Origin of the sequence: Actinoplanes sp. NPDC049668, assembly GCF_044465445.1 — a bacterium.
Classification (GTDB): domain Bacteria; phylum Actinomycetota; class Actinomycetes; order Mycobacteriales; family Micromonosporaceae; genus Actinoplanes.
Genome location: NZ_JBITLR010000010.1, coordinates 217,747 through 274,254, shown reverse-complemented (window position 1 = coordinate 274,254; position 56,508 = coordinate 217,747). Strand labels below are relative to the sequence as shown.

Below are 56,508 nucleotides of genomic sequence, written 5' to 3'. Positions count from 1 at the left end.
GATCGCGCTGCCCGGCCAGATCCGCTCCGGGCTCGCCCTGATCCCCCGCGGCGAGTTCTCGATCGTCATCGCCGGGCTGGCCGTGGCCTCCGGGGTCGAGCCCGAGCTGGCACCCCTCGCGACGGCCTATGTCCTGATCACCGTCGTGACCGGCCCGATGCTCGCGCGTTTGACCGACTACACCTGGTTCAAGGCCATGGTCCGCAAACGTATGGCCGTGCGCCGTCCGGTGGAGCCCGTCACCGCTGCCGAATGACCGCTGAGCTGCCGGGCAGCCGAGCGCTACTGATTAGTATCCGAAAGTGATCTCCTATGACTTCCGTTACCCGCATGCCGCGCGCTAACGTGTCGCCGCGACAACAACGTGTTATCGGGTGACCAGCGACTCGCCGGATGCAGGAATGCCTTCCCGGTGAGGCAGCACGGCCCTCTGCCGGGGAGGACGGCGGCATGAGTGAGCTAAACGAGGCGGCGTCGTGACCGTGAGTGAATCGACGTTTTTCGGGTTCGCGAACCCGGTCGATCCGCGGCCAGAGGAGCTGCAGGCCTGGGCATACCACCCCGAGGCCGTCCCACTGGACGCGATGCCGTCCGACTGGGACCTGCTCATCGCCGGTGACGTGCTCGCACCGACGCTCTACGAGCTGGCGATGGACCGGCAGTGCCCGGCCCGCCGGTTCGCGCTGCACTGCATGTACATCTATGCCGCGGACGGCGTCCGGCCGAACGCGACGGCGCAGCGCAAGCGCCGCATGAAGAAGTACGTGGAGCGCGCGGAAGAGGTCGGCGACGAGCAGATGGCGACGTGGGCGCACAACTGCCGGGTGCTGATGAACCGCCCCGAGCTGTTCGACTACGAGGACTGGATCGAGGGCGGCCTGGTACGCCACCCGCGCCGCCTCGCCGCCTTCGGCCGCCGCTGAGCCCTCGCGGTCCTATTTGTCGGTCGCGCGACGGGGCCGCCACACCACCAGGGCCGTCGACGGACGCTCCTGGCGGACCAGGTCGCGGCCCGGGTAGGCCTGCATCGCCTCCAGCTGGGCGATCTGCTGATACGCGTTGCCGAGCTGCTGTTCCAGCTCGGCAACGCGTTCCTGCAATTCGCCGACGAGCTGCTCGAGCCCGATGATCCGCTTGATGCCGGCCAGGTTGACGCCGTCCTCCTGGCTCAGCTTCTGCACCTCGCGGAGCAGGGCGACGTCGCGCTCGCTGTAGCGCCGGCCGCCGCCGCCCGCTCGGCCCGGCTGCACCAGGCCGAGCCGGTCGTACTGGCGCAGGGTCTGCGGATGCATCCCGGCCAGCCGCGCGGCGACGGAGATGATCAGGACCTTCGCGTCGGAGGCCTGCTCCACCGAGATGCTGATCTCTTCATACATGTGCCACCTCCTGACAGGTTCCTTCGATCAGCCCCGGCGCAGCCGGGCCTCGATGCGCTCGCGCTCGGCGTTGGGCGTGAGCTTGGCGAACTGTTCCAGCGCGTCGCGGGCCTCGGTGCTCACCGCGGTCGCGGCGGGTACCTGGACCTCGACGGTGACCAGCAGGTCGCCGACCTGGCCGTCGCGACGCTGCACACCCTTGCCGCGCGCCCGCAGCGTGCGGCCGCTCGGGGTGCCCGGCGGCACCCGCAGCGTGACCGGACCGTCCAGCGTGGGCACCCGCAGGTCGGTGCCGAGCACCGCCTCCGCGAACGTGATCGGCACGGTGAGCGTTATGTCGTCGCCGTTGCGCCCGAACAGCTCGTCCGGCCGGACCTTGACCTGCACGTACAGGTCGCCGGCCGGGCCGCCCTTGTCGCCCGGCTCGCCCCGGCCGCTGAGCCGGATCCGCTGACCGTCGGCGACGCCCGCGGGGAAGCGGACGTTTATCGTGCGGTTCTTGGTGACCCCGCCGGTGCCGCGGCACTCGGGACACTTGTGCTCGACGATGCTGCCCGCGCCCTGGCACTCGCGGCACGGCTCGGAGAAGCTGAACGAGCCCTGGTTGCGGGAGATCAGCCCCGAGCCGTGGCACTGCGGACAGGTCCGCGGCACCGTGCCGGGCTTCGCGCCGTTGCCGTGGCAGGTGTCGCACACGCCCGGCGATCGCAGCGTGAGCGGCAGGGTCGTGCCCTTGACCGCGTGCCCGAAGTCGAGCGTGACCTCGGCCTCGACGTCTCGCCCGCGCTGCGGTCCCCGGCGCCCGCCCGCTCCCGGCCCGCCGGCGCCACCGCCGCCGGAGAAGATGGAGCTGAAGATGTCGGAGAAGCCGGCGCCGCCGAACCGGCGGTCGCCGGCACCGCCGCCCTGGCCGGCACCGCTGAATCCGCCGCCGAACAGGTCGGACGGGTCGAACGTGGTGCCGCCCGCGCGGGCGCCGCGGCGGAACGCGCCCGAGCCGAACAGGGAGCGCATCTCGTCGTACTCTTTGCGCTTCTTGTCGTCGGAGAGCACGTCGTACGCCTCGGACGCGGCCTTGAACCGGTCCTCGGCGTCCTTGTTGCCGGGGTTGTGGTCCGGGTGGTTCGCCCGGGCCAGCTTCCGGTAGGCCTTCTTGATCTCGTCGGCGGAGGCGGACTTGCCCACCCCGAGAACGGCGTAGAAGTCCTTCTCCAGCCAGTCCTTCGAACTCATCTAGTCCACCTCCTCCAACCGGATGTGACGGATCCCGCCCGCCTCACGGCGGGCGGGACTGGTGATCGTCACGCGGGGTCGGCGACCGCGACCAAGGCGGGCCGCAACAGCCGCTCGCCCAGGTTGTAACCGCGGCGCATCACCTCGACGCAGGTCGGCTCCGTGACGTCCGCGGACGTCAGGTGCGCGACCGCCTCGTGGCGGGTCGGGTCGAACGGGTCGCCCTTCTCGCCGAACGCCACGAGCCCGAGCTTGCCGACCGAGGCGGCGAGCGCCTCGGCGACGGTGGCGAACGGACCGACCAGGTCGCCGTGCTCGCGGGCCCGGTCGATGTCGTCGAGCACCGGCAGCAGCGCGGTGAGCACCGCGCCGGTGGTCTGCTCGGCCGCCGCACTCCGGTCGCGGTCGACCCGCTTGCGGTAGTTGGCGTACTCGGCCGACACCCGCTGCAGGTCCCGGGTCCGCTCGTCCAGGTCGGTGCGCAACGCCGCCAGCTCGGCGCCGAGTGCGGCGGTGGCTACCGCCACCACCTCCTCGTCCGGCTCCTCGACCGCGCGGTGCGCGCCACCCGTGGACCCCTCCTCGGCCTGGTTGGCCACCGCGGTGCCCTTACCCTTCACATCGATCTTGCGCCGGTCCCGGATGACGACGCGCTCGGTGCCCTGACCGTCGTTCTCGTCGTCCGAGCGGCTCACTTCTTGTCGTCCTCGACGATCTCGGCGTCCACGACATCGTCGGCACCGGCGGACGGGCCCGCGCTCGCGCCGGCGCCGCCGGGCGCGCCCTGCGTGCCGTCGGGACCCGGCGCGTCCTGGGTGCCGTCCTGGTTCTGCTGCGCGTACAGCAGGGAACCGGCCTGCTGCGAGACCGTGGCCAGCTTCTCGTGCGCGGCCTTGATCTTCTCGATGTCGCTGCCGCCCAGCGCGCCGCGCAGGTCGCCCAGCGCCTCGCTGATCTGGCCCTTGCTCTCGTCCGGCAGCTTGTCGCCGCTCTCGGCGAGGAACTTCTCGGTCTGCCACTGCAGCTGCTCGGCCAGGTTGCGCGTCTCTGCGTCGTCCTTGCGCTGCTTGTCCTCGTCGGCGTGGTCCTGCGCGTCGCGCATCATGCGCTCGATGTCGTCCTTCGGCAGCGCGGAGCCGCCGGTGATCGTCATCTTCTGCTCCTTGCCGGTGCCCATGTCCTTCGCCGCGACGTGCACGATGCCGTTCGCGTCGATGTCGAAGGTGACCTCGATCTGGGGCACGTTGCGCGGCGCCGGCGGCAGGCCGGTCAGCTCGAAGGTGCCGAGCTTCTTGTTGTAGGCCGCGATCTCGCGCTCGCCCTGGAAGACCTGGATCAGCACGGACGGCTGGTTGTCGTCGGCCGTGGTGAAGACCTCGGAGCGCTTGGTCGGGATCGTGGTGTTGCGCTCGATGAGCTTGGTGAAGATGCCGCCCTTGGTCTCGATGCCCAGCGACAGCGGGGTCACGTCGAGCAGCAGGACGTCCTTGACCTCGCCCTTGAGCACGCCGGCCTGCAGGGCGGCGCCGACGGCGACGACCTCGTCCGGGTTGACGCCCTTGTTCGGGTCGCGGCCGGTCATCTGCTTGACCAGGTCCGAGACGGCGGGCATGCGGGTCGAGCCGCCGACCAGGATGACGTGGTCGACGTCGGCGACCTTGATGTTGGCGTCCTTGATGGCCTGCTCGAACGGGCCCTTGCAGCGGTCCAGCAGGTCCTGCGTCATGCGCTGGAACTCGGAGCGGCTCAGGTTCACGTCGAGGTGCAGCGGGCCGGCCGGGCCGGCCGTGATGTAGGGCAGGTTGATGCTGGTGGTCGACGCGGCCGACAGCTCGATCTTGGCCTTCTCGGCGGCCTCGCGCAGTCGCTGCAGCGCCATCTTGTCGGCGCCCAGGTCGATGCCGTGCTCGCCGCGGAACGTCTTGACCAGGTGGTCGATGACCCGCTGGTCCCAGTCGTCGCCGCCGAGGTGGTTGTCGCCGGAGGTCGCCTTGACCTCGATGACGCCCTCGCCGAGCTCGAGCAGGGAGACGTCGAAGGTGCCGCCGCCGAGGTCGAAGACCAGAACGGTCTGCTCCTTGGAGCCCTTGTCCAGGCCGTACGCGAGGGCGGCGGCGGTGGGCTCGTTGACGATGCGCAGGACGTTGAAGCCCGCGATCTCGCCGGCCTCCTTGGTGGCCTGGCGCTGCGCGTCGTTGAAGTAGGCCGGGACGGTGATGACCGCGTCCGTGACCGACTCGCCGAGGTACGCCTCGGAGTCGCGCTTGAGCTTCATGAGCACCCGCGCCGAGATCTCCTGCGGGGTGTACTTCTTGCTGTCGATGTCGACGGACCAGTTCGTGCCGACCTCGCGCTTGACCGAACGGATCGTCCGGTCGGGGTTGGTCACCGCCTGACGCTTGGCGACCTCGCCGACGAGCACCTCGCCGTTGCGGGCGAAGGCGACGATGGACGGCGTCGTCCGGGAACCCTCCGCGTTCGCGACGACGGTAGGCTCACCGCCCTCCAGAACGCTGACGCAGGAGTTCGTGGTGCCGAGGTCGATGCCGACCGCTCGTGCCATGTTCGCTTCCTCGCTTCTTGCCAAGTTCTTCGAGTGGTTGGTTCTCAAGTTGAGTGGACCGGGCTCAATGATGCCACGGAGTCGCACGCGTGCAAGTCAAAGTTGAGTCCAGGCGGCGCAAGTCACGTTCGGGAGGTACCTGTCCGGTCACGGCCGTGGGGTACCTGTTGTCTGCGATGCATAGATCGGGCACGCTTTACCCGTGACGACGCACGGTGACGCGGTCGGTCCGTCGGCCACTCCCGCCGTAGCCGACCCGCCCCCCACAAAAGCCCAGGCGAACGGCGCTTCGACGGCCCCGGCCCGCAAAGAATCCGACAAACCATCCCATACTGTCCCAATCTCCGAAGCCGCAACCCCGCCCAGCGGGGCCGAGCAGCCGGAGGCGGACGCGGTGCGGGAGCCTGACGCCGTCGAGCCGCCGAAGCCGGAGTGGCCCCCGGCCACGGCCTCCACCACGGGAAACGTCGTGACGACGAAGTCGAAACGGCCCGCCGAGGTCGATGCCCCGGACGAGTCGACCGCCGAAGCCGGCACCGCCGCCGAGGAGGGGCCGGAGAGCGCTCCCGCCGTCGACCCGGAGACCACGCCGGATGACGACCCCGAGGCCGGTGAAACGAAGCCGGTCGATGGGCCGATGCCCGCAGACGCGATTGACGCTGATTCCGACCCGGCCGCCGCGCTGCCCACGGCCGGGAAGCGGCCGCCCGCGGCGCCGGCGCCGCTGCCGGCCCCAGCGCCGGCGCCGGCGCCGGTGAGCTCGACCGTGGCCAGGACCGGGTTCCGGCCGGCCGCGACGGTGCCGGACCTGCCGGTCGAGCCGCCCGCCGCGGTCGGCGAGCTCGCCACCGCGCTCTCCCGGCTGCGCGCGACGATCGGCGGCGCCACGTACCCACTGGTCATGCCGTCGGCGGACGAGGCCCGGCGGATCGGCACCGCCCTGGTGTCGCAGTTGGACGACTACCTGCTGCCGCGCCTCGCCCGGCTCGACGCGCCACTGCTGGTCGTCGTCGGCGGCTCCACCGGCGCGGGCAAGTCCACCCTGGTCAACAGCCTGGTCCGGGCGCCCGTCAGCACCGCGGGCGTGCTGCGCCCCACGACCCGTTCGCCGGTCCTGGTCAGCAACGCGTCCGACTCGTCCTGGTTCCGCACGGGCCAGCTCCTGCCGGGCCTCACCCGCACGGCCGAGGGCTCCTCGGACCCGCGGGCGCTGCAGCTGGTCTCCGCGCCCGCGCTCGGCGCCGGCCTGGCCTTCCTCGACGCACCGGACATCGACTCGGTCGTCGAGGGGAACCGGCAGCTGGCCGCCCAGCTGCTCGCCGCCGCCGACCTGTGGCTGTTCGTCACGACCGCCGCGCGCTACGCGGACGCCGTGCCGTGGGAACTGCTGACCACCGCCCGGCTGCGCGGCACCGTGATCGCGCTGGTGCTGGACCGGGTGCCGCCCGAGGCCGCCGGCGAGGTCACCACGCACCTCGGCGAGATGCTGGCCGCCCGTGACATGGGCGCCGCGCCGCTGTTCGTGCTGCCGGAGTCCACGCTGGACGGGCAGGGCCTGCTGCCGGAGAGCGCGATGCGGCCGCTGCGCGACTGGTTCGCACAGCTCGCGGCCGACTCCGACGCGCGCGCGGCCGTCGTCCGGCAGACGCTCAACGGCGCGCTGGCCGCGCTGGGTCCGGCCGTGGCCGGGCTCGCCGACGCCGCGGACGAGCAGGCGGTCGCGGCGCAGGCCCTGGACGAACGGGTGACGGCGGCCTACCGCACCGGCCGCCGGACGATCGAGAACGGCCTGCAGGACGGGCGCCTGCTCCGCGGCGAGGTGCTGGCCCGCTGGCAGGAGTTCATCGGCACCGGCGAGTTCCTCCGCAGCCTCGAGTCGCGGGTGGGCCAGCTGCGCGACAAGGTGGTCTCGGCGGTCACCGGCCGCCCGGCGCCCGGTCGCAACCTGCAGGCGGCCCTGGAGACCCAGCTGGTCACGCTGCTGCGCGGGGTCGCGGCGGACGCCGCGGAGCAGGCGTACTCGGCGTGGCAGGCGCACCCGGCCGGGGCGGCGCTGCTGGAGCCGGGCCTGCAGAAGGCCGCCGCCGACCTGCCGCAACGCGCCGAGCGGGTGGTCCGCGACTGGCAGCAGTTCGTGCTCGACCTGGTGCGCAGCGAGGCCGCCGACAAGCGGACCGTGGCGCGCGGTGCCGCGTACGCGGTGAACGGCATCGGCCTGACCGTGATGGTCGCCGTCTTCACCGCGACCGCCTTCATACCGACCGGCGCCGAGGTGGCCGTCGGCGCGGGCACCACGGTCGCCGCGCAGAAGGTGCTCGAGGCGCTCTTCGGCGACCAGGCGATCCGCACCCTGGCCGCCCGGGCGCGCGAGGAACTTCTCCAGCGGATCGACGTGCTGCTCGAGAAGGAGGCGGCCCGTTACACGGACCGCACCGCGGCCGCGCGGCTGGAACTGGAACCGGGCGCCGCCCTGCGGCGGGCCGCGGCCGATGTGGAGCGTGCCAGGGAGGAAGTCGCGTTGACCGGGACGGCGTCATGAGCCTCGTCGAGCGGGTCAAGCAGGCCCTGTCGCGCGACGACCGGGTGGATCCCGAGCAGCTCGTCGCGCGGCTCGAAGCCCTGCGGCGCTTCCTGCGCGTGACCGACCCGTACCTGCCGGACAACGACCTGGTCGCCGCGCACACGCTGGTCGAGCGGGCCGGCAGCCGGCTCGCGCTCTCCCAGGATCACACGGTCGTCGCCCTCGCCGGCAGCACCGGCAGCGGCAAGTCCAGCCTGTTCAACGCGCTCGCCCGGCTGAAGCTCTCGCCGGTCGGCGTGCGCCGGCCGACCACCGGCGTCGCGCACGCGTGCGTCTGGGGCCCGCTCGGACCGGCGAACAAGCTGCTCGACTGGGTCGGCGTGCTGCCGCGGCAGCGCTACATCCGGGAGAGCGCGCTGGACGGCGAGGACGAGGCCGCGCTGCGCGGGCTCGTGCTGCTCGACCTGCCGGACTTCGACTCCGTCGAGCGCGGGCACCGGCTCGAGGTCGACCGCCTGCTCGGCCTCGTCGACCAGGTGGTCTGGGTGGTCGACCCGCAGAAGTACGGCGACCGGATCCTGCACAACGCCTACCTGCGGCAGTTCAAGCAGCACAGCGACATCACGATCGTGGTGCTCAACCAGGCGGACCGGCTCTCGCCCGGCGACACCGAGATCGTCCTCACCGACCTGCGGCGGCTGCTCGTCGAGGACGGCCTGACCGAGGTTCCGGCGATGGCCACCTCCGCGAAGCAGCCGGGCATGCTGACCGAGCTGCGCGCGGCCCTGGAGAAGACGGTCGCCGAGCGGCAGTCGGCGCTGCGCCGCCTCGCCGGCGACCTCGACCAGGTCGCCGAGCAGCTCGGCGTGACGATCGGCCCGCCGGCCGCGGAGGACGAGGTGGACCGCGCGACGGTACGGCAGCTCAGCGAGGCGCTCGCCGCCTCGGCGGGCGTGCCGGCGGTGGCGTCGGCGACCGCGGGCTCGTACCGGCACCGGGCGGTCGCCAGCACCGGCTGGCCGCTGGTCCGTGGCGTACGCAAGCTGCGGCCGGACCCGCTCAAGCGGCTGCACCTCTCGACCGAGAAGCCCGCGCCGTCGACCGACCTGGTACCCGTCTCGCGCACCTCGATCCCGGAGGCCGACGCGGCGCAGAAGTCCGCGGTCGGCCTGTCCGTGCGCGCCGTCGCCGCGCGGGCGGCCGCGCCGATCCCCGAGGTGTGGGCACCGGCGCTGAACACCGCGGCCCGGTCCCGGCTGGGCGACCTGCCCGACGCGCTCGACCGGGCGGTCGCCCGCACCGACCTGGGCATGAGCCGCAAGCCGCTCTGGTGGACCGCGGTCGGCCTGCTGCAGTGGCTGTTCACCGTCGCCGCGGTCGTCGGCCTGGGCTGGCTCCTCGCCGGCTACGCGGTCCGCCTCCTCGGCCTGCCGGAGTTCGACAACCCCAAGGTCGGCGCGGTGCCGCTGCCGACGTTGCTGCTGCTCGGCGGCCTGCTGCTCGGCGCGTTGCTGGCGTTGCTGATTCACCCGATCGTCGACCTGGGCGCCAAGCGGGCCGGCCGGCGGGCCGAGCAGCGGCTGCGCGTCTCGATCACCGAGGTGGCCCGCGAGTACGTGGTCGCGCCGGTCCGCGAGGTGCTCAACGCCTACGCACAGGCCCGCGAGGCGCTGACCGTCGTCCGTTCGGAATAGGGCCCCCGGCCTGCGTTACCGGTAGGCTCGGCCGCATGGCGGTACCCCAGAATCCGTACGACGCAGTCCTGCACGCTGCCCGCGACGTGGCGAAGGTCGACTGCGCGCTGGACGCCGAGATGCTGGGCACCGCACTCCTCGGCAGCGTCTACGCCGTGGCCACCACCGACCGCGCCGCGGCGGTCCGGGAGTTCGTCGGACAGTTCCTGAGCGCGACCAACCGGCGCCGCACCGCCTCGGCGACGACGATCCGCGAGGTCTTCGCGACGCTCGTGCCGGACGCACCGGGCGCGGCCGAGGTGCGCCGGGGCCCGCAGGCGCCGACCTGGACGGAGCAGCTCGGCCGGGTGCGCCCGACCGGCTGCTACGCATACGGCGACGTGTACGGCGACCAGACGTCCTACCTGGTCACCTTCGCCTACGACGACGAGCAGGACGGCGGGCCCGCGCACGCCGTGGTGGCGCTCGTCGACCACAACATCGGCATCACCAAGGACATCTTCGTCGGCGGTCCCGCCGAGCGCGTGCTGGGACAGGTCCGCGAGATGTGCGCCAGCGACGAGCTGACCTGGTTCCGCGAGGAGGACCCCGGCCGCCTGCGCGGCGAGGTCAGCAAGTACCTGGAGATCACGGACGGCCTCAGCGACCTGCCGTCGGACGGCAACCTGGCGACGGACCGGGCCCTGGCCACGGCCCGGCTCGCCCTGCTGCCGGCCTCGACGGTGCCGGCGCTGGCGGAGCCGCCGGAGCTCAGCGGCCCGGATCGCGAGCGGCTGCTGCGCGACTTCCTGTCCTCTCCGGAGGCGGCCCGCTTCGCCCTCAACGACGTGTCCGCCGACGACGAGCTGGCGTCACTGCACTTCTGCCTGAGCCTGATCCTCGACCACGCGGCGAGCCTGCCGGAGCCGGACCCGCTGCGCTGGAGCCCGGCGGTCGCGGGGCTGTTCCTGCAGGACTGGGTGCACCGCCGCGCGGTGCTCGACATGGACGACGCGGCGATGCTGCCGCGGGTGACCCGCGCCTGGTCGGCCTACGCGACCCGCAAGCGCGGCCTGCCGGCCGCGGCCTGGGAGCAGACCGACACCGTGGTCGAGGAGATGATCCCGGAGTTCGCCCGCCTGTACGCCACCGGCGAGCGGCGCAGCCCGGCGACGGCGGCGGTGGCCCAGCTGATCTCGGAGGGCGTCGACCCGAACGACTCGGATGCCATCGACGCCTGGATCGAGAACAACCGGCACCGCCTCACCGACGACTCCTGAGCAAGGGGTACCTCACCCGGCGAGCCTCCACGTCGCCGGGTGAGGGGCCTCTTCACCAGCGGTTCCGGTGCTCCTGCGGCTGCGGGTCGGCGTGGTGCCGCCCCATCCGGGAACTGCGATGGAACGCGCCGGTGTGGTCGGCCGCGCGGTGCATGCGCTCCGCGCGGTGGCTGCCGCGGTACACGCGGACCGCGGTCGCGGCCTGGCCGCCCTCGGGGCCGGCCGGCTGATGGCGATGGCTGTTGTGTGTGCGCTCCGCGCTGCGGGCGGGTCGGACGTTCTGCGGGCGTTCGGTCACTGCTGACCTCCGGCGGGAGTCGGACCGGGCGCGGCCTTCGCGACCCGGATGGTGACGGTTCTGTCGGCCGGTGCCGGCCTGTCGAAGAGGCGTTCGGGTACGGCCGCGATCGTCACGCGGCGGCCTTCCCCGTCGGACGGTTCGATGTGGACCTTGATCGACCGATCGCGGTCCGCGCGGTGCTGCGACCGGCGCGCGCGGCGGGCCGAGTCGTCGCACTTCCCGCGCCGGAGCCGGGCCGACCGGTGATGGTGCGCCGGGCGGGCCGAGCAGTTGGTGCGGTCCACACACCACGGTGAACGGATCGGCTTCGCCGGCGGCTCGCCGTCGCCCGGCGAATCGGCCGGGCCGTCGGAACCGCCGTCCCCGGACGCGCGGTCCGAGTCTCTCTCCCCGGACACGCGGTCAGAGTCTCCGTCCCCGGACGCGCGATCCGAGTCGCCGTGCGAAGAGTCCGGCACGACCGGCAGATCCGGGATGACCGGCAGATCCACCACGCCCGGCTGATCCGGAACGGCGGGGCGGTCCGGCATGGCCGGGAGATCAGGCTCGGCCGGGAGATCAGGCTCGGCCGGGAGATCAGGCTCGGCCGGGAGATCAGGCACGGCCGGGAGATCAGGCACCACGGGGAAGCCGGGGAGCTGCCGGGACTCGTCCGGCACGGCCGGCCGCACCGGAAGCCGCGGAAGGCCCGGCGCCGACGGCTTGCGCGGTTCCGACGGCTTGTGCGGCTCGGCGGGCCTGCCGGCCGGCCATCCGCCCCGGCCGGAACCGTCTGGCCTCCAGATCGAGTGCACCGAAACGGGCGGCTTCGCCGCCGTCCGGTGTACGCCCTGGCCGTACCCCTTGGGCCTGGTTTTCTGTTTCTGGGCGTGGCCACGCACGACCCCGGGTCCGCCCGGTGAGGACGACCCGGCGGATGACGTGGCGTCGGGCGTCGGCGAGGCGGGTGGCGAGACCCGCACCGGCCCGGACGACGCCGGCGGAATGAAGGGCCCGCCCATCGCCCCGCCGCGGTTCTCTTCGAGCTCGTTGGATCCCGCGGTGATCGCCGCGAGCGTCGGTAATGACGCCAGACCCACCAACATGGCAACAATCAGTACATATCGGCGCGTGGTTCCGGCGAATCCGTGCTCGGCACTGTAGACACCGTTCAAGCGCCTGCGCATCACCTTGACCGGCGGGACGAGCCCGTCGTCGTCCGGTTGCTCCGGCACGGCCAGCACCTCCTGCACATAAAGATCGACTTGGATCGGACTCGGCTATCGAGGTGAACGACGGATGGCTGTCCGGGCAGCGGCGAAAAGTGCCCGTTCAGACGGAAGTGACCGTACGAAAACCGCTTAATAGGACAAATGTGGGCACCAATGGCCGAGCCGAGATTTCGGATCTGTGATCGACCTGACCTGTGGCGCCACTCACGTTCTCTGCGAGGATGGTGACGACGGCACCGCCGTCGCCCGGCTGTACATCAGCGGAAGGCGGTGGTCGTCGTTACTCCCCAGGCGGGGTCCTCAACCACGCCTGCCAGCCGCGCGGCAACCCCACCCGGGCCAGGCGCGGCGCACCCCAGCGGTCAGCCGCGCGGACGGGCAACACCCGCCGTGGGCAACAGAGATGAAACAGGGAGACACGGATGGCGAACGGCGAAAGCGAAGTCGGGGCGGACGCCCCGGCGGGCGGTTTCGTTCAGCTGCTCACGCCCGACGGTGAGCGCGTAGACAGCGCCACCACGGCGGACGGCGTGACCTACACGGTCGACTTCACCGACGACGAGTACCGGGAGCTCTACCGGGACCTCGTGACGGTGCGCCGGCTCGACGCCGAGGCGACCGCGCTGCAGCGGCAGGGCGAGCTGGGCATCTGGGCCAGCCTGCTGGGCCAGGAGGCCGCACAGGTCGGCTCGGGCCGCGCGCTGCGACCGCAGGACATGGCGTTCCCCACGTACCGCGAGCACGGTGTCCTGTACACCCGCGGTATCGACCCGATCATGCCGTTCGGCCTGTTCCGCGGCGTCGACCAGGGCGGCTGGGACGCTAACAAATACAAGTTCAACGGCTACACGATCGTCATCGGGTCGCAGACGCTGCACGCCACCGGCTACGCCATGGGCATCACCATGGACGGCAAGACCGGCAGCCCGGACGGCGAGGCGGTCATCGCCTACTTCGGCGACGGCGCCACCAGCCAGGGCGAGGTCAACGAGTCGTTCGTCTGGGCCGGGGTGTTCCACGCCCCGATGGTCTTCTTCTGCCAGAACAACCAGTACGCGATCTCCGAGCCGCTCGAGCGGCAGACCCGCATCCCGCTCTACCGGCGCGCGGCGGGCTTCGGCTTCCCCGGCGTTCGGATCGACGGCAACGACGTGCTCGCCACCTACGCGGTGACCCGCGCGGCGCTGGACCAGGCGCGCAACGGACAGGGCCCGACCCTGATCGAGGCGTACACCTACCGGATGGGCGCGCACACCAGCTCCGACGACCCGACCCGCTACCGCATCGCCAGCGAGGTCGAGTCCTGGAAGGCCAAGGACCCGATCAGCCGGCTGAAGGCGTTCCTGACCAAGCAGCAGCTCGCCGACGACACGTTCTTCGGCGAGGTCGACGACTCGGCTCGCACCCTCGCGCTCGACCTGCGCGAACGGGTCCTGGCCATGCCGGACCCGCAGCCGGTCTCGATGTTCGACCACGTCTACCCGAACGGCTCGCCCGAGATCGACGCTCAGCGCGCACAGTTCGCCGCTTACGAGGCTTCGTTCGAAGGGAGCGCACACTGATGTCCGAGACCATCACCCTTGGCAAGGCACTCAACCACGGCCTGCGGCGCGCGCTCGAGAACGACCCCAAGGTCGTCATCATGGGCGAGGACGTCGGCAAGCTCGGCGGCGTCTTCCGGATCACCGACGGCCTGCAGAAGGACTTCGGCGACGACCGCGTCATCGACACCCCGCTGGCCGAGGCCGGCATCATCGGCACCGCGGTCGGCCTGGCCATCCGCGGCTACCGGCCGGTCTGCGAGATCCAGTTCGACGGGTTCGTCTTCCCGGCGTACAACCAGATCGTCGCCCAGGTCGCGAAGATGTTCTACCGCTCGCGCGGCAATGTGCGGCTGCCGATCGTCATCCGGATCCCGTACGGCGGCGGCATCGGCGCGGTGGAGCACCACTCCGAGTCGCCCGAGGCGTACTTCGCGCACACCCCCGGCCTCAAGGTCGTGACCTGCTCGAACCCGGCCGACGCGTACTCGATGATCCAGCAGTCCATCGACTCCGACGACCCGATCGTGTTCTTCGAGCCGAAGCGCCGCTACTGGGACAAGGGCGAGGTCGACCTCGACGCCCCGGCCTCGTTCCCGCTGCACGCGTCGCGGGTCGCCCGCGAGGGCTCGGACGCCACCGTCATCGCGTACGGGCCGATGGTCAAGACGGCCCTCGAGGCGGCGCAGGCCGCGGCCGAGGACGGGCGCAACCTCGAGGTCATCGACCTGCGCACCCTCTCGCCGCTCGACCTCGGCCCGGTCTTCGAGTCCGTCCGCAAGACCGGCCGGGCCATCGTCGTGCACGAGGCGCCCGGCACCCTCGGCCTCGGCTCCGAGATCGCCACCCGGATCACCGAGGAGTGCTTCTACTCCCTCGAGGCGCCGGTCCTGCGGGTCACCGGCTACGACATCCCCTACCCGGCCGCGCGCGTCGAGGAGGAGTACCTGCCCGACCTGGACCGGGTGCTGGACGCCGTCGACCGCTCGTTCGGCTGGTGACCCGGATGTCGCGGATCAAGGAGTTCAACCTGCCCGACCTGGGCGAGGGGCTGACCGAGGGCGAGATCCTGACCTGGCTGGTACAGGTCGGCGAGACGATCGAGCTCAACCAGCCGATCGTCGAGGTGGAGACCGCGAAGGCCGCGGTCGAGATCCCCGCGAAGTGGGCGGGCGTCGTCACGCGGATCTTCCATGAGGCCGGCACGACGGTCGAGGTCGGTTCGCCGATCATCTCGATCGACACCCAGCCCGGCGCGGGCCCGGTCCCCTCGGCCGAGTCGCTCGCGGCCGTCGAGGTCGCGCCCGAGGAGGGCGCGGTCGAGCCCGGCCTGATCGGTGGTCCGGCACCGGGCGGCCGCACGGCTGTTCTGGTCGGCTACGGCCCGAGAACCACAACTGCAAAGCGCCGACCCCGCATCGGTACGCCCACCGGCTCCACAACCGCAGCACCGGGAACCCCGCCTGCGGCGGCTACCGCATCGCCGGCCCCGGCGGCGCCTCAGGCCGTTGCGCCCGCTCCGGCCGTGGTGGCCGCTCCGGCGCCGGCGCCGGCTTCCCCGGCCGCGCGCGTCCGGCCGGCCGGGCCGGTGCTGGCCAAGCCGCCGGTGCGCAAGCTCGCCCGGGACCTCGGCGTCGACCTGTCGGCCATCGCCGGCACCGGCCCGCTGGGCTCGGTGACGCGTGACGACGTGCAGCAGGCCGTCGCGGCCTCGGCGCCGGCTTCGCCTGTGGTCGAGGCCGGCACCGCCCGGCCGGCGGCCGCGTCCGCCCCGGTCTTCGACGCCTCGCGGGAGCAGCGCATCCCGATCAAGGGCGTGCGCAAGCTGACGGCCGAGAACATGGTCGCGTCGGCGTTCACCGCGCCGCACGTGACCGAGTTCCTGACCGTCGACGTGACCCGGTCGATGAAGTCGCTGGAGCGGATCAAGGCACGGCCCGAGTTCCGCGACGTCCGGATCTCGCCGCTGCTGCTCGTGGCGAAGGCGGTGCTGCTGGCGGTCAAGCGGCACCCGATGGTCAACTCGACCTGGTCCGCGGCGACGAACGAGATCGTCGTCAAGGAATACGTCAACCTGGGCATCGCGGCGGCGACCGAGCGCGGCCTGATCGTGCCGAACGTCAAGGACGCCGGCCGGCTCACGCTGCGTGAGCTGGCGGATGCTTTGAACGCCCTCGTGCAAACCGCTAAGTCGGGCAAGACGCCGCCGTCGGACATGTCGGGTGGAACCCTCTCGATCACCAACGTCGGCGTGTTCGGCGTGGACACCGGCACGCCGATCCTGCCGCCGGGCGAGGCGGCCATCCTGGTGTTCGGGGCGATCCGTCCCACGCCGTGGGTGCACAAGGGGAAGATCAAGATTCGCCAGGTCACCACCCTGGGCCTGTCGTTCGACCACCGCATGGTGGACGGCGAGCTGGGCTCGAAGTTCCTGCGCGACATCGGCGCCTTCCTCGAGGACCCGGAGGGCGCACTGCTCTCCTGGACCTGAGTTTCCTCTGGCGGGTGAGCCTTCGAGCCTTCGATCCTTCGGCAGGTAAGCGGGATCACCCCCTAAATCGTTGGTGAGTCGTGTTCCGGCGCGGTTGAATAGATCTAGCGCCGGAACACGGCACCAAAGACGAGGCCGGGCAGGCCAGAGGAGTGAGCAACACCATGAGCACCATCGAGCGCATCCGCAACCGCCGCATCGCCAAGCGTGACGCCCGCGCCATCCAGCGCGCGATGACGTCCGCGCCCACCCAGTCGATGCGGGACGAGATCGCCATCTTCAGCCAGCACCGCGTTCTCTGATCATTTTCTGATCGGCGCGCAATCGAACGGCCCGTCCGGATTCCGGGCGGGCCGTCGGCATATCAACCGGGGCAATTAGTAATTAATCGTCGCCCGGGACCGTGATTTTCGCCTCACCATCTCGCTCCGGACGGCGTACACCGGGATTCCTCGAACCCGCTACGACCGGTACGGTTGTTCCCGGTCGCCGCCCCGGCTCGGCCGGCCGGGCAATCAGCGACCGGGCGACGCCCAGCTCTGCAGGGTCGGCCGCTCCGTGCAAAGCTGGCACGGCCGACAGTCATGGAGGAGGCGGTATGACGTCCGAGGGCCAGCACGCCGGTCAGCAGCCGGGGGCCATGTCGGGCGGCGGGGCCGACCCGTTCGGCCCCGACGGTTTCCCACCCGATCCGGACGGCCGGCAGGCCGCCGATCGCGGGCCGTCCTATCCGCACGCGCAGGAGTCTTTCCCCAGCGCGTACGGTCCGCCGCCGCACGCCACCCCGAACGGCGGCTCGCCGTTCGTGGTGCCCGCGGTCCCGCCGGCCGGTCAGACGCCGCCGCCCGGGTCCCCCGCGCCGCAGATGCCCGGGCCGACATTCGGTCCGGGGGCGGCCAAGTTCTCCTCCAGCGGCTCCGCCCGCGTGCCCGAGCCCGGCCAGCTGCCGCAGCGGCCGCCCGCCGCACCCCCCGCCGGCGGCGCCTTCCCGCCGCCGGAGTCCGCGTGGGCCCCGCCGCCGGCACCGCCCAGCGCGGCGCCGGAGGACAACCCGTTCGTGCCCCGCGTGGCCGAGCCGCACCCCTACGGCGGCGGCGCCGGCGACCTTCCGCAGCGCTCGCCCGGCATCGCCGGCGGGCCGCTCGACGGCCCGGTCGGCGACTTCAACGGCTTCACGCCCGCCCGCAAGCCCGCCGAGGCCGCACCGGCCCCCGCGCCGTTCGACCGGCCCGGCACCTACGGCACGCCCCAGCCGGGCGCCACGTTCGGATCCGCCGCGCCGCAGCAGCCCTTCGGCTCGGCGCGCCCCGACGACGCCGACGGCCAGTCCGGCCGGGCGCCGGGCGTGTCCGCGTTCGGCGACCAGCGCATCCGCGTGCCCGGCGCGACCCTGACCGGCCTGCCCGACGCGGCGCCCGCCGACGGCCTCCCGCCCCGCGACGCCGACGAGGGCGGTGCGCTGCCCACCCGCGGCGGCGCGGCCCGCGGCCCCGACAGCGGCGGCTTCCCGCTGCGCGGCGGCACCGGCAGCGGCAGCTTCCCGATCCGCGGCGGCCCGGAAAGCGGCAGCGTCGGCTACGCGGCCCCGGCCGACGGCACGTTCACGGACGGCAGCGACGCCTTCGCGGCCCGCCGTGACAGCGGCGCGTTCGCCGCTCGCGGTGACAGCGGCGCCTACGCGGCCGGCAGTGACAACAGCGCCTTCGCGGCCCGTAGTGACAGTGGCTCCTACGCGGCCGGCAGTGACAACAGCGCCTTCGCGGCCCGTAGTGACAGTGGCTCCTTCGCCGCTCGCGGTGACAGCGGCGCGTTCGCGGCCGGCAGTGACAGCGGTGGGTTCGCGGCTCGTGGCCAGTTCGGCGAGGCCGGTCCCTCCGCGCAGCGCGGCGACGCCGACGGCAACCCGTTCGGGTCCTCCGGCGGCGCGCCGGGCTACGGCAACCAGGGCTCGCCGGACAGCGGCGGCTTCCCGGTCCGCGGCGCCTACGACGGCCCGGGCCACGACGGCCAGCCGGCACCGGGCCTGTCCGCCCGCCGCCCGTTCGGCGACCGCCCGGGCGAGCCGGACCAGTCCGCCCCGTTCGAGGGGGGCGCGAGCGCCTACCCGCAGCGGGTCCCCGGCGCCTCATACTCTGTCGCCGGCTCCCCGGACCTCGGCCAGCCCGAGGCCGCCAGCGGCGGCTACGCCCAGCGCGTTCCGGGCGCCTCGTTCGGCAGCGGCGGCGCACCCGTCGTCGCGGAGCCGCGCAGCGCCGCGTCGGTGCCGCTGCCGCGGGACCCGGCCGAGCGCCTGGAGTCCGCCGCCGAGCCGCCCGCCGAGCACCCCGGCCCGGCCAAGGGCACGGCCCGCCCGGTCTCGGCCAGCGCGTCCGTTCCGGTAGCCAGCCGGGTCGCGCCGCCCCAGGAGGCCGAGGAACTGCCGCCGCCGCAGGCCAACCCGCAGTCGCGCGTCTACGGCCGCCCGGCACCCGCCGAGGAGGCCCCGGCCGCGCCGCAACATCCCTACCGGGACGCCGACCATCCCTACCGGGACGATGAGCATTCGTCCGGCGGCACCTACGGCACTACCCCCGGGTCCGGTGCCTTCCGTGCCGCGCCCACTTCCGGCGCCATGGGCGCGGCCACCACGACCTCCGGCGCCTACCAGCAAACACCTGAGAGCCTCTACGCCCCGCCGGCGGAGAGCCCTGCCGCCCGCCCGGACGGCACCTACGGCCGCCCGGCCGAGGCTCCCTTCGGTGCCGGACCGCCCGAAGAGCGCCCGCCCCTCGGTGGCCCCGCGCCGGCCGACCAGTTCGCCACCCGCCCGTCACCGGACGCCTTCGGCGCCGCGCCCGTCAGCCCTTACGACGGCCGTCCCGGCACACCCGACACCGGTGGCGCTTTCGGCGCGGCTCCCGTCAGCCCCTACGACGGTCGCCCCGGCACACCCGACACCGGTGCGTTCGGTGCGGCGCCGGCGCCGGGCAGCGATCAACCGCCGGAACGCCCGGCGGCCCGCGCCACCGCCAGCGCCCGGGTCAGCCCGCCGGTGCAGCCCTTCAGCCCGCCCCCGCCGGCCGAACAGCCGGACGAGCGCGGCCAACAGCAGTTCAGCGAGTTCACCACCGACATCGCCGGCCGCGGCCAGGCCGTACCGGCGCCGGGCAGCCCCGCCGCCCGCACGGCGCCGCAGGAACAGTACGGCGAGCACACCACCGACGTGGCGGGCCGCAACCAGACGCCGGGCCAGCCGTACGTGCCCGCACCCGCCCTGCCGACGATGCACGCCGCGCCGCCGCTGGAGAACGGCTTCCCGCCCGCCCCCGCGCCGGACTCCACCCAGCCGTTCGGCGAGCGCCCGCGGATGGGCGGCGTCTTCCCGGGCCCGGCCAGCCGCGCGACCGTGGCGCCGCCGGACCCGGAGCAGACCGCCAACTGGCCGAGCCGCCCCGCACCCGGAGAGCCCGACCAGGGCCGGTTCGACTCGTTCCGGCCGGACGCCCCGGACCCGGCACCCGCCGAGGCGGCCAAGCCGGACACCCCGCACGTGCGGATGCTCCCGGTGATCCTGGGCGTCATCCTCGGCGCCGGCCTGCTCGTCGGCCTCACCCTCGGCATCACCTGGCTGATCGCCCGGGGCTCGCACGACGGCGACACCGGCGGCAGCGGCTTCTCGGTCAAGGCCGGCGACTGCGTCAAGCGCGAGGGCAACGCGGCGGTCACCGCGAACTGCACCGACGCGGGCGCCTTCGAGGTGACGGCGGTCGTCGACGCCAAGGAGAAGTGCCCCGACCCCGCCCAGCCGTACGTGGTCAACCCGACCGCCAGCGGCTCCCAGGTGCTCTGCCTCAAGCCCCGCGCCTGAACCAGCACGTCTACGCGCCCGAAGCGCGGCCACCCGGGACCTTCCGGGAGCCACGCGTCGGGCGCGCTTCGTTTCCCGGGATCGTGAACCACCTCCGTCCGCAGAGAACTTGATCTCCGCAGGATTCTCAAAACTTCGGCGAACTTTGCTCAAGGTCGGGTCAAGGCTGGCGATAAACCTTGTGTCCAAGCAAAACGGACGCAGGACGGGGGCTTGGAAGCCCCAATACCAAGCCCCAAACTCACGGAGGAGATCTCATGAAGGCTCGCATGTACAAGGCTGGAATCGCCACCACGGCTGTCGCCCTGGGTGCCAGCATCTTCGGCCTGACCGCCGGCGCTTCCGCCGCCGACGCGAACGACGCGGTCGTCACCAAGCTCAGCGTGGCGAAGGGCAGCACCCTCGGCGGCACGGTCGTGACCATCACTGGCAAGAAGTTCACGGGCACCACTGACGTGGAATTCGGCGCCACCGCCGCCACGAGCTTCCTGATCGTGTCGGACACCCAGATCGTCGCCAAGGCGCCGGTCGGCTCCGGCACCGTCCAGGTCAAGGTCACGAACGCCACGACCAACGAGAGCGCCAACACCGCCGCCGACGACTTCGCCTACATCCAGCCGATCAACGCGGTGGTCGCGGCGGGCACGCTGCTCAACCCGCTGGGCAAGAGCGTGCTCACGATCACACCCGCCGGCACGGGCCTGACCGCCATGGGCGCCGACAAGGACGCCTTCAAGGGCCTCAAGGTGACCGCGACCGTCAACGGTGCCGTGGCCCAGGTGGCCTGGGGCAGCGCGACCACCGTCAAGGTGACCGTTCCGGCTGGCACTCCGTCCGCCACCGGCGCTTCCGTGGTGCTGCTGCGTGACGGCGTTGCCGGCGCCGCCGACACGAACGCCAAGTACGCGGCGGTCATCACCAAGCTCAGCAAGACCAGCGGCGGGGTGGCTGCGGACGCAGCTGGCACGATCACCGTCACCGGCAAGGGCCTCACCACCGCCACGGGCCTCACCTTCGGCGCCACCGCCGTGACCGGTTCCTGCACCCACGGCACTGGCACCAAGCTGGACACCGAGTACACCTGCACCGGTATTCCGGCCGGCACGGGCTCGGTCGCGGTGAAGGCGACGTTCCCGGCGTCGACCATCACCTACGGCACGCTGCCCACCGCCGCCTACACCTTCAGCGACGTCAGCTGAACTAGCACCACTGCCTGATCCGTCGGCCCGGTCCCCTTCTGGGGGCCGGGCTTTCGGCGTCACCTGGCGACCTGCTCCCGCCCCGCGCGGACCGGCGTCTGCTCGTCCGGCACGATGGGATCATGAATGCGCGAGTGAGGGCTCCCGAGTTTCAAGGGCGGGGCTGGCTGAACACCGGCGGCCGGGAGCTGCGGCTCGCCGACCTGCGTGGCAAGGTCGTGCTGCTGGACTTCTGGACGTTCTGCTGCATCAACTGCCTGCACGTGCTCGACGAGCTGCGACCGCTCGAGCAGGAGTACGGCGACGTGCTGGTCGTCATCGGAGTGCACTCGCCGAAGTTCGAGCACGAGCGCGACCCGGAAGCCCTGGCCGCCGCCGTCGAGCGCTACGGCGTGCACCACCCCGTCCTCGACGACGCCGACATGGCGATGTGGCAGCAGTACGCCAGCAAGGCCTGGCCGACCCTCGCGGTGCTGGACCCGGAGGGCTACCTGGTCGCCTCGATGGCCGGAGAGGGCCACGCCGAGGGGCTCCGACGCCTGCTGGACGAGCTGATCGCCGTACACGAAGAAAAGGGAACCCTGCACCGCGGTGACGGTCCCTACGTCCCGCCGGCCGCCGCCGAGACCACCCTGCGCTTCCCGGGCAAGGCGATCGAGCTGCCGAACGGCAACCTGCTCGTCTCCGACTCGGCCCGTCATTCCCTCGTGGAGCTGGCCCCGGACGGCGAGACCCTGATCCGCCGCATCGGTACCGGCGAGCGCGGCCGCGCGGACGGCCCGGCCGCGACGGCGAGCTTCTCCGAGCCGCAGGGCCTCTGCCTGCTGCCCGCCGGCACCGCCGGCTACGACGTGGTCGTCGCGGACACGGTCAACCACCTGCTACGCGGTCTGCGGCTGGACACCGGCGAGGTCACCACCGTCGCGGGCACCGGGCGTCAGTGGCGTTCCGCCGAGGACGACGGCGAGTCGCTCTCCTCGCCGTGGGACGTGGCCTGGTTTGAGGGCCAGGTGATCGTCGCGATGGCCGGGATCCACCAGCTGTGGTGGTTCGACCCGTCGACCGGCGGCTCCGGCGTCTACGCGGGCACGACCGTGGAGTCCCTGCGCGACGGCAAGCTGCCGGACGTGTGGATGGCGCAGCCCTCGGGCCTCGCCGCCGCCGGCGACCGGCTGTGGATCGCGGACAGCGAGTCGTCGGCGCTGCGCTGGGTCGAGGCGGGCGAGCTGCACACCGCCGTCGGCCAGGGCCTGTTCGACTTCGGCCATGTCGACGGCCCGGCTGAGGACGCCCTGTTCCAGCATCCGCTCGGGGTCGGCGGCCTGCCGGACGGCTCGGTGCTGATCGCGGACACCTACAACGGCGCGGTCCGCCGCTTCGACCCGGCGACCGGCGCGGTGTCCACCGTGGATTCCGGCCTGGCCGAGCCGAGCGACATCCTGGTGACCCGCGACGGCGCGGTGTTCGTCGTCGAGTCGGGCGCGCACCGCCTGGTCCGCCTGGCGCCCGGCGCGGTCACCACCGTCGCCGGTGAGCGGCACCGCACCGAGCGGCCGCCGTCGCCGCTGGCTCCGGGCGAGGTGGTCCTGGACGTGGTCTTCACCCCGGCGCCGGGTCAGAAGCTCGACACGACCTACGGGCCGTCGACCCGCCTGGTGGTCTCCGCCGTCCCGCCCGGGCTGCTGCTGGAGGGCGAGGGCACCACCACCGAACTGTCCCGGCGGCTGGTGCTCAACCCGGCCGTACCCAGGGGCATCCTGCAGGTGGTGGCGCAGGCCGCGACGTGCGACGCGGACGTCGAGCACGCCGCCTGCCACCTGACCCGGCAGGACTGGGGTGTCCCGGTGTTGATCGAGCCGGGCGCGCCGAGCCGGCTCCCCTTGATCCTGCGCGGATTGGACGCCTGAAACCTGCTGGTCATGCCACGTGAGGCGGAACACTACCCACGAGTAACCTACGGTGCCGTAACCTGGATCCCGTGACGACCTCAGCTCCGTTCCGGATGAAGCGCGCTGATCTCGGCAAACCACTGCTGCGCGGCCGGCTGCACCAGTACGCCTTCTTCGTGGCGCTGGTCTGCGGCATAGTCCTCTGCTCGATCGCCGCGTCCCGCCCGGGCATCGCGCCGTTCGTGAGCACCCTCATCTACAGCATCACCGTCTGCGGCCTGTTCGGCACCAGCGCGCTGTACCACCGGCGCACCTGGAGTGAGCGCGGCTACCAGATCATGCGGCGCATGGACCACTCGATGATCTTCATCTTCATCGCGGGCACCTACACGCCCTTCTGCGTCCTGCTCCTGGATCAGGGCAAGGCGACGCTCATGCTGAGCCTGATCTGGGGCGGGGCGCTCGGCGGGGTGGCCCTGAAGCTCATCTGGCCGCACGGACCCCGCTGGGTCGGCGCCCCGCTCTACCTGGCGCTGGGCTGGGCCGCGGTCGCGATCCTGCCGGACATCCTGCACAACGGCGGCGTGACCTGCCTCGTGCTGCTCGCCGTCGGCGGTCTGATCTACAGCGTCGGCGCGGTCTTCTACGCGCTGCGCCGGCCCAACCCCTGGCCGACCGTCTTCGGCCACCACGAGTTCTTCCACGCCTGCACCCTGGTCGCGGCGATCTGCCACCACATCGCGATCTACTTCGCGCTGTACGCCTAACCCCGGGTGTCGTAGGCCGAGCGGGCGTCGAGCACGTCGGCGATGTGTGTCTCGGCCCAGTCCAGCAGTCCGCCGACCAGGCCGAGCAGGCTGCGCCCCAGCGCGGTCAGCGCGTAGTCGACGCGCGGCGGCACGACCGCGTGGACCGTCCGGGTGACCAGGCCGTCGCGCTCGAGGCCGCGCAGCGTCTGGGTCAGCATCTTCGGGCTCACCGCGGGGATGCGCTGCGCCAGCTCCGTGTAGCGCAGCTCGCCGTCGGCCAGCGAGCAGACGATCAGCACGCTCCAGGCGTCCCCGATGCGGTCCAGCACCTGCCGGCCCGGGCAGTCCCTGTCGTAGGCGAACGGTTCCACCAGGGCACTATCCCCCAGGTGCGTACTGCACTTCAAGGTGCTCACTCTCCATCGGGAAGTGATCCTCGACCTGCCCTGTTGTGCACGATGGCGGCCGCTCGGCCGCCGTCATCGCCATCTTGAGGAGTTCCGCACATGACCATCGTCGTCACCGGCGCCACCGGGCACCTGGGCCGCCTCGCCGTCGAGTCGCTCCTCGCGCGCGGCGTACCCGCCGACCGGATCGTGGCGGCCGGCCGCAGCGTCGAGAAGATCCAGGACCTCGCCGACCGCGGCGTACGCGTCGTGCGGGCGTCGTACGACGAGCCGGAGTCGCTGCGCGCGGCCTTCGCGGGCGCCGACCGGCTGCTCTTCGTCTCCGGCAGCGAGGTCGGCCGGCGGATCGAACAGCACGCCAACGTGATCGCGGCGGCCAAGGAGGCCGGCGTCGGCCGGATCTTCTACACCAGCGCGCCGCACGCCGACACGTCCGACCTGATCCTGGCGGGCGAGCACCGGGCCACCGAGCTGGCGCTGGAGGCCTCCGGCATCCCGTCGGTCTTCCTGCGCAACGGCTGGTACGTGGAGAACTACGACCTCAAGGGCGCGCTCGAGCGCGGCCTGTTCGGCGCCGCGGGGGACGGAAGGATCAGCCTCGCCACCCGTGCCGACCTGGCCGAGGCCGCCGCGGCGGCCGTCGCCGCCGACGTGCACGACAAGCAGGCGTACGAGCTGGGCGGCGCGGCCGTGACCCTGGCCGAACTGGCCGCCGAGGTCTCCCGGCAGTCCGGCCGGGAGGTCACCTACACCGACCTGAGCCAGGAGAAGTACGCCGAGCTCCTGGTCGGCGCCGGCCTGCCCGAGCAGTTCGCCGCGATCCTGGCCGACTCGGACCGCGCCGCGGCCGCCGGCCTGCTGGACACCGGCACCGCCGACCTGGCGGCGCTCCTCGGCCGCCCGGCCACCCCGCTGGCCGACGCCGTCCGCGCGGCCCTCGCCTGAGTACGACGACGGGTGCCACCACGCGCGTGGTGGCACCCGTCCGCACGCTCAGCTGGCGTAAGGCGGGGGCGGCGGAGGCTGGCGGCGGGTGGTCTCGTGGTACTCCTCGACCACCTCGCCCTCGCGCATGACCGGCTGCTGGGTCCGCACGACGGCGGGCCGCCGGCGGCTGTTCCAGAACCAGATCGTGACGACGAGGCCGACCAGCCCGGCCAGCATCAGCACATAGCCGACGACGTTGATGTCCAGCCCGCTGATCTCCGCGTTCACGGCGAACGCGAGGATCGCTCCCAGGGCGAGTAGGAAGATGCTTCCGCCGATGCCCATAGTGGCCTCCATGACTCGTGGCTGCCGCACCGAGCCGCGGCAATACGTCGATGGGTGTGTCTACCCACCCGGCGGAACCCTCAATCAGGCAAGCTGACCTCATGACGGTTCGGACCCTCGTACTGCTGCGCCACGCCAAGGCCGAGACGCCCGGCGAGCTGCCCGACTTCGAGCGACAACTCACCGGAGTCGGCAGGGCGAACGCGGACGCGGCCGGCGCGTGGCTGGCCGACGAGCGGCTGCGCCCGGGGCTGGTGATCTGTTCGACGGCGACCCGGACGCGGCAGACCTGGCACGGCGTCGCGGTGGCGCTGGCGCAGGCCGACCGCGATGCGCAGTCGCCGGAGGTGCACTACGAGCGCGGCCTCTACTACGGCGGGCGCACGGAGGTCATCGACCTGCTCCGGGCCGTACCGGACGAGGTGCACACCGTGCTGGTCATCGGGCACAACCCGACGATGTCCGATGTGTCCATCCTGCTGCGCCCCTACGACGAGGACGCCGTACTGGAGGGCCTCAAGACCTCCGGGATGGCCGTGCACCGCACGGAGGCCTCCTGGTCGCAGACCGAGCCGGGCTCGATGCCCCTGGCGCTCACCCACACCGCGCGCGGATAAGACGAAGCCGGCGGACAACATTGTCCGCCGGCTTGGTCTGTTCAGGTGAGTGCGAAGGTCAGAACGCCTCTTCGGCCAGGTCCATCAGGTCGAGGGTGGTGTTCTCGATGATCCGGCGGTCCGAGCCGATCCGGGGCAGGATCTCGCGGGCGAAGAACCGCGCCGCGGCGACCTTGCCCTCGTAGAAGGACTTGTCCGCCTCGGAGACCTCGGTGCCCAGCGCCCGGAGGGCGACCTCGGCGCCGCGCAGCAGCAGCCAGGAGACCACGACGTCGCCGAGCGCGAGCAGCACCCGCCGCGAGGTGAGGCCGACCTTGTACAGCTCCCGGGCGTCGCCGCCCTGGGCCGCCTGCAGCCAGGTCATCTGAATGCCGAGGATGTTCTGCAGCTCACCGAGCGCCTTGCCGAGCGAGGCGCGCTCGACCTTGAGCTGGCCGTTGCCGGCCTCGGTCTCGATGAACTCCTGGATCTCGGTGGCGATGACGGCGAGCGACCGGCCGTTGTCCTTGACGATCTTGCGGAAGATCAGGTCGAGGCTCTGGATCGCCGTGGTGCCCTCGTACAGGGTGTCGATCTTGGCGTCCCGCACGTACTGCTCGAGCGGGTAGTCCTGCAGGAAGCCGGAGCCGCCGAAGGTCTGCAGCGACTCGTGGCCGAGCAGCTCGTACGCCCGCTCCGAGCCGACGCCCTTGACCAGCGGCAGCAGGAAGTCGTTGACCCCACCGGCAATCTTGGCGCCCTTGGTGTCGCCGGCCGCCTCAGCGATGGCGACCTTGTCCTGCCAGGAGGCCGTGTAGATGACCAGCGAGCGCAGGCCCTCCGCGTACGCCTTCTGCAGCATCAGCGAGCGGCGTACGTCGGGGTGGTGGGTGATGGTGACGCGCGGAGCCGCCTTGTCGTTGTTCTGCACAAGGTCGGCGCCCTGTACGCGGTTCTTCGCGTACTCCAGCGCGTTGAGGTAACCCGTCGACAGGGTGGCGATCGCCTTCGTGCCGACCATCATCCGGGCGTACTCGATGATCATGAACATCTGCCGGATGCCCTGGTGCACCTCGCCGAGCAGCCAGCCCTTCGCGGGCGTGCCGTTCTCGCCGAAGGTCATCTCGCAGGTGTTGGAGACCTTGAGGCCCATCTTGTGCTCGACGTTCGTGGCGTAGACGCCGTTGCGCTCGCCCAGCTCGCCGGTCTCCGCGTCGAAGTGGTACTTCGGCACGATGAACAGCGACAGGCCCTTGGTGCCCGGACCGCCGACGCCCTCTACGCCGACCGGACGGGCCAGCACGTAGTGGATGATGTTGTCGGTGAGGTCGTGCTCACCCGAGGTGATGAAGCGCTTGACGCCCTCGATGTGCCAGGAGCCGTCCGTCTGGGGGATGGCCCGAGTGCGGCCCGCGCCGACGTCGGAGCCGGCGTCGGGCTCGGTGAGCACCATCGTCGAGCCCCACTGCTTGTCGATGAAGAGCTCGGCCCACTTCTTCTGCTCTTCGGTGCCCTCGACGTGCACGACGTGCGCGAAGGACGGACCGGACGAATACATCCAGACCGGGGCGTTGGCGCCGAGAATCTGCTCCGCGAGCGCCCACCACAGGGTGCGGGGCGCGAAGGTGCCGCCCAGGCTCTCCGGCAGGTCGAGGCGCCAGAACTCGGACGCCATGAAGGCCGCGTAGGACTTCTTGAACGACTCCGGCAGGTCGGCCGTGTTGGTCACCGGGTCGAACCGGGGCGGGTTGCGGTCGGAGTCGGTGTAGCTCGCCGCGAGGTCCTCACGCGCGAGGCGGTTCACCTCGGCGAGCACGTCGCGCGCGGTGTCCGCGTCGATGCCGTCGAACGGCGCCTGGCCGAACGTACGGTCAGCCCCGAAGACCTCGAAGAGGTTGAACTCGAGGTCGCGCAGGTTGCTCTTGTAGTGGCTCATGTCTTTTTGGCCCCGCCCTCCGGACGCGAGTTACCCGTCAGTAACTACCACTGTATTACCCACGAGTAGGTATCGACAAGTCCGCTTCGATCTCCAGCTGTCCGTCGGGTTGGGGGTCAAACGTCTCCGATCGGGTGGGAATCAGGACAACCGTTCGGCCATTTGCAAGTCGCCGCGCCGCATACACGTATCGACGTGCTCAGCGGTTCGTTGCTCCGGATGTACAGCAAGGCACGTACGCGCCGACCCGGGGAGGTCACTATGTTCGCCACGATCAAGAGCCTGATTCCGGAGCCGCGCCAGGCCGATCAGCCGCGCCACTACGTCGGCCGGCACCGGCAGCCGGAGGCCGTCGCCGCCCGGGCCTCGGTCCCCGTGATCCCGGCGCCCCTGCCCGCACCCGAGGACGCGCCCGCCGCGGGCGAGCCCGCCGACGACGACCGGAGCTAGCTGCCGGCCGCGCCGACCTCCCAGCTCGGCATGGCTGCCGCCGCGCTGCCGTCGGGGCCGCCGTACTCGAGCAGCACCAGGGCGATGTCGTCCTCGAGCTGCCCGTGCACCCAGTCGACCAGCGCGGTCTCGAGCGACGCCAGGCCGTCGCCGACCGTGCCATGCCCCAGCAGCCGCCACGCCCGGTCCGTGGTGGGAAAGAACTCGCCCTCACGACGCGCCTCGCCCAGCCCGTCCGTGAAGAGCAGCAGCCGGTCACCCGGCTCGAGGCGCTCCACCCGGGGCCGCGCCACCGGCATGAACCCCAGCGGGGGCGCCGGAGCCGGCGGGTCCAGCGCGATGACCTGACCACGCCGCAGCAGCAGCGGCGCCGGATGTCCACAGTTGACGATGGTGAGCGTGCCGCCGCGCTCCTCGACCAGGGCAGCGGTCACGAAGTCCTCGTCGCCGACGCTGCGGGCCACGGCCCGATCCAGGTCGGTGACGATCGCCCGCAGGTCCGACCGCTCGAACGCGACATGCCGGTACGACCCCAGCACGATGCTCGCCAGCCGTACCGCGTCGAGGCCCTTCCCGCGCACGTCGCCGATGATGATCCGTACGCCGTACGGGGTGTCCAGGGCCTCGTAGAGGTCTCCGCCGATGTCCGCCGCGGCCGACGCCGAGATGTAGCGGCCCGCCACCGCGAGGTTGCCGACCTGCGGCCCGAGCGGGCGCAGCACGGCCTGCTGCGCGACCGCCGCCAGGCGCACCAGCTCGGCGATCCGGTTGGCCTGGCGCTGCCGGGCGGTGGCGACCGCGGCCGCGATGCCGGTGGCCAGCATGATGCCGACGACGTTGACCATGCCGACGGTGTCGAACCGGGCGTCGGCGCCGGCGAAGCCCATGCCGACGACCGTGGCGAGCGCGCCGACCGCGAGCACCGTCTGCCAGTACGCGAACACGGCGGCCAGGAACGGCGCGGCCGCGTACAGTCCGACGAAGTTCGCCTGAGGACCGTCGGCGAGCTCTACGGCCGACACGACGACGAGCAGCGCGAGGGCCGCGCCGAGGCCGGCGCGGGATCCTGGGCTGAGCGGGCGGCGGCCCGCCGGGATGATAGGCATGGGTACGCCGAACAGCATGCCTGATCGACGTGGGCGGCTGCATCAACTTGACCCCTAGTCTGAGCGGGTTCTGCCCACTTGTCGGCGGCGACCCCCACGCGCGATGACACGATGGCGGTGTGGCTTCAGAACTGCGCGGCCGACTACGCGCCGGATTCCGTTGGACAGACCCCGGTGCCGACACCGATCTGCTTGTCAGCGACCGCTCCGGCTGGTGGCGCGACCCGCTGGTGCTCGACGAACTCGGTCCCGGACTCGCCGAACTTTTCTCCGACGCCGAGCCGACCGTGGTGGTCTCCCCGGAGGTGACCGGCTTCCTCGTCGGCCCGCTGGTGGCCCGCGCGCTCGGCGTCGGATTCGTGGAGGCGTACCGGGCGGGCGCGCGGCGGCCGATCGCCGAGCCGATGGCCTGGGCGGCGGTCCCGGCCGACCACCGCGGCGATCAGCAGCACCTCGGGCTGCGCAGCCGGCTGATCGGCCTCGACGACCGCGTCCTGGTCGTGGACGACTGGGCCGCCACCGGCGCCCAGGCCCGCGGCCTGTACACCCTGGTCGAGTCGCTGGGCGCGAAGGCCGTCGGCGCCGCGGTCATCGTCGACGAGTGCGACCCGGCGGTCTCGGCCGAGCTGCGCATCCGCGGCCTGCTGACCGGCGCCGATCTGAGCTGAGCACCCGTACGCGCTGAGTAGCGCTACTCAGGAGCGACGACGCCCGCTCTCACCACGATGGACCGCATGACGCAGTTCTTCTTCGGCAACTGGGCGACCCGCATCTATCTGTTCGCCGTCGGGGTCGCCGCGGCCATCCTGATCGGCGGCAACCTCGCCACCGGCGACCACGAGCCGTCCACCGCGGCGGCCTACCTCATCGGCCTCACCGCCCCGGTCTCGGTGATCTTCGCGCCGTTCTTCCTGCTCGGCGACGGCTGGCTGGCGGTCGCGATGCTCTGGCTGAGCGTGGCCGCTGGCGCCCTGCTCAACACCCTGCTGATCAACACGATCGCCGGCCAGGTCGGCCGGCTCCGCTCACACGGGGCCTGACGCCCCGCCGAGGTCCACGGTGGCCGACGCCACCGGAGAATCGGCCGACCATGGGTGTCGGCGGTCACATCTGTGCGATGGTGGTTCGTGACCGCGGTAGCGCCCGCGCACGCCTCTGGACGTCCGGTTTCGGGCGCGACCGCGGCCCGCAGGCCCCTCGGGCCCCGACCCAGACGGGAGGAACGATGATCGCGCACACCGGAGACCGGCTCGTCCTGAAGGGCATCCACGTCGGCGACCCCCAGCGGGTCGGCGACATCGTCGAGGTCCCGCACCCCGACGGCACCCCGCCGTACCGGGTCCGCTGGCTGGACACCAACCACGAGGCGCTCGTCTTCCCCGGCCCCGAGGGGCACGTGGAGCACCGGGTCAACTGATCATCCCGGGCGGATGACCGGCCACGATTCCGGTGGCCGGTCGCCGGGCGCGTCTAGCTCTTCCAGTCCACGAGTACGCCGCGGGCCGGCGTCCAGCCCGTGGCCGAGTACTCGGCCAGGCCCTGCAGCAGGTAGGGGTCGGGCGCCATCAGCTCACGCGCCTCGGCCTCGCTGTCCACGTCGAGAATGATCACGCCACCGACAGGCGGATCCTGCCGGCCGGCGGCGACGAGCACGCCGGCCCGCCCGAGCTCCTCGACGAAGGCGATGTGCGCGTCCCGAACCTGGTCGACCTGGTCGAGGGGCGCGAGATAGGTCGAGATCATCAGGTACACGGTGTGTTCCTCTCAGCCGCGGAAAGCTCACCGCGATCCTTGCATGAGGACCAGGCCAAGAATGTTCCCCGGCCCGGACCTCACGTCCTCGCGGCCGTCGAAGTCGACGATCGGCGCCAACCCATCGGCTGCGCCAGGACGATGATCAGCGTTCCCACTGGCCCCCACAGGCTCGGGACAAAGTAGGGCCGGTGATCCAAGCCCTTGCGGCGAACGAGCCACTGGTTGAGGGGGAAGAAGGCTGCGTCTGCCGCAAGCCACATCAGCCAACCCAAGTTGTCTCTCATCACTACGCACCCTCGCCCTAGATCAACGAGAATCTAGCCCGCGCAGCCAGGAAGAAGTTCCGCTCTTCGGGTGAGGGTCACACACCTTCGGCGGCCAACACCGATCGCTCGGTGATCACAGTCCGTCAACCGATCGACATCCTCGCAACCCGCCCAGGCCGACGTTGCCCGGGCGGTCAAGCGGCTCGTTCAGCGGCGCCAGGTGCGGGTGCTGGTGTAGACGTAGTTGCCGGCTCGGTCGTACGCGCGAAGCCGCATCTTGATGGTCTTGCCGTACTTCGCGGTGTTGATCGAGAAGGCGTAACCGGCCCGGTAGTCGGTGGCGACGCGCTTGCCGTTGATCAGCAACTCGACCCGGCCGATGCCGTTCTTGTCGGCCGCCGACGCGGTCACCTTGACCTTGCCCTTGACCTTGGCTTTGTTCGCCGGCGCCTTGGTCAGCTTCAGCGACGGCTTCGTCCGGTCCACGATCACCGTGCGGGACGTGAACGACTCGTTGCCGACCTTGTCGACGTAGTGCCAGGTGAACTTCAGCGGGCCGTCCTTCTTGGGGAAGATCGCCATGCCACCCGGCGCGTTGACGATGCTCGGCAGCCCGACGAGCTCCTGGAAGGCGATCCCGGAGCTCTCCTTGACCTTGGTGTCGGTCACGAAGTACGAGCCACGGACCAACGCGTTCTGCGCCGGCGTCAGCGAGGTGACCAGCGGGCCGGCCCGGTCGATCGTCACCGGGAAGGTCTTCGTGGTCGTCTGGTCGAGCTCGTCCGTGGCGCGGATCTCGATGGTCGCGATCGATCGGGTGGAGGCCCGATCGTCCCAGGTGATGGTCTGCGTGTCGGTCGCGTGGAGCACGCCGTCCACCCGCCACTCGATCCGCTTCAGGCCCGGATCGACGATGGACGCCGAGAGCGTGCCGGTGGCGGCGATGGTGGCGCCCTTGGCCGTGACCGTGGCACGAATGTCGGGAATCGGTACCTCAGGGGCCGGCCGGGTGTAGGTGAGGTCGGAGACGGCCGGCGGGTAGTCGTCCACGTTGTAGGTGGCGGAGGTGTATCCGCGGTTGCCGACGGCGTCGGTGGCGAGGAAGTTGACCCACCCGCCGCCCACGGCCGTCCAGTCGAAGATCCACGGACCCTCGGTCCGAGTTGCGAGCACGTCGCCGTTGCGACCGTCGTACATGACGATCTTGATGGTGTCGGACGACACCTCACCCAACGTGATCTGCATCGGACCGCTGTGCATGGAGGTGCCCGCCACCGGGGAAACCAGCTTCGCGGTCGGCGCGTGGACGTCGGCGATCACCCGGACGCTCTTCTCGGCGACATTGCCGGCCGCGTCATAGGCCCGCAGCGTGACCTCCGCCTCCGTGCCGTCCGGCACGCTCAGGAGGTCCGCCGCGGCACGCATGCCGGTCTTGGCGACCGAGAACTTCCGGCTGCGAGCGCCGTCGACAAGCGTCTCCAGCGTGACAACGCCGGTGTCGTCACTCACCACCGGCACAAACGGCGCCGTCGCCCGGCTGTAAACCTGCCCCTCGGTCAGCCCGATGCTGTCGATCACCGGCGCGGCAGTGTCCGCGGGCGCCTCGTCGGCGAAGCCCGGTGCGCTTGTGGCGAGGATCAAAGAACTGGACAGGGCCGCGATCACGGCCGTGCGGAACGCCTTCAACACCGCATCCCCCGTTGGATATGAAAGCCCTTCTACAGCTCTCGCGGCCGCGACGATACGGGACCGTTCCCCCAAAGTCGATCAACTAACGGCCGGTTCCGAGCGGGCATCTACCCGGCGAGCAGCTCACCACCTTGTTCGACGCGGCCAAGACCGGGGTGACGCCGTCACGGCAGCGCGGGGCCGGTCCATTCGTACGATCCAGATCGGACCCCATCGAGATCTATGCTCGTGATCCGCGCGGCGCTCGCCGCCGGATCCACGGGGGAGAATCCATGCGACGCTCCGCGCATCTCGCTGTCATCCTGTTCGCCACCACCTCGGCCGGCCTGCTCGCCGGCACACCCGCACAGGCCGCCACCACCGGCGTGGCCACCGCGGGCGTCAGCACGGTGCAGTACAAGGCCGCCACGAAGACCCAGAACAAGGTGGTAGTGACCCGCTCCGGCAACACCGTGACGATCGACGACCGGGTCGCGGTCCGGGCGGGCAAGGGCTGCAAGAAGGTCAAGGGCGACAAGACCAAGGTCAAGTGCCGCACCTCGAAGGCGCCCCAGCTGGTGCAGATCTACACGTACGACCGCAAGGACTCGATCCGCAACAGCACCAGCGTGCCGGCCTACTTCGACGGCGGCACCGGCAACGACGTGATCACCGGAGGCTCGGGCAACGACAAGCTGTACGGCTGGACCGGCTCCGACCAGATCCACGGTGGCGGCGGCGAGGACCACATCTGGGACTGGAGCGGCACCAACACGATCTACGGCGACGCCGCGAAGGACACCATCTTCGGCGGTAACGGCGTCGACCGGATCTACGGCGGCGGCGGCAAGGACGAGATCTTCGGCGCCGACGGCAACGACGTCATCGACGGCGGCGCCGAGCGGGACTGGCTGATCGGCGAGCGCGGCAACGACTCGATCCGGGGCGGCACCGGCGACGACTACCTCGACGGCAGCGCCGGTGACGACTTCCTCTACGGCGGTGACGGCGAAGACGAGCTGCGTCCCGAGGACGGCAACGACCGGGTCTACGGCGGCGCGGGGCCGGACTTCATCTACGCGAGCGCCATCAACGGCAACGCCCGGGGCACCGACTACTACTCCGGTGGCGGCGGCCGCGAGCAGGACCTCGTGTCCTATTCGCAGTACTCCGAGGACATCCTGGCCGACGCGGACGGCGTCAAGGGCGACGACGGCGCTAAGGGCGAGGGCGACACGATCGCCACCGACGTCGAGCGCATCTGGGGCGGCAGCGGCAACGACAATCTCTCCGGCGGCGCAGGCGACCAGAGCCTCGACGGCGGCCCAGGCAACGACACGCTCCACGGCGGCGCAGGCGCCGACTACCTCTTCGGCGGCCCCGGCACCGACCAGCTGTTCGGCGAGGCCGGCGACGACTACCTGGACGGCGGCGACGAGGACGGCGCCGCCGAACAACTGGACGGCGGCCCAGACACCGACGGCTGCGAACTCTGGACCGGCGACACGGCCCTGAACTGCGAGAACGTCGCCGGCCCTTAACGACAGGCGAACGGCACGCCCTCTGCTTCAACCAGCTAGAACAACGAAAGCCCTGGCGGACCATCGGTCCTCACCAGGGCTTTCGTGTGTGGAGCGGGTGACAAGACAAGCAAGTGGCCCGCAAATGGCCCGCAAATGGCCCACGACCCGACACCGACTCACGCCAAGCGGCCACCGCACCGTGGGGGTCTGGGGGGTCGCCCCCCAGGCAGATATGCGAGGAGCCCCCGGTCCGCGCACTTTGCGGACAGAGGGCTCCCGGAGACGAGCGGGTGACGGGAATCGAACCCGCACTGTCAGCTTGGGAAGCTGATGTTCTGCCATTGAACTACACCCGCGAGCGGCACCACTGTACCCGATGAAGGGGTTCCATGGCGTGACCCGCCCCGGAGCAGGCACCGGCCGGACCCGGCGCTGCCCAGCTCCCTCCAGGCCTGGCAGCGCCCCGCGGACGCAGATCGCGGCGTCCGGCCGGTGCCTACGATCTGCCGGCCGCAACCAACGGCCGGGCTAACTCCCCAGCCGGGTCGTGCCACGTTCGGGTGATTGGCGGCTGGCGCTGAGTCATCGCCAACGGAAGCGCGCCGCCCGGCCCGTGCCGACGCACCATCGCCGTGTCGATGTCGAACTCGAACAGGCGCCAGTCGACCATGAGCGAGGCGCGCAGCGCGCCGGCCAGGCGGGCGATGACCGCCCGGTCTGTCACCGGACGGGCGCGACCGGCCACATAGGCCTCGTCGTCGCTCTCCTCGGGTGGGTACGAATGCAGGGCATAGCGCCCGTCCCGCTCCAGGTCACGGCGTTTCGCCGAGTTCACGACGAAGCAGTAGAGCCCCTCCTCGGTGACGACCGGGGAGACCGGGTGCACCCGCGGGCCGCCGTCGGCACGGACCGTGGCCAGGTAGCCCATGCCGGGGCCGTACTGCTGGAACAGCGCGCGGACGGCCGAGGCGAGCTCGGGCTCAGCGGCGGCGAATTCGGACCAGGAAGCCATGCGGACATCATATCGAACATATGTACGAGACGACCACCGAACACGCATGTTAAAGCCGGTCGGTATGGTGTTGCGATGCTGCTCTCCGACCGTGACCTGGTCTCCGAGATCAAGTTGTCGAACCTCGCGCTCGAGCCGTTCGAGCCGGAGCTGATGCAGCCGTCCAGCATCGACGTCCGGCTCGACCGCTTCTTCCGCGTGTTCAACAACCATCTGTACACGCACATCGACCCGGCCGAGCAGCAGGACGACCTGACCGCAGCGGTGGAGGTCTCCGACGGGCAGCCGTTCGTGCTGCACCCGGGCGAGTTCGTGCTGGCCTCGACCCTCGAGGTGATCACGCTCGGCGACCAGCTCGCCGGCCGTCTCGAGGGCAAGAGCAGCCTGGGCCGCCTCGGCCTGCTGACGCACTCGACGGCGGGCTTCATCGACCCCGGCTTCTCGGGCCACGTCACGCTGGAGCTCTCCAACGTGGCCAACCTGCCGATCAAGCTCTGGCCGGGCATGAAGATCGGCCAGCTGTGCATCTTCCGCCTGTCGTCCCCGGCGGAACACCCCTACGGCTCGGCGGTCTACGGCTCGCGCTACCAGGGCCAGCGCGGCCCGACCCCGAGCCGCAGCCACGTCAACTTCCGCACCTGGCCGACCGCCTAATAGATCAACAGCAGGACCATGTCGTGCCTGGTTGCATGGCGCCGACCGTCGCTCACGCCGAGACCGGGCGGGGGCGGCCAATCGCCTGGCGGCTCATGAGCGGCCACCCCCACCCTGCCGGGTCCGTGCTTTCCCGACCCCGGGTTCAGTTGATGGTCAGGTACACGTCGTCGACTCGGCCGGCGAACTGGTCGTTGCCCATGTTCGCGCCCTTGCCGCCGACCCGCAGCGGCTCGGCGTTCGCGATCGACAGGGTCGGCGGGATCGGCACCCAGGCCCGCTCGACGCCGTCCACGATGGTCGTCAGGCGGTTCCGGCTGCGGGCGCACATCAGGTTGTGCCAGATGCCGTCGGCGACGTCCATGAACGGCTCAGCGCGGTAGATCCGGGTGCGGCCCGCGATCACGCAGCTGGGGTGGCCCAGCCGGTGGTCGACCTGGAGCTTGAACTGGCTCGTCCCGCCGACCGAGTAGCCCTTCTGGAGGACGTTCGCGCCGTCGGAGAGGTCCTCGTGTGACATCAGGATCGAGGCGCCGTACTGCATGGTGCGGGTTCCGGGGTTGAGCCGGTCGTCGCGGGTGCCCTCGAGGATCGCTCGCGGGCATTGGCGCTCGCGGGGCAGCATGCAGCGGCTCGGGTACTGGACCGCCAGGCCGTTGCCCTGCGGGACCAGGCTCAGCGTTCCGCCGTTCTGTGCGAGCGGGCGCAGCGCGAACGCGCCGCCCAGGTCCGTGATCGGCTGCTGGACCCCGCCGTCGAAGGTGTAGCGGACCGCGACCGGCGCCGCCGCGACGCCGACCTGGCCGCCACGCTGCGGCGATGCCGCAAAGCCGACGTTGACGCCGGAGATCACGCCGGCGGACGGACGCGGCTGGAGGGCCGAGTAGTGCGGGCTGATTCGGGGCGCGGCGTCGCTCGGTGGGGAGAAGTGGGCGACCATGAGCAGGCCCGCACCGAGAGCCGTGGTGGCTACCAGTGCGGCGAGGGGGCTTACGCGCCGGCCTGCGCCTCGCGATGACCGTCGGTTGTCGAACATGCCACTATTGTCCTGAACGCCCGATTGATGACTCGGCGTACCCCCCGTTTTGGGTTAAATGTGGTGAAAAGCACCCTACGCGGCGGCGCGGGCGGTAGGTTCGCCGATCACCGCGTGCAGGACGTCGTCGAGCGCGATCACGCCGAGCGGGTGCCGGCCGTCGCTGACGAGCACGAGGTGGCGGCGATCGCGGCGCATCGTCAGCAGCAGGTCCGCCAGCGTCCGGTCCGGCGGCACCACCGCCAGCGGGCGCACGATCTCGGCGGGGATCGGGAGCCTGCGCTGCGCACCGGTGTACCCGAGGACGTCCTTGATGTGCACGAACCCCAGCACGCGCCGGGTCTCGCGCTGCACCACGGGGAAGCGCGACCGGCCGCTGCGGGTCGCCACCGCCTCGATGGTGGCCGGCGACGCGTCGTCGGCGATCGTCGTCACGCCCGACCAGGGCCGCAGGGTGTCCGCGACGGTACGGACGTTGAGGCCGAGGGCGGCGTGGATCCGGGCGTACTGCTCGGTGCCGAGCAGGCCCTCGGCCCGGGCCTGGGTCACCATGCCGGCCAACTCCTCCGCGGTGAAGACCGTCTTGACCGCCTCGGTCGCCTCGATCTTCCACAGCGACAGGACCACCCGCGCGGCCCAGCGCATCGCGGTGAGCAGCGGCTTGGTCGCCGTGCAGAACGCCAGCATGAACGGGCCGAGGACGAGCGCCGACCGCTCCGGCCCGGCCAGCGTGATGTTCTTCGGGACCATCTCGCCGATCACCGTGTGCAGGAAGACGACCACGCCGAGGCCGAGCACGAACGCGACCGGATGGATCGCGCCCTCCGGCAGGCCAAGCGCGGTCAGCGGCCCCTCCAGCAGGTGCGCGAACGCCGGCTCGGCGATCGCGCCCAGGCCGAGCGAGCAGATGGTGATGCCCAGCTGGGCGCCCGCGATCATCAGCGGGATCCGGTTCATCGCCGACAGCGCCCAGCGCGCTCGCCGGGACGTCGCGGCGAGCGGCTCCAGCGCCGTACGCCGGGAGGCGATCAGCGCGAACTCCCCGCCGACGAAGAGCGCGTTGCCGAGCAGGAGCACGACGGTGATCAGCAGCTCAGTCATCGGCGGGCTCCGGCGGGACCACGACCCGGACCTGTTCGATGCGGTGCCGGTCGACCTGCATGACGGTGAACTCCCAGCCGGCGTCCTCGATCGACTCCCCGGCCACCGGGATGTGCCCGAGCCGGGAGAGCAGGAAGCCGGCCAGCGTCTCGTACGGGCCCTCGGGCAGGCGGAAGCCGGTCTGCTCGGCCACCTCGTCCTCGCGGAGCAGGCCGTCGACCAGGTACGTCTTCTCGCCGCCGGGCACGGTCAGCTCCTGGCTGCCCGCCTCGGCGAAGTCGGCGTCGTACTCGTCGGTGATCTCGCCGACCAGCTCCTCGATCAGGTCCTCGACCGTGACCACACCGTCGGTGCCGCCGTACTCGTCCACGACGATCGCCAGGTCCGCGTCGGCGGCACGCAGCGCGGCCAGCACCTTGTCCAGGGCCAGGCTCTCCGGCACGTAGACGGGCTCGCGGGCCACCGACGACACCGCGGTCGTCGCCCGGCGTTCGGGCGCGACCCCGAGCGCGTCGAGCACGCCGACCACGCCGACGACGAGGTCGAGCGTCGACTCGTACACGGGGAATCGGGTGTGTCCCGTCGAGCGCGAGACGGCGATGACATCGGCGACGCTCGCGGTGGTCTTGAGGCCGACCACGTCGACGCGCGGGGTCATCGCCTTGGCCGCGCGCTTCTCTCCGAAGCGGATGGTGCGGCGCAGCAGCGTCGCGGTCTCGGTCGGCAGCGCGCCGGCCCGGGCGCTGATCGCGGCGAGCAGGCCGAGCTCCTCGGGCGAGCGGGCGCTGGCGAGCTCCTCCTGCGGCTCGATGCCGAGGCGCCGGACCAGCAGGTTGGCCGAGCCGTTGAGCGCGCCGATCAGCCACCTGAAGAGCCGGGAGAAGGCCCGCAGCGGCGCGGCGGTGGCCAGTGCCACCCGCATCGGGCGGGCCAGCGCCGCGTTCTTGGGCACGAGCTCGCCGAAGAGCATCGACACCAGCGTGGCGAGGCCGAGCGCGAGCACGTGGGTCACCGTGTCGGTGGCGCCGCCAGCGATCGGCTCGATCGCGGGACGGAACAGCCGGGACAGCGCCGGCTCGGCCAGGTAGCCGGTCAGCAGCGCCGTGAGCGTGATGCCCAGCTGCGTACCGGAGAGCTGGAACGAGAGCTCGTGCAGCGCGTGCCGGACCGTTCGGGCGCGCCGGTCGCCCGCCTCGGCCCGCTTTCCGATCTCCACCCGGTCGACGGTGACCAGCCCGAACTCGGCGGCCACGAAGAACGCGTTGCCGGCGGTGAGCAGAGCGAAAGCGGCGAGCGGGAGCACCGCGGTGAGGAACAGGCCGTCCATGATCGGTTCACCTCGGCACCCATTGTGCCGGAACGCCCCACATCCGTTGAAGGCGATCTCGGAGGGTGCCTCGGCGGCCGCCGGGGCACCCTCCGACACGCGCTACGCGGGTGCCTTGTCGCCCTTGATCGAGCGGAGCAGGACGCTGGCCACGTCGACGACCTCGACGTTCTCCTGCTCGCCCTTGCCGGTGACGCCGTCGCCGATCATCGTGTAGCAGAACGGGCAGCCGACGGCGATCGTCTTCGCGCCGGTCGCCAGGGCCTCCTCGGTGCGCTCCACGTTGATCCGCTTGCCGATCTTCTCCTCCATCCACATGCGGGCGCCGCCGGCGCCGCAGCAGAAGGAGCGCTCGGAGTTGCGCGGCATCTCCGTGAGCCCGCCCGCGATCGCGCTGCCCAGGACCTCGCGCGGCGCCTCGAAGACGCGGTTGTGCCGGCCCAGGTAGCAGGGGTCGTGGTAGGTCACGCCGCCGTCGACCGGCTCGACCGGGGTCAGCTTGCCCTCGGCGACCAGGTGGGCCAGCAGTTGGGTGTGGTGCACGACCTCGACCTTGAGGCCGAGCTGCTCGTACTCGTTGCCGAGGGTGTTGAAGCAGTGCGGGCAGGTCGCCACGATCCGCTTGACGTTCGCTTCCTGCAGGGTCTCCACGTTCTGCTGGGCCAGCATCTGGAAGACGAACTCGTTGCCGATGCGGCGGGCCGGGTCGCCCGTACAGGTCTCACCCTCGCCCAGGATGGCGAAGTCGACGCCGGCCTCGTGCAGCAGCGTCGCGACCGCCCGGGTGGTCTTCTTGGCCCGGTCCTCGAACGCGCCCGCGCAGCCGACCCAGAAGAGGTAGTCGAAGTCGGCCTCGCCGACCCGCTTGATCTCGAAGTCGAGGCCCTTGGTCCAGTCCTCGCGGGTGTTCTGCGGCGCGCCCCAGGGGTTGCCCTTGTTCTCCAGGTTGCGCAGCATGACGCCGGCCTCGGCCGGGAAGCTCGACTCGATCAGCACCTGATAGCGGCGCATGTCGACGATGTGGTCGATGTGCTCGATGTCCACCGGGCACTGCTCGACGCAGGCGCCGCAGGTGGTGCAGGACCAGAGCACGTCCGGGTCGATGACGCCCTGCTCGTCCTCGGTGCCGATGAGCGGCCGGTTGCCCTCGGCCAGGGCGAGGACGTCCATGTGCGCGAGCTGGGCCTCGGTGGCCTTCTCCTCGCCGGTCAGGTCCTTACCGCCGCCGCCCAGCATGTACGGCGCCTTCGCGTACGCGTGATCGCGCAGCGACAGGATCATCAGCTTCGGCGAGAGCGGCTTGGCGGTGTTCCAGGCCGGGCACTGCGACTGGCAGCGGCCGCACTCGGTGCAGGTGGAGAAGTCGAGCAGGCCCTTCCAGGTGAACTGCTCGACGTGCGCGACGCCGAACTGGTCCTTCTCGGGGTCGGCCTCCTCGAAGTCCAGCGGCTTGCCCTGGCTCATCATCGGCCGCAGCGCGCCCAGGCCCGAGCCCGCGGGCTTCTCCGGGCTGCGCTTGAAGTAGATGTTGAAGAACGCGAGGAAGCGGTGCCAGGCGACGCCCATCGTCACGTTCAGCGAGATGGTGATCAGCCAGCTCATCGAGATCAGAATCTTGACGAGGGCCGTCCAGGTGGCGCCGTCCTCCCAGGCCGGGAGCAGCGCGCCGATGCCGTGGCTGACCGGGGTCGCCCAGAGCGGGTACTCGAAGTGGTCGGTGGCGACCTTGAAGCCGCGGATCAGGAAGCCGCAGATCAGGACGGCGATGATGATCGCCTCGACGAAGTACGCCTGCCACATCGTGGAGCCGGTGAAGCGCGACAGGCCCTTGCCGCGACCGGGCTTGTTCAGCTGCCGGATCACGATCAGGACCAGGATGCCGGCCGTGCCGAGCACGCCGATCCACTCGGTCACCAGGCCGAAGAGCGTCCAGTGCCCGATGATCGGCAGGCCGAGGTCCGGGTCGACCACCTCGAAGTAGGCCTCGAGCACCAGCAGCGACAGCACCAGGAACGCGATCATCACGAACCAGTGCGCCGCGCCGACGACGCCCCACTTGAGCATGCGGGTATGGCCGGCCGTCTCGACCAGCATCGTCTTGGTCCGCGCCCCCTTGCCGGCGAAGCGCCCGGGGTCGGGCTGGCCCTGCCGGATCACCGCGGTCATCTGCATGACCGCGCGCACGGCGAGAGCGACGGCTACGAGGGTGACGGCGCCCGCCAGGACGGTGGCGACTATCTGCGCGGTGCCCATGTGCGTTGTGCCTCCTCGGTCGGCTGACTCGCCGGCCCATGTTACCCACGAGTAATCAGAATGCGCGCGGGTAACCCGGTCGTCTTTTCGGCTGCTCAGCCGAAAGCGCACCCCGCGCGGTTCTGGCGGCGGGGTGCGCTGTCGGACAAACCAGACGAAAGTCACGCTACCGCTTGAGGGACACCCTCGCGGCGTGCTTGCGTTACCGCCAGCGGGACAGGAGGCCCAGGGAGGCGACCATGCAGCCGAAGCCCACCAGGAGGTTCCAGTACTTCCAGGCCTCGACCGGGTACTGCTGCTCCGAGAGGTAATACACCACCAGCCAGGTGATGCCGAAGACGATTAACGCGACTGCCGTGACCGGCAGCCAGACCGGGCTCGGCTTCTTGGAAGCCGCCGCCGCGGCCGGACGAATGTCCGTCGGCGGGGTGTAGACCTTCTTCTTGCGAACCTGTGACTTCGGCACGGCGCTCTCCTGAGGGCAACAAGTGGTGAACAACCCACCCCTGAGCGGCTCCGGGGGACCCCGAAAGCTGCCCGTGGCGAATACTGTTCGATAGCTAGCGTAGTCAAGGCGGCGCGCGTACAGGCACCCGCCGGTGGGTTTTTCGGCCGAGCCGAGGGAGGACAACCGACGTGGAGTACACCACGGGGGCGCCCTCGTGGCGACTTGTCCTGCGACGAGCCCTCGGTGGGCTGCGTCCGAGGAGGCCGAGCCAGCGCCAGCGGGGCTGGTCGATCGCGGTCCCGTTGATCGGGCTCGCGGCCGGCCTGCTCTTCACGACCTCGGCCACGACGGCCGACGGCACGGCACTGCGCGACGACCGTAGACCCCAGTTGGCTCAGCTTATCGCCGACAAGCGGGCCCGGTTGGAAGACCGCGAGGAACGCGCCGCCAACCTGCGGGCGGCGGTCGACCAGGACGCCGCGAAACTCGCGGACGTGGACGAGCCGGTCAAGGCCGCCCGCGAACGCGCCGCCGCGATGCGGGGCGGCGCCGGCTTCACCGCGCTGCGCGGACCCGGCCTCACGGTCCGCCTGAACGACTCGCCGCAGCGCGCCACCGGCGGCGGAGCCGACGCGCCGGAGAACGACGACCTGGTCGTCCACCAGGGCGATGTACAGGCCGTGGTGAACGCATTGTGGGCCGGCGGGGCCGAGGCAATGTCGATCATGGATGTCCGCGTCATCTCCACGAGCGCGGTACGCTGTGTCGGCAACACGCTGCTGCTTCACGGTCAGGTCTTCTCGCCGCCCTTCAAGATCACAGCAATCGGCGAACCCACAGCGATGCATCAGGCGTTGGAGTCCGCAGAGGGAGTCCAGCAATTCCGGGCTGCTGTCGCCGATTTCGGCCTCGGCTATCAGGAAACCGTCGAGAGGAATGTGACTGTGCGGGCGTACGACGGGTCGAGTGACCTCCGATCCGCCGAGGTCACCGGCTGATGGGGACGTCGGACGCCCAGGAGGGCGCGGCGTACTCGGGACGGCGTCGCGCACCCGACGGTGACGCCCAGACGGCTTACATCCCCCGGATCGCCGACGCGTCGCCGAACGGCGTACCGGGCGGGCCCTTGGCGCCGCCTGGCGGCCACGGCGGGACGACGTCCTGGCCGGCGCCCCCGGCAACCGGCCCGGCCGATCCCGGCGGAAATCCGCCCCAGCCGGTCGAGGCGCCCGCGCCAGCCGACACCGCGGTCATCCGGACGGATTCGCCCGCCGCGCCCGGCATGGACCAGATGGTCGCGCGGGCCGCCGCCGCCGCGCGGGCCGCCGCGAAGGTCGACTTGCCCCCCGCACTTCCGAGCGCCGCGTCCCGGCCGGCCGGATCCGCCGCTGCCCCACTCACCGCGGCGGCCGCCTCGCTCGGGCCCGGCCCCGCCGCGCCGCCGGCACCCGGCGCCGGCAATGCGTTCGACTTCTTCGGTTCCGCGGCCGGGGAATCCCCGGCCGCGACCCGGCAGCCCCAGGCCGATCCCGCGACCCCCGCCGCGTTTGCTCCACCGCCCGCCGTCGACGGGCGAACGGCGAACGGCGCGGAGGCGAGGTCCGCCGCCGCGGGACTGCCGGCCAACGGCCGCACCCAGGCCGCCTCCTGGGCTCCTCAGCCCGCCGACAGCCACCCGCGGGCGAACGCGGATCCCCAGAACCCACCCGGCGACATCCGCACGCGGACGAGCAGCGACCCAACCGGCGACGGCCGCACGTGGGCGAGTAGCGACCCGCAGAACCCACCCGGCGACGGCCGCAGGTGGACGAGCGGCGATCCACAGGACCCGACCGGCGACAACCGCGCATGGGCGAACGGCGAACCGCAGAACTCGCCCGGCTACGCACGTACCGGTGGCGAGTCGCGGTCCGCGGGCGGATTCGGCGCCCTGCCGGACGGCCGCACGCCGAACGATGTCCCGCGGCCGGCCCCGGGCCGGGACGCTCTGCCCCCCGACCCCGCCGACGTCTACCGCCGGCCGGCAACGGACGGCGCCGGCCCAAGGCCGGCTCCCGGCGGATACGGACGCTACGGCGACACCCCGCCGAGCCCTCGCGGTGATTCGCGGCCGAGCGACGGCGCCGTGGTCGGTGCCGCTCCCGGCCACCTGGCCGACAGCGTCCGCGGCGATGCCGCCGATCGCCGGCCGGCCGGCGCCTTCCCGCCCGGCCATGACGACTCCCGGGACATGCCGCGGCGCCGCGACGCGGCCGCCTACGACGACCGCGCGGCCGCCGCGTACGGTGCGCGGCCGCCGATCGACGACCGGTCCGTCGGCCTCGGCCCGGCCGGGCGCAGGGGCGGCATCGCGCAACCCGCGCCCCGCGGCCACGAGCCCGCCGCGCCGGGCCAGGACCCGGCGGCCACCGCGATCATCCGCACCGCAGACGCCCCGACCGGGCTGCTCCCCTCCGTCCGGCCCAAGGTCGGCGCCCGCCCGGCGTCGGAGGTGGGCGGGCCGCTGCGCACGCCCTTGCCACCCGGGCCCGGCGACAAGGGTGCCGCCTCGGTCGCCGCGGCAGCGGCCGCGGCGGCCGCCGATCCCGGCGACCCTCCGGGCGACGACGAGGCCGACAAGCCCCGGCGCGGGGAAAAAGTGGTCAAGCTGCGACCCGAACAGACGGACGAGGGCTACAAGAGCGTGTACTCCGAGTTGACCCGCCCCACGCTGGGCTCGCGTATCCGGGCCGGCGTGCGGGTATCCGGCGAATTGATGATCACCTTCGGACTGGTCGTGCTGCTCTTCGCCGGCTACCAGGTGTTCGGCAACTCCGCCAAGGTCGAGAACGAGCAGGACACCCTCGCCAACCAGCTCGACGACGAGTGGAACGACCCGACCGTCGCGCCCTCCGAGAAGCCGGTCAAGGCCCCGGCCGCGCCCGGCAAGAACCTGGTCGGGCGGCTCTACATCCCCAAGCTCGGCATGGAGTGGGTCGTCGTCAACGGCGTGCGACCGCAGGACATCCGGTACGCGCCCGGGCACTACCCGGACACCGCCGACCCTGGGGAGGTCGGTAACTTCTCGGTGGCCGGCCACCGAATCCGCAAGATCTTCTGGCGGCTGGACGAGCTGCGCCCCGGCGACGTGATCGGGGTCGAGACCCGGTCGAACTGGTACGTGTACAAGGTCAGCCGCAGCGAGGTCGTGAAGCCCTCCGCCGTTGAGGTGGTGGCGCCGGTGCCGGGCAAGCCGAACGCCAAGGCGACCGAGGCGATGCTGACGCTGACCACCTGCAACCCGAAGTTCAACAACTACCAGCGCCTCGTGGTGCACGCCGTGCTCGTCGACACGGTCAAGCGCGACGCCGCGCTGCCCGGCGCCGGCAAGCCGGACGAGATGAAGAAGAAGGCGTAGGGAGGGCTCGCGATGTATGCCTGGATCTGGCGCAAGCTGCCCTTCGGCCTGTGGGGCCGACTCACCGGCTCCCTCGTGCTGGTCACGATCGTCGGCGCACTGCTCTGGTACGTCATCTTCCCGTGGGCGACGCCGCTGCTGCCGTTCGACGACGTGCAGGTCGGCACCGGCACCGAGCAGGGCGGGCCGGCCGGACGGGATCCGAACGCGGTGACCCCCGACGACGCCGACCTCGGCCCGGACGAGATTCCCTACAACGAGCACACGAACGATCCCGAACCGACTGCCAGCTAGGTGACCACGTGCGCATCCTCGTGATCGACAATTACGACTCGTTCGTCTTCAACCTCGTGCAGTACCTCGGTCAGCTCGGCGCCGAGTGCGAGGTGCGGCGCAACGACGAGATCACGGTGGCCGACGTCGGCGGCTTCGGCGCCGCGGGGGTCCTGCTCTCCCCCGGACCGGGTACGCCGGACCGCGCCGGGATCATGATGGACGTCATCTCCGAGTACGCGGGAAAGCTGCCGATGTTCGGCGTCTGCCTCGGCCATCAGGCGATCGGCGCGGCGTTCGGCGGCACCGTGACGCGGGCACCGGAGCTGCTGCACGGCAAGACCTCCGCGGTCCGGCACAAGGGCATGGGCGTGCTGGCGGGCCTGCCGGACCCGTTCACGGCGACCCGCTACCACTCGCTGGCCGTGCTGCCCGAGACGCTGCCCGACGAGATCGAGGTCACCGGCTGGACCGAGTCCGGCGTGGTCATGGCGATGCGCCACCGGACGCTGCCGATCGAGGGCGTCCAGTTCCACCCGGAGTCGGTCCTGACCGAGGGCGGTCACACCATGCTGGCGAACTGGCTGGCCTCCTGCGGCCTGCCGGAGGCGCTCGACCGGGCGCCGGCACTCGCCGCCGAGGTGGAGACCCGCCGCCGCTCGGCGTTCGCAACCGCCTGACCCACACCGCGCCCGACGAAGACGAGGGCCCGGCCGCCACTCGGCGACCGGGCCCTCGTGCTGCCTGGCTGTGATCAGTTGCCGAACAGGCCACCGACCGAGTTGCCGTCCACGGTGCCGCCGCCGTCGCCGCCCGGCGGGGTCGGCGTGCTCGGGTCCGGCGTGCCGGTGTCGTCCGGGTCCGGCTCGGCGATGACGGTCAGCGTGATCTCGGTGTTCTTGGACTTCTTCGAGCCCCCGCCCGGGGTCTGCGCGACCACGGTCCCCGGCGTGCCCTCCTGGTCCGACGTCTGGATATTGATGTTGTTGAAGCCCTTGCTCTGAAGCAGCGCCTTGGCCACTTCCTCGCTCCGGTTGACGACATCAGGAACCTCGAAGAGGTTGCCCCTCGAGATCTCCACCGTGATGGTGGAGCCGGGCTCGACCTGCTGCCCCTCCTTCTCGACCTTGAGCACCTGGCCGGCCGGCGCGGCGTCGCTGACCTCCTTGAACTCCGCCTCGAGTCTGGCTTCCTCGAGCGCGGCCTTCGCATCGTTACGGCTACGACCCACAAGATCGCCCGGTACCCGGGTCAGCTTGGGGCTGCTGCACATGCTGATGGTCACGGTCTGGTCGACCGGCAGCGACGTGTTCTCCTCCGGAGACTGCTCCGCGACCGTGTCCTCGCAGTCCTTGGTCTCAACCGGCGTGCCGAGAGCCACGTTTTCGAAGCCTGCGTCCAGGAGCTTCTTGCGGGCGTTGCTCTCCGACAGCCCGACGACCTCCGGCACCGGCTTGGACACCGCCTGCTGGGGCTCCTTGTCGTTGTTCGCCAGGATCAGACCGATGCCCAGCGCCACGACGGCGAGCACGCCCAGCGCGGCGAGCACGGCCATCACCCAGGACGACGTCCGGCGATCCTGCTGCTGCGGACCGCGCGGGCCGCCGGCCGGGATCGCCCGGGTCATCGCCGTCTGCTGGCGCGTCGGCGCGCCGGACATCGCCATCGTCTCGGCCTCGGACATCACCGGGGTCGCCATCACCGGGCGGCCCGAGACCGCGCGCAGCGCGTCGGCACGCATCTCCTGCGCGCTCTGGTAGCGGTTCAGCGGGTTCTTCGCCAGGGCCTTCAGCACGATCGCGTCGACGTCCGGCGGTACCTCGCGGTTGATGTCGCTCGGCGCCCTCGGGTCCTCGCGGACGTGCTGGTAGGCGACGCTGACCGGGCTGTCACCGACGAACGGCGGGTGCCCGACCATGAGCTCGAAGAGCACGCAACCGGCGGCGTAGACGTCGGAGCGGGCGTCGACGGACTCACCGCGGGCCTGCTCCGGCGACAGGTACTGCGCCGTGCCGATGACGGCGCTGGTCTGCGTCATCGTGGTGGCACCGCTGGCCAGGGCCCGCGCGATGCCGAAGTCCATCACCTTGACCTGGCCGTTCTGCGTGATCATCACGTTGCCGGGCTTGATGTCGCGGTGGATGATGCCGTGCCGGTGGCTGAACTCCAGCGCGGCGCAGATGTCCGCGGTCATCTCCAGGGCGCGGCGCGGCTGGATGCGCTGCTCGGCGGCGAGGACCTCCTTGAGGGTCCGGCCGTTGACGAACTCCATCACGATGAACGGCAGCTTCTCGCCGGTCGACGACACCTCTTCTCCGGTGTCGTAGACGGCGACGATCGCCGGGTGGTTCAGCGCGGCGGAGTTCTGTGCCTCACGGCGGAACCGCTCCTGGAACGTGGCGTCCCGGGCGAGGTCGGTGCGCAGCATCTTGATGGCTACGTCGCGGCCGAGGCGAAGGTCGCGGCCTTTGTGCACCTCTGCCATACCGCCATAGCCGAGCAGCTCGCCGACCTGGTACCTGCCACCGAGCAGGCGGGCCTGCGCCGTCATAGCGTCTGTCGTCCTTCGGTCGCGTGTTTCAGGCTGCCCGGAACGGCAGCCTGCTTCGGAAGACGGTACGACGCCACCGGCGCCCCTTGTGCGGCGGAGCCCGCCCCGGCGATCGTGGGCCGCTCGCCCAGGGCGCCTATCGCACCGGCATTGCCCTGTTTAAGGAGGAACGAGATGACGCCGGCGCAGAGCAGGACCAGCAGTGCGAGGACCACGGCCAGCACGATCAGCACCTGCCGACTGCCGGAACCCTGGGGCTTGCCGCCCTGCATCGGGTGTTGCTGCATCGGCGGCGCCGACGGGTGCCGGTAGGGCTGCTGTGCCGGCGGCACCGAGGCCGCCCCGCGCGCCTGACCGCCCGAGACCGGGCGGGGGATCGGCGGATAGGGCGGTCGGGCCTGGCCGGAGACCGGATGTCCGGGCGGGCCCGAGGCCGGCGCGCCCGAGTGCGGCCGGTTCATCGCCGGCCCGGCCGGCTGCGGGTGCCCGTGGCCGGAGCCGTTGACGGCCTGCTGATTGATCTGAGTGGTCAGGGACGAGGCGGCCTGCCGGGCCACGGCGGCCATCGCCGACGCGGTGGGCCAGCGCGCACCCGGGTCCTTGGCCAGCGCCCGGTCGACGATCGCACGGACCGCCGGCGGGATGTCGGCGGGCAGCGGCCGCGGCGTGTCCCGGACGTGCTTCATGGCGATCTCGATCGGCGTCGAGCCGTCGAAGGGCCGGTGTCCGGACAGGCACTGGTATGCGACCACGCCGAGAGCGTAGACATCGGAGGCCGCCGTGGCGACCGCTCCGGAGGCCTGCTCGGGTGAGATGTACGACGCCGTGCCCAGCACCGAGCCGGCCACGGTCAGCTGGCCGACCAGCGCGGACCGGGCGATGCCGAAGTCGGTGAGCACCAGCGTGCCGTTCGGGCGCACCAGCAGGTTGCCGGGCTTGACGTCGCGGTGCACGATGCCGTTCGCGTGCGCGGCCTGCAGCGCGTCCGCGGCCTGCGCGACCAGCGCCATCGTGCGCGCCGGGGTGAGCCGGCCGACCCGGCTCAGGGTGCGCGAGAGGGCGTCGCCCTCCACGTACTCCATGACCAGGAACGCGAGCTGCTGGTCGCTGCCGTAGTCGTAGACGTCGACCACGCCGGGGTGGTTGATGGTGGCCATGGTCCGGGCCTCGCCGCGGAAGCGCTCGGCGAAGCCGGGCTCGTCCAGCAGGGCCGGTAGCAGAATCTTGACGGCGACCGTCCGGCCCAGCACCTCGTCGGTGCCGCGCCACACGTCGCCCATGCCGCCTCCGGCGATCCGCTCGTCCAAGCGGTACCGGCCGCCGAGGGTGACCCCAGGGCTGATCATCTCAGTCCCCTCCCCGGCCCGCCGCGGCCTTCATGATGAGCCCCGCGATCCGGGCCGCCTCGGCGCTCGCGTGACCGCCGGGCACGTTCTCCAGCATGACGCAGACCGCCGACACCGCCTCGCCCTTGTCGTTGAAGGCGAATCCGATGAACCATCCGTGGTCGTCGGCCCCGACCGCGTTCTGCGCCGTGCCGGTCTTGCCGCCGACCTGGAAGCCGTCGATCTGCGCCGCCTTGCCGGTGCCGTTCTCGACGACGCTGACCATCATGTCCTTGAGGTCGCTCGCGACGTCACCGTCGATCGGCGTGCGCAGCGTCTGCGAGCTGGCGTTGTATATCGGCCGCCGGTCGGGGCTGAGCAGCTGCTGCACCAGGTACGGCCGCATCTGTCGCCCGCCGTTGGCGACCGTCGCCGCGATCAGCGCGCCCTCCATCGTCGTCATCCGGACGTCCTTCTGCCCGATCGACGACTGGGCGAGCGCGGCCTGGTCGACGCTGCCGTCCGGGTTGGCCATGGCGCCGGTGTGGCTGGCCGCGACCGGCAGGCCCGAGCCCTCCAGGTTCCCGACCGTCAGGTCCTCCTGCTCGAAGCCCCACGCCTGCGCGGTCTTCATCACCTTGTCGCGGCCGAGCTCGACGCCGAGCTGCGCGAAGCCGGTGTTGCAGCTGTCGGTCAGCGCCTCCTCGAGGGTGACCTTCGAACCGGGGCAGGTCTCCGCTTCCGAGTTCTTGATCGGAGCGCCGGAGCCGGGCGCGGTGTAGGTGGAGCCGGCCGGGATCTCGGTGCTCTTCTCGTAGCCCTCCTGCAGCGCGGCCGCCGAGATGAGGACCTTGAAGGTGGAGCCGGGCGGGTAGGTCTCGGACAGCGCGCGGTTCAGCAGCGGCTTGTCCTTGTCCTCGTTCAGCTTCTTGTACTCCGCCGCGGCCGCCTCGGTGTCGTGGCTGACCAGCGGGTTCGGATCGAAGGTCGGGAACGACACCAGCGCCTGCACGGCGCCGGTACGCGGGTCGATCGCCACCGCGGAGCCCTTCTTGGCGCCGCGCTCGTTGTTGGTGACCTGCTTGTAGGCCGTCTCCTGGGCCTTGGGCTTGACCGACAGCACGACGTTGCCGCCGCCGGCGTTGTCGCCGGTGAACATCGCGCTGACCCGGTCGGCGAAGAGCTTGTCGCTGGCGCCGGAGAGGAACTCGTTCTCGCTGCGCTCGATGCCGACCTCGGCGATGTTGACCGGCTTGTAGCCGATGATCGGCGCGTAGAGCTTCTTCTCCGGGTACACCCGCAGGAACTTCAGCGTGCCCTCGGTCGCCTTGTTGATCGCGAGGCCCTGGCCGCCGACCTCGATGACGCCGCGCGGCACCTGGTACTCGGCGACCCGGACGCGGCCGTTGTAGTCGCTGGTGCGGTAGTCGTCGGCCTTGTAGCCCTGCACCCAGTTCAGGTTGGCGAAGAGCAGGCCGAAGAGCACGAGGATGACCACGCCGGCCTTGCGCAGAGGTGCGTTCACGGCCTGATCACCTCCGTCATGGCGCCGTGCAGCTGGGCGGGCGGTTGCTTCGGTACCCCGGGCGATGCCGCCGGGCCGCCGGTCGTCGGCCGGCGCGCGGCGTCGGAGATCCGCAGCAGCATCGCGATGAGCAGCCAGTTCGCCATCAGCGACGAACCGCCGGAGGACAGGAACGGCGTGGTCTGACCAGTCAGCGGGATCAGCCCGGTGATGCCACCAAGGATGACGAAGACCTGCAAGCCCAGGGTGAACGCGAGGCCGCCGGCGACCAGCTTGCCGAACGAGTCGCGTACCGCAAGGGCCGTCCGCAGGCCGCGCTCGACGATCAGCAGGTAGCAGATCAGCAGGGCGGAGAGGCCGAACAGGCCGATCTCCTCGCCCATGCCGGCGAAGATGAAGTCGTTGCGCACCTCGGGCACGAAGCCCGGCGAGCCGGCGCCGGGCCCGGTGCCGAACAGGCCGCCCGTGCCGAGCCCGAGCAGGCCCTGCACCAGCTGATAGCTGCCGCCGACCCGCTCGTAGTTCTCCGCGGCGAACGGGTCGAGCCAGACCGTCGCGCGGTCGTAGAAGTTGGCGAACGGCCCGCCGACCGCGGCGCCCAGCAGGTACGCCAGGTAGACGCCGCCGAAGAACATGACCAGGCCGATGATCAGCCAGCTGGCCCGCTCGGTGGCGACGTAGAGGGTCACGACGAACAGGCCGAAGTAGAGCAGCGCCGTGCCGAGGTCCTTCTCGAACACCAGGACCAGCAGCGAGAGCAGCCACACCGTGATGACCGGGCCGAGGTCGCGGCCGCGGGGGAAGTCGATGCCGAGGAAGCGGCGGCTGGCCAGCGACAGCACCTCGCGCTTGCGGACCAGGTAATAGGCGAAGAAGGAGACCAGGGCCAGCTTCGCGAACTCGCCGGGCTGGATCGTGAAGGCGCCCATCTTGATCCACAGCTTGGCGCCGTTGATCTCGGAGAGGCTGCTGGGCAGCACCGCCGGGATCATCACCAGCACGATGCCGACCAGGCCCAGCGTGTACGCGTACCGCGAGACGGTCTTGTGGTCCCGCACGACCAGCAGCAGGATCGCCGCCAGCACCACCGCCACCAGCGTCCAGGCGAGCTGGCGGCCGCCGACGCCGGCGAAGTAGCCGGGCACCGGGTCCTTGTCCGCGATGGACTTGGCGATGTCGAGGCGGCGCAGGAAGCCGACGCCCAGGCCGTTGATCAGCGCAACGGCGGGGATCAGGACCGGGTCCGCGTACGGCGCCACGTAGCGGACCACCAGGTGCAGACCGAGGAAGAGCACGCTCAGCAGCGCCGCCGGCACCCAGAAGGTCGGCGTGATCTCGCCGAACTGGTTGGCCTCGACCGTCGCCCCGTACAGGGCGACGATCGCCATCGCGAAGGCGAGCAGCCCCAGCTCGGCGTTGCGGCCCGTCTTCTGGCCCGGGACACGCGGCAGCTCACCCGTGGGAGCGGGTGTGGGAGCCGGTACGGCGGGCGCGGTCAAGAAGGAGTCCCCAGACTTCGGTGGGCGGACGCTCAGTCGACGGGTCGGCACCCGACCGGGTCGATGACCGGCGGGGCAGAGTCCGAAGGCGGGGCGTCCGGCGTGGTGGCAGGCGCGAGCGCCGGCGCCGAAAAGGGTGTGTTCCGGCCGGGAGACGAGGTCTTCCCTGCCGCGGACGGTGAGCCGGACGGAATCACCGGCTGCGTCACCGTCGGCGCGGGGCTGCTCGGCGAGCAGATCGGCTTCAGGTTCGGGTTGGACGGCTCATCGCTGGTGAGCTCGGCCAGCCGGCGGCGCGCGTCGGGCTGGCTGTCCGCGTGGATGCCCTCCTTGACCCGGGCCTGCGCGACCAGGGTGAGGTCGTCCAGGCGGGCCGGGCTGGTCTCGTTGACGCTCGACAGGTCGAGGCCGGCGATCTGACCGGGCACGCCACGGTAGATCGCGAGCTGGCCCTGCGGTGTCGCGCCGACGTAGTACTGCTTCTGGGTGTATTGCCAGCCCAGATAGAGGCCGCCGCCGAGCATGCCGAGCAGCAGGAGCACCAGCAGGCTGGTCCGGACCGGGTGCTGCCGGGGCTGATCCGGCTCGTCACGCTCGTACGCCGTGCCCTCGGGCTGCGCGGGCCGCGGCGGCGCCTGCAGGGCGGCCGCGCGGGCCGCCGCGCTGGAGGAGTCCGCCACCGTCGAGTTGCCGCGGTCGCGGGCGGCCGCGCCGCCGACGATCGGTGCCTGCTCCATTATGTCGGCGTCGGTCGCATCGGCGATCACCACGGTGATGTTGTCCGGGCCGCCGCCGCGGAGCGCGAGCTGCACGAGCCGCTCGACGCAGGCCTGCGGATCCGGGATGTCCCGCATGCTCTCGTCGATGGTCTCGGCGCTGACGACGCCGGAGAGGCCGTCGCTGCAGATGAGATAGCGGTCGCCCTTGAGGACCTGGCGGACCGAGTACTCCGGGTCGATGTCCCGGCCGTCGAGCGCGCGGGTCAGCAGCGACCGCTGCGGGTGGCTGCTCGCCTCCTCCGGACTGATCCGGCCCTCGTCGACCAGCATCTGTACGTAGGTGTCGTCCTTGGTGATCTGCGAGAACTCACCCTGGCGCAGCATGTAGGCGCGCGAGTCGCCGATGTGCACCATGCCGATCTTGCTGCCGGAGAAGAGCACCGCGGTCAGCGTGGTGCCCATCCCCTCCAGGTGCGGATTGGCGTCGACGGTGTCACGCAGGGTCTGGTTGGCCGCGCCCACCGCGTGACGAAGGGCGTCGACCAGCGCATCGCCGGGTACGTCCTCGTCGAGCGGGGCCATGGCCGCGATGACGATGTTGCTGGCGACGTCACCGGCGGCCATGCCGCCCATGCCGTCGGCGACGGCAAGGAGCCGCGGTCCGGCGTAGACGGAGTCTTGGTTTCCGTCTCGGATCAGACCGCGGTCGCTTTGGGCGGCGTAGCGCAGGGTCAGGGTCATGGCCGTAACTCAAGTGAAGTGCGGCCGATCCGGATCGGCACGCCAAGGGGGACGGGAGTAGGTCCGGAGACCTTACCGCGATCGAGATAGGTGCCGTTCGTCGAGCCGAGGTCCTCCACGAACCACTGGCCGTCCCGCGGCACGAGCCGGGCGTGTCGAGCCGACGCGAAGTCATCCGTGATGACCAGCGTCGAGTCCTCCGCCCGTCCGATAGTGATCTGAGCCTCACCGAGCGTGATCCTGGTGCCGGCCAGCTGACCGGCGGTCACGACGAGTTGCCGCGCCGCCTTGCCACGCTTCGCCTTCGCCGGCCGGCCCTGCATCACCGCGCCACCCACGCCTCGTGGGCTGGCGACGATGCTCTTGGACCGGACGCCGGCGAAGAGGTCCTTACGGATGACTCCCACCACTGTGAACACAAAGATCCACAGCAGGACCAGGAAGCCGAACCGGGCGACGGTGAGGACGAATTCTGGCAAGGTGCCTAGCCGTCCACTCGGAACGTAAGCGTGGTCGTGCCCAGCTGGATCATGTCGCCCGGGTTGAGAGCCACGGCCGACACGCGCTGGCCGTTGACCATCGTGCCGTTCGTCGAACCCAGGTCCGTCAGCACGACCTGATTGCCGTCGTAGTCCAGCCGGGCGTGCCGGCGGGAGATGCCGACGTCCGGCAGGCGCAGATTCGCCTGGTCGCCGCGCCCTATCACCGTCGAGCCCATCTGCAGCGGGTAGGTGCGCCCGTCGCCGGACACCAGGCCGACACTGCGGCCGTTGTGCCCATGCTGCTGGTAACCACCCTGCTGCTGCTGGTCATACGGCGAGTACGCCGGCGCCGCGTCGTAGGCAGGCTGCTGCACCGGGGCGACCTCGCCGCCGGTGTACACCTCCGCCGTGACCCGGAACATGCCGGTATCGAGCCCGTCGCCGCGCTCGATCTCCACGATGACATCGCCGTAGACCGTCCAGGCCTGCTCGCCGATGAACTCGGCCTGTGACTGGGCCAACTCCTGGGCCAGCGCGGCGGCGTACGGCGCCAACCTGCTGTGGTCGTACGGGGAGAGATCGATCACGTAGCGGTTGGGTACCAAGGTACGACCGCCGGCGAGGATGGCCTTGTGCGCCTCGGCCTCCCGCTGCATTGCATTCAGAATCTCCACCGGGTGTACGACACCCTTGAACACCTTCGCAAAGGCCCCCTCGACCAGGCCTTCCAACCGCTTCTCAAAGCGCTGCAGCACGCTCACCGGCTCCTCCTCGGGTTCCGAGGACATGATGGTATCCGGCCGCCGCTTCCGCATCTCTACGCAGAGCAGCCGGTCGCTCCTGACCCTCGTATTGCAACCCCTGACGCCGTGCTAGTCTTCCCTGGCGTCACGGGCAGTATCTGCTCGCGGTGTAACGAGGGACAGCGTAGTCTGTTCCGGCTAATTGAATGCCACGGGGATGTGGCGGAATGGCAGACGCGCACGGTTCAGGTCCGTGTGTCCGAAAGGACGTGGGGGTTCAACTCCCCCCATCCCCACGATCACCTGCTCGCCCTCTGTCCGCGGAAAGCGCGGACCGAGGGCGATCGTCATTCCTGCTCCGGGGGCCGAGCCCCCGGAGGCCCCGCGCTGTAGTGGGCGCGCGGGGCGGGTCGGTTGCGCGGTGCCTACTTACGCGCAGCGTGTCGGTCACCCGGAGTCTGGTCACGCGAAGCGGATCGGTTGCGCGGTGCCTACTTACGCGCAGCGTGTCGGTTCAGCGGTGCCTACCAACGCGCAGTGTGTCGGTCACACGCAGCCTGGTTACTCGC

General features: G+C 71.3%; 50 protein-coding genes and 2 tRNA genes (1 of these 52 only partly in view). 26 read left to right on the top strand and 26 right to left on the bottom strand.

Annotation, left to right across the window (positions count from 1 at the left end):
- On the top strand, positions 1–256 hold the 3' portion of the coding sequence (locus ACIBSW_RS37115) for a cation:proton antiporter (RefSeq protein WP_354725513.1). It extends 950 nt beyond the left edge of the window; the window shows 256 of its 1,206 coding nt (coding positions 951–1,206); its start codon lies off the left edge, out of view; the stop codon is at positions 254–256.
- A 220-nt stretch (positions 257–476) separates the two neighbouring features.
- The gene (locus ACIBSW_RS37110; RefSeq protein WP_354725515.1) at positions 477–923 is read left to right on the top strand and encodes a hypothetical protein; all 447 of its coding nucleotides are present in this window, start codon (positions 477–479) and stop codon (positions 921–923) included.
- Positions 924–935: 12 nt separating this feature from the next.
- Here the strand turns inward: ACIBSW_RS37110 and ACIBSW_RS37105 are convergent, their stop codons facing one another.
- From ACIBSW_RS37105 to dnaK, 4 genes are all read right to left on the bottom strand, one after another.
- Positions 936–1,376 carry a heat shock protein transcriptional repressor HspR gene (locus ACIBSW_RS37105; RefSeq protein ID WP_354725517.1) on the bottom strand — a complete coding sequence of 147 codons (441 nt, stop codon included), beginning with the start codon at positions 1,374–1,376 and terminating at the stop codon, positions 936–938.
- 27 nt (positions 1,377–1,403) lie between these two features.
- Positions 1,404–2,609 carry a molecular chaperone DnaJ gene (dnaJ, locus tag ACIBSW_RS37100; RefSeq protein WP_354725519.1) on the bottom strand — a complete coding sequence of 402 codons (1,206 nt, stop codon included), beginning with the start codon at positions 2,607–2,609 and terminating at the stop codon, positions 1,404–1,406.
- Between the two features lie 68 nt (positions 2,610–2,677).
- Entirely contained in the window at positions 2,678–3,304 is a 627-nt protein-coding gene (gene grpE, locus ACIBSW_RS37095) for a nucleotide exchange factor GrpE (RefSeq protein ID WP_354730755.1), read from the bottom strand.
- The gene (dnaK, locus tag ACIBSW_RS37090; protein ID WP_354730753.1) at positions 3,301–5,172 is read right to left on the bottom strand and encodes a molecular chaperone DnaK; all 1,872 of its coding nucleotides are present in this window, start codon (positions 5,170–5,172) and stop codon (positions 3,301–3,303) included. Before dnaK ends, grpE begins: the two co-directional genes overlap by 4 nt.
- 901 nt (positions 5,173–6,073) lie before the next feature.
- On the opposite strand from dnaK, the gene ACIBSW_RS37085 reads away from it, so the two are divergent.
- From ACIBSW_RS37085 to ACIBSW_RS37075, 3 genes are read left to right on the top strand one after another with little or no spacing between them, the layout of a single operon-like run.
- On the top strand, positions 6,074–7,711 hold the full coding sequence (locus tag ACIBSW_RS37085) for an ABC transporter (protein WP_354729027.1): 1,638 nt from the start codon (positions 6,074–6,076) through the stop codon (positions 7,709–7,711).
- Positions 7,708–9,387: a GTPase gene (locus ACIBSW_RS37080; RefSeq protein ID WP_354729002.1), complete on the top strand. Its 1,680-nt coding sequence runs from the start codon at positions 7,708–7,710 to the stop codon at positions 9,385–9,387. The genes ACIBSW_RS37085 and ACIBSW_RS37080 overlap by 4 nt, the downstream gene beginning before the upstream one ends.
- A 35-nt stretch (positions 9,388–9,422) precedes the next feature.
- Positions 9,423–10,646, top strand: a complete 1,224-nt coding sequence (locus tag ACIBSW_RS37075; RefSeq protein WP_354729004.1) for a hypothetical protein — start codon at positions 9,423–9,425, stop codon at positions 10,644–10,646.
- A 52-nt stretch (positions 10,647–10,698) separates the two neighbouring features.
- Here ACIBSW_RS37075 and ACIBSW_RS37070 read toward each other — a convergent pair whose 3' ends face one another.
- On the bottom strand, positions 10,699–10,944 hold the full coding sequence (locus ACIBSW_RS37070) for a hypothetical protein (RefSeq protein ID WP_354729006.1): 246 nt from the start codon (positions 10,942–10,944) through the stop codon (positions 10,699–10,701).
- Positions 10,941–12,179 carry a hypothetical protein gene (locus ACIBSW_RS37065; RefSeq protein ID WP_354729008.1) on the bottom strand — a complete coding sequence of 413 codons (1,239 nt, stop codon included), beginning with the start codon at positions 12,177–12,179 and terminating at the stop codon, positions 10,941–10,943. Before ACIBSW_RS37065 ends, ACIBSW_RS37070 begins: the two co-directional genes overlap by 4 nt.
- 401 nt (positions 12,180–12,580) lie before the next feature.
- Here ACIBSW_RS37065 and pdhA point away from each other — a divergent pair, with 401 nt between their 5' ends.
- From pdhA to ACIBSW_RS37025, 8 genes are all read left to right on the top strand, one after another.
- Positions 12,581–13,720 (top strand): pyruvate dehydrogenase (acetyl-transferring) E1 component subunit alpha, encoded by a 1,140-nt coding sequence (pdhA, locus tag ACIBSW_RS37060; RefSeq protein WP_354729010.1) that lies wholly within the window; start codon positions 12,581–12,583, stop codon positions 13,718–13,720.
- Positions 13,717–14,700, top strand: a complete 984-nt coding sequence (locus tag ACIBSW_RS37055; RefSeq protein WP_354729029.1) for an alpha-ketoacid dehydrogenase subunit beta — start codon at positions 13,717–13,719, stop codon at positions 14,698–14,700. The genes pdhA and ACIBSW_RS37055 overlap by 4 nt, the downstream gene beginning before the upstream one ends.
- 5 nt (positions 14,701–14,705) lie before the next feature.
- Entirely contained in the window at positions 14,706–16,190 is a 1,485-nt protein-coding gene (locus ACIBSW_RS37050; protein ID WP_354729012.1) for a dihydrolipoamide acetyltransferase family protein, read from the top strand.
- Between the two features lie 164 nt (positions 16,191–16,354).
- A complete protein-coding gene (locus ACIBSW_RS37045; protein ID WP_354729014.1) occupies positions 16,355–16,492 on the top strand; it encodes a hypothetical protein in 138 nt (45 codons plus the stop codon).
- Positions 16,493–16,788: 296 nt separating this feature from the next.
- A complete protein-coding gene (locus ACIBSW_RS37040) occupies positions 16,789–20,037 on the top strand; it encodes a hypothetical protein (protein ID WP_354729016.1) in 3,249 nt (1,082 codons plus the stop codon).
- Positions 20,038–20,294: 257 nt separating this feature from the next.
- Positions 20,295–21,236, top strand: coding sequence for an IPT/TIG domain-containing protein (locus tag ACIBSW_RS37035; protein ID WP_354729018.1), 942 nt, complete (start codon positions 20,295–20,297; stop codon positions 21,234–21,236).
- Positions 21,237–21,358: 122 nt separating this feature from the next.
- Entirely contained in the window at positions 21,359–23,143 is a 1,785-nt protein-coding gene (locus ACIBSW_RS37030; protein ID WP_354729020.1) for an NHL domain-containing thioredoxin family protein, read from the top strand.
- 71 nt (positions 23,144–23,214) lie between these two features.
- The gene (locus ACIBSW_RS37025; protein WP_354729022.1) at positions 23,215–23,892 is read left to right on the top strand and encodes a hemolysin III family protein; all 678 of its coding nucleotides are present in this window, start codon (positions 23,215–23,217) and stop codon (positions 23,890–23,892) included.
- On the opposite strand, the gene ACIBSW_RS37020 is transcribed toward ACIBSW_RS37025, so the two are convergent.
- Entirely contained in the window at positions 23,889–24,245 is a 357-nt protein-coding gene (locus ACIBSW_RS37020; RefSeq protein ID WP_354729024.1) for a helix-turn-helix domain-containing protein, read from the bottom strand. The genes ACIBSW_RS37025 and ACIBSW_RS37020 overlap by 4 nt on opposite strands.
- A 135-nt stretch (positions 24,246–24,380) precedes the next feature.
- On the opposite strand from ACIBSW_RS37020, the gene ACIBSW_RS37015 reads away from it, so the two are divergent.
- Positions 24,381–25,226 (top strand): SDR family oxidoreductase, encoded by an 846-nt coding sequence (locus ACIBSW_RS37015; protein ID WP_354729025.1) that lies wholly within the window; start codon positions 24,381–24,383, stop codon positions 25,224–25,226.
- Between the two features lie 48 nt (positions 25,227–25,274).
- On the opposite strand, the gene ACIBSW_RS37010 is transcribed toward ACIBSW_RS37015, so the two are convergent.
- Positions 25,275–25,553, bottom strand: coding sequence for a DUF6458 family protein (locus ACIBSW_RS37010; RefSeq protein WP_354727347.1), 279 nt, complete (start codon positions 25,551–25,553; stop codon positions 25,275–25,277).
- A 101-nt stretch (positions 25,554–25,654) separates the two neighbouring features.
- Here ACIBSW_RS37010 and ACIBSW_RS37005 point away from each other — a divergent pair, with 101 nt between their 5' ends.
- Complete coding sequence (locus ACIBSW_RS37005) at positions 25,655–26,170, top strand: histidine phosphatase family protein (RefSeq protein ID WP_354727346.1); 516 nt, start codon at positions 25,655–25,657, stop codon at positions 26,168–26,170.
- Positions 26,171–26,228: 58 nt separating this feature from the next.
- On the opposite strand, the gene ACIBSW_RS37000 is transcribed toward ACIBSW_RS37005, so the two are convergent.
- On the bottom strand, positions 26,229–28,085 hold the full coding sequence (locus ACIBSW_RS37000; RefSeq protein WP_354727344.1) for an acyl-CoA dehydrogenase: 1,857 nt from the start codon (positions 28,083–28,085) through the stop codon (positions 26,229–26,231).
- A gap of 261 nt (positions 28,086–28,346) precedes the next feature.
- Between ACIBSW_RS37000 and ACIBSW_RS36995 the strand changes: the two genes are divergently transcribed.
- A complete protein-coding gene (locus ACIBSW_RS36995; RefSeq protein WP_354727342.1) occupies positions 28,347–28,535 on the top strand; it encodes a hypothetical protein in 189 nt (62 codons plus the stop codon).
- Here the strand turns inward: ACIBSW_RS36995 and ACIBSW_RS36990 are convergent.
- On the bottom strand, positions 28,532–29,659 hold the full coding sequence (locus ACIBSW_RS36990) for a PP2C family protein-serine/threonine phosphatase (protein WP_354727340.1): 1,128 nt from the start codon (positions 29,657–29,659) through the stop codon (positions 28,532–28,534). The genes ACIBSW_RS36995 and ACIBSW_RS36990 overlap by 4 nt on opposite strands.
- Positions 29,660–29,760: 101 nt before the next feature.
- Between ACIBSW_RS36990 and ACIBSW_RS36985 the strand changes: the two genes are divergently transcribed.
- The 3 genes from ACIBSW_RS36985 (at position 29,761) to ACIBSW_RS36975 (ending at position 31,058) form a co-directional block, all read left to right on the top strand.
- Entirely contained in the window at positions 29,761–30,309 is a 549-nt protein-coding gene (locus ACIBSW_RS36985) for a phosphoribosyltransferase family protein (RefSeq protein WP_354727338.1), read from the top strand.
- A gap of 66 nt (positions 30,310–30,375) precedes the next feature.
- The gene (locus ACIBSW_RS36980; protein WP_354727336.1) at positions 30,376–30,681 is read left to right on the top strand and encodes an SCO4225 family membrane protein; all 306 of its coding nucleotides are present in this window, start codon (positions 30,376–30,378) and stop codon (positions 30,679–30,681) included.
- A 185-nt stretch (positions 30,682–30,866) separates the two neighbouring features.
- Entirely contained in the window at positions 30,867–31,058 is a 192-nt protein-coding gene (locus tag ACIBSW_RS36975; RefSeq protein ID WP_354727334.1) for a DUF1918 domain-containing protein, read from the top strand.
- Between the two features lie 53 nt (positions 31,059–31,111).
- Here ACIBSW_RS36975 and ACIBSW_RS36970 read toward each other — a convergent pair whose 3' ends face one another.
- On the bottom strand, positions 31,112–31,384 hold the full coding sequence (locus ACIBSW_RS36970; protein WP_354727332.1) for a YciI family protein: 273 nt from the start codon (positions 31,382–31,384) through the stop codon (positions 31,112–31,114).
- A 485-nt stretch (positions 31,385–31,869) separates the two neighbouring features.
- The gene (locus ACIBSW_RS36965) at positions 31,870–33,351 is read right to left on the bottom strand and encodes an Ig-like domain-containing protein (RefSeq protein ID WP_354727330.1); all 1,482 of its coding nucleotides are present in this window, start codon (positions 33,349–33,351) and stop codon (positions 31,870–31,872) included.
- Between the two features lie 272 nt (positions 33,352–33,623).
- On the opposite strand from ACIBSW_RS36965, the gene ACIBSW_RS36960 reads away from it, so the two are divergent.
- Positions 33,624–34,871, top strand: a complete 1,248-nt coding sequence (locus ACIBSW_RS36960; RefSeq protein WP_354727328.1) for a calcium-binding protein — start codon at positions 33,624–33,626, stop codon at positions 34,869–34,871.
- 267 nt (positions 34,872–35,138) lie between these two features.
- Here the strand turns inward: ACIBSW_RS36960 and ACIBSW_RS36955 are convergent.
- A tRNA-Gly gene (locus tag ACIBSW_RS36955) sits at positions 35,139–35,209 on the bottom strand.
- Positions 35,210–35,349: 140 nt separating this feature from the next.
- The gene (locus tag ACIBSW_RS36950) at positions 35,350–35,865 is read right to left on the bottom strand and encodes a pyridoxamine 5'-phosphate oxidase family protein (RefSeq protein ID WP_354727326.1); all 516 of its coding nucleotides are present in this window, start codon (positions 35,863–35,865) and stop codon (positions 35,350–35,352) included.
- A gap of 75 nt (positions 35,866–35,940) precedes the next feature.
- Between ACIBSW_RS36950 and dcd the strand changes: the two genes are divergently transcribed.
- Positions 35,941–36,519, top strand: a complete 579-nt coding sequence (gene dcd, locus ACIBSW_RS36945; protein WP_354727324.1) for a dCTP deaminase — start codon at positions 35,941–35,943, stop codon at positions 36,517–36,519.
- 145 nt (positions 36,520–36,664) lie between these two features.
- On the opposite strand, the gene ACIBSW_RS36940 is transcribed toward dcd, so the two are convergent.
- The 5 genes from ACIBSW_RS36940 to ACIBSW_RS36920 form a co-directional block, all read right to left on the bottom strand.
- Positions 36,665–37,459 carry a LamG-like jellyroll fold domain-containing protein gene (locus ACIBSW_RS36940; RefSeq protein WP_354727322.1) on the bottom strand — a complete coding sequence of 265 codons (795 nt, stop codon included), beginning with the start codon at positions 37,457–37,459 and terminating at the stop codon, positions 36,665–36,667.
- A gap of 171 nt (positions 37,460–37,630) precedes the next feature.
- Positions 37,631–38,656 carry a hemolysin family protein gene (locus ACIBSW_RS36935; protein ID WP_354727320.1) on the bottom strand — a complete coding sequence of 342 codons (1,026 nt, stop codon included), beginning with the start codon at positions 38,654–38,656 and terminating at the stop codon, positions 37,631–37,633.
- Positions 38,649–39,983 (bottom strand): hemolysin family protein, encoded by a 1,335-nt coding sequence (locus ACIBSW_RS36930; protein ID WP_354727318.1) that lies wholly within the window; start codon positions 39,981–39,983, stop codon positions 38,649–38,651. Before ACIBSW_RS36930 ends, ACIBSW_RS36935 begins: the two co-directional genes overlap by 8 nt.
- 102 nt (positions 39,984–40,085) lie before the next feature.
- The gene (locus ACIBSW_RS36925; RefSeq protein WP_354727316.1) at positions 40,086–42,236 is read right to left on the bottom strand and encodes a (Fe-S)-binding protein; all 2,151 of its coding nucleotides are present in this window, start codon (positions 42,234–42,236) and stop codon (positions 40,086–40,088) included.
- Between the two features lie 202 nt (positions 42,237–42,438).
- Entirely contained in the window at positions 42,439–42,702 is a 264-nt protein-coding gene (locus tag ACIBSW_RS36920; protein ID WP_354727314.1) for a cell division protein CrgA, read from the bottom strand.
- 170 nt (positions 42,703–42,872) lie between these two features.
- Here ACIBSW_RS36920 and ACIBSW_RS36915 point away from each other — a divergent pair, with 170 nt between their 5' ends.
- From ACIBSW_RS36915 to ACIBSW_RS36900, 4 genes are read left to right on the top strand one after another with little or no spacing between them, the layout of a single operon-like run.
- Positions 42,873–43,682: a DUF881 domain-containing protein gene (locus ACIBSW_RS36915; protein WP_354727312.1), complete on the top strand. Its 810-nt coding sequence runs from the start codon at positions 42,873–42,875 to the stop codon at positions 43,680–43,682.
- Complete coding sequence (locus ACIBSW_RS36910) at positions 43,682–46,081, top strand: class E sortase (RefSeq protein WP_354727310.1); 2,400 nt, start codon at positions 43,682–43,684, stop codon at positions 46,079–46,081. The genes ACIBSW_RS36915 and ACIBSW_RS36910 overlap by 1 nt, the downstream gene beginning before the upstream one ends.
- Before the next feature lie 12 nt (positions 46,082–46,093).
- Positions 46,094–46,375 (top strand): hypothetical protein, encoded by a 282-nt coding sequence (locus ACIBSW_RS36905; protein WP_354727308.1) that lies wholly within the window; start codon positions 46,094–46,096, stop codon positions 46,373–46,375.
- 8 nt (positions 46,376–46,383) lie between these two features.
- Positions 46,384–47,034, top strand: a complete 651-nt coding sequence (locus tag ACIBSW_RS36900; RefSeq protein WP_354727306.1) for an aminodeoxychorismate/anthranilate synthase component II — start codon at positions 46,384–46,386, stop codon at positions 47,032–47,034.
- Between the two features lie 74 nt (positions 47,035–47,108).
- Here the strand turns inward: ACIBSW_RS36900 and pknB are convergent, their stop codons facing one another.
- The 7 genes from pknB to ACIBSW_RS36865 all read right to left on the bottom strand — a co-directional run bounded on the left by pknB (position 47,109) and on the right by ACIBSW_RS36865 (position 55,984).
- A complete protein-coding gene (gene pknB, locus ACIBSW_RS36895) occupies positions 47,109–48,905 on the bottom strand; it encodes a Stk1 family PASTA domain-containing Ser/Thr kinase (RefSeq protein ID WP_354727304.1) in 1,797 nt (598 codons plus the stop codon).
- On the bottom strand, positions 48,902–50,251 hold the full coding sequence (locus tag ACIBSW_RS36890; protein WP_354727302.1) for a protein kinase domain-containing protein: 1,350 nt from the start codon (positions 50,249–50,251) through the stop codon (positions 48,902–48,904). The genes pknB and ACIBSW_RS36890 overlap by 4 nt, the downstream gene beginning before the upstream one ends.
- 1 nt (position 50,252) lies before the next feature.
- Positions 50,253–51,755 carry a penicillin-binding transpeptidase domain-containing protein gene (locus ACIBSW_RS36885; RefSeq protein ID WP_354727300.1) on the bottom strand — a complete coding sequence of 501 codons (1,503 nt, stop codon included), beginning with the start codon at positions 51,753–51,755 and terminating at the stop codon, positions 50,253–50,255.
- Positions 51,752–53,143 (bottom strand): FtsW/RodA/SpoVE family cell cycle protein, encoded by a 1,392-nt coding sequence (locus ACIBSW_RS36880; RefSeq protein ID WP_354727349.1) that lies wholly within the window; start codon positions 53,141–53,143, stop codon positions 51,752–51,754. The genes ACIBSW_RS36885 and ACIBSW_RS36880 overlap by 4 nt, the downstream gene beginning before the upstream one ends.
- A gap of 143 nt (positions 53,144–53,286) precedes the next feature.
- Positions 53,287–54,714, bottom strand: a complete 1,428-nt coding sequence (locus ACIBSW_RS36875; protein ID WP_354727298.1) for a protein phosphatase 2C domain-containing protein — start codon at positions 54,712–54,714, stop codon at positions 53,287–53,289.
- Positions 54,711–55,193, bottom strand: coding sequence for an FHA domain-containing protein (locus ACIBSW_RS36870; RefSeq protein ID WP_184998272.1), 483 nt, complete (start codon positions 55,191–55,193; stop codon positions 54,711–54,713). The genes ACIBSW_RS36875 and ACIBSW_RS36870 overlap by 4 nt, the downstream gene beginning before the upstream one ends.
- Before the next feature lie 5 nt (positions 55,194–55,198).
- On the bottom strand, positions 55,199–55,984 hold the full coding sequence (locus ACIBSW_RS36865) for a DUF3662 and FHA domain-containing protein (RefSeq protein ID WP_354727295.1): 786 nt from the start codon (positions 55,982–55,984) through the stop codon (positions 55,199–55,201).
- 168 nt (positions 55,985–56,152) lie between these two features.
- Between ACIBSW_RS36865 and ACIBSW_RS36860 the strand changes: the two genes are divergently transcribed.
- Positions 56,153–56,235: transfer RNA gene (locus ACIBSW_RS36860), tRNA-Leu, on the top strand.
- Positions 56,236–56,508 lie beyond the last annotated feature (273 nt).

Excerpts from the sequence above, each read along its gene's own strand:
- ACIBSW_RS37105 (WP_354725517.1), bottom strand. The coding sequence starts at position 1,376 with ATGTATGAAGAGATCAGCATCTCGGTGGAGCAGGCCTCCGACGCGAAG.
- dnaJ (WP_354725519.1), bottom strand. The coding sequence starts at position 2,609 with ATGAGTTCGAAGGACTGGCTGGAGAAGGACTTCTACGCCGTTCTCGGG.
- dnaK (WP_354730753.1), bottom strand. The coding sequence starts at position 5,172 with ATGGCACGAGCGGTCGGCATCGACCTCGGCACCACGAACTCCTGCGTC.
- ACIBSW_RS37085 (WP_354729027.1), top strand. The coding sequence starts at position 6,074 with ATGCCGTCGGCGGACGAGGCCCGGCGGATCGGCACCGCCCTGGTGTCG.
- ACIBSW_RS37080 (WP_354729002.1), top strand. The coding sequence starts at position 7,708 with ATGAGCCTCGTCGAGCGGGTCAAGCAGGCCCTGTCGCGCGACGACCGG.
- ACIBSW_RS37075 (WP_354729004.1), top strand. The coding sequence starts at position 9,423 with ATGGCGGTACCCCAGAATCCGTACGACGCAGTCCTGCACGCTGCCCGC.
- pdhA (WP_354729010.1), top strand. The coding sequence starts at position 12,581 with ATGGCGAACGGCGAAAGCGAAGTCGGGGCGGACGCCCCGGCGGGCGGT.
- ACIBSW_RS37050 (WP_354729012.1), top strand. The coding sequence starts at position 14,706 with ATGTCGCGGATCAAGGAGTTCAACCTGCCCGACCTGGGCGAGGGGCTG.
- ACIBSW_RS37045 (WP_354729014.1), top strand. The coding sequence starts at position 16,355 with ATGAGCACCATCGAGCGCATCCGCAACCGCCGCATCGCCAAGCGTGAC.
- ACIBSW_RS37040 (WP_354729016.1), top strand. The coding sequence starts at position 16,789 with ATGACGTCCGAGGGCCAGCACGCCGGTCAGCAGCCGGGGGCCATGTCG.
- ACIBSW_RS37035 (WP_354729018.1), top strand. The coding sequence starts at position 20,295 with ATGAAGGCTCGCATGTACAAGGCTGGAATCGCCACCACGGCTGTCGCC.
- ACIBSW_RS37030 (WP_354729020.1), top strand. The coding sequence starts at position 21,359 with ATGAATGCGCGAGTGAGGGCTCCCGAGTTTCAAGGGCGGGGCTGGCTG.
- ACIBSW_RS37015 (WP_354729025.1), top strand. The coding sequence starts at position 24,381 with ATGACCATCGTCGTCACCGGCGCCACCGGGCACCTGGGCCGCCTCGCC.
- ACIBSW_RS37010 (WP_354727347.1), bottom strand. The coding sequence starts at position 25,553 with ATGGGCATCGGCGGAAGCATCTTCCTACTCGCCCTGGGAGCGATCCTC.
- ACIBSW_RS37005 (WP_354727346.1), top strand. The coding sequence starts at position 25,655 with ATGACGGTTCGGACCCTCGTACTGCTGCGCCACGCCAAGGCCGAGACG.
- ACIBSW_RS37000 (WP_354727344.1), bottom strand. The coding sequence starts at position 28,085 with ATGAGCCACTACAAGAGCAACCTGCGCGACCTCGAGTTCAACCTCTTC.
- ACIBSW_RS36995 (WP_354727342.1), top strand. The coding sequence starts at position 28,347 with ATGTTCGCCACGATCAAGAGCCTGATTCCGGAGCCGCGCCAGGCCGAT.
- ACIBSW_RS36990 (WP_354727340.1), bottom strand. The coding sequence starts at position 29,659 with ATGCTGTTCGGCGTACCCATGCCTATCATCCCGGCGGGCCGCCGCCCG.
- ACIBSW_RS36980 (WP_354727336.1), top strand. The coding sequence starts at position 30,376 with ATGACGCAGTTCTTCTTCGGCAACTGGGCGACCCGCATCTATCTGTTC.
- ACIBSW_RS36975 (WP_354727334.1), top strand. The coding sequence starts at position 30,867 with ATGATCGCGCACACCGGAGACCGGCTCGTCCTGAAGGGCATCCACGTC.
- ACIBSW_RS36970 (WP_354727332.1), bottom strand. The coding sequence starts at position 31,384 with ATGATCTCGACCTATCTCGCGCCCCTCGACCAGGTCGACCAGGTTCGG.
- ACIBSW_RS36960 (WP_354727328.1), top strand. The coding sequence starts at position 33,624 with ATGCGACGCTCCGCGCATCTCGCTGTCATCCTGTTCGCCACCACCTCG.
- ACIBSW_RS36950 (WP_354727326.1), bottom strand. The coding sequence starts at position 35,865 with ATGGCTTCCTGGTCCGAATTCGCCGCCGCTGAGCCCGAGCTCGCCTCG.
- dcd (WP_354727324.1), top strand. The coding sequence starts at position 35,941 with ATGCTGCTCTCCGACCGTGACCTGGTCTCCGAGATCAAGTTGTCGAAC.
- ACIBSW_RS36940 (WP_354727322.1), bottom strand. The coding sequence starts at position 37,459 with ATGGTCGCCCACTTCTCCCCACCGAGCGACGCCGCGCCCCGAATCAGC.
- ACIBSW_RS36935 (WP_354727320.1), bottom strand. The coding sequence starts at position 38,656 with ATGACTGAGCTGCTGATCACCGTCGTGCTCCTGCTCGGCAACGCGCTC.
- ACIBSW_RS36930 (WP_354727318.1), bottom strand. The coding sequence starts at position 39,983 with ATGGACGGCCTGTTCCTCACCGCGGTGCTCCCGCTCGCCGCTTTCGCT.
- ACIBSW_RS36925 (WP_354727316.1), bottom strand. The coding sequence starts at position 42,236 with ATGGGCACCGCGCAGATAGTCGCCACCGTCCTGGCGGGCGCCGTCACC.
- ACIBSW_RS36910 (WP_354727310.1), top strand. The coding sequence starts at position 43,682 with ATGGGGACGTCGGACGCCCAGGAGGGCGCGGCGTACTCGGGACGGCGT.
- ACIBSW_RS36905 (WP_354727308.1), top strand. The coding sequence starts at position 46,094 with ATGTATGCCTGGATCTGGCGCAAGCTGCCCTTCGGCCTGTGGGGCCGA.
- pknB (WP_354727304.1), bottom strand. The coding sequence starts at position 48,905 with ATGACGGCGCAGGCCCGCCTGCTCGGTGGCAGGTACCAGGTCGGCGAG.
- ACIBSW_RS36890 (WP_354727302.1), bottom strand. The coding sequence starts at position 50,251 with ATGATCAGCCCTGGGGTCACCCTCGGCGGCCGGTACCGCTTGGACGAG.
- ACIBSW_RS36880 (WP_354727349.1), bottom strand. The coding sequence starts at position 53,143 with ATGGCGATCGTCGCCCTGTACGGGGCGACGGTCGAGGCCAACCAGTTC.
- ACIBSW_RS36875 (WP_354727298.1), bottom strand. The coding sequence starts at position 54,714 with ATGACCCTGACCCTGCGCTACGCCGCCCAAAGCGACCGCGGTCTGATC.
- ACIBSW_RS36865 (WP_354727295.1), bottom strand. The coding sequence starts at position 55,984 with ATGTCCTCGGAACCCGAGGAGGAGCCGGTGAGCGTGCTGCAGCGCTTT.